Annotated in this window: 57 protein-coding genes, 2 tRNA genes and 1 pseudogene (2 of these 60 running past the window's edge); 41 read left to right on the top strand and 19 right to left on the bottom strand. The window is 68.5% G+C overall.

Annotated features, from left to right (window positions below; genetic code table 11):
- The 3 genes in view from ACFRAQ_RS33695 to hisH are tightly spaced (each overlapping or abutting the next) and all read left to right on the top strand, a layout consistent with a single transcriptional unit that may run on beyond the window.
- On the top strand, positions 1-616 hold the 3' portion of the coding sequence (locus tag ACFRAQ_RS33695; protein ID WP_379106946.1) for a histidinol-phosphate transaminase. It extends 539 nt beyond the left edge of the window; only the last 616 of its 1,155 coding nucleotides appear in the window; its start codon lies beyond the left edge, outside the window; its stop codon occupies positions 614-616.
- A complete protein-coding gene (gene hisB, locus ACFRAQ_RS33690) occupies positions 613-1,245 on the top strand; it encodes an imidazoleglycerol-phosphate dehydratase HisB (protein ID WP_379106944.1) in 633 nt (210 codons plus the stop codon). Before ACFRAQ_RS33695 ends, hisB begins: the two co-directional genes overlap by 4 nt.
- Complete coding sequence (gene hisH, locus ACFRAQ_RS33685; protein ID WP_379106942.1) at positions 1,242-1,880, top strand: imidazole glycerol phosphate synthase subunit HisH; 639 nt, start codon at positions 1,242-1,244, stop codon at positions 1,878-1,880. Before hisB ends, hisH begins: the two co-directional genes overlap by 4 nt.
- A 42-nt stretch (positions 1,881-1,922) precedes the next feature.
- Here the strand turns inward: hisH and ACFRAQ_RS33680 are convergent, their stop codons facing one another.
- Positions 1,923-3,689 carry a GNAT family N-acetyltransferase gene (locus ACFRAQ_RS33680; protein WP_379106940.1) on the bottom strand — a complete coding sequence of 589 codons (1,767 nt, stop codon included), beginning with the start codon at positions 3,687-3,689 and terminating at the stop codon, positions 1,923-1,925.
- A 59-nt stretch (positions 3,690-3,748) separates the two neighbouring features.
- Here ACFRAQ_RS33680 and ACFRAQ_RS33675 point away from each other — a divergent pair, with 59 nt between their 5' ends.
- Positions 3,749-4,528 (top strand): alpha/beta fold hydrolase, encoded by a 780-nt coding sequence (locus tag ACFRAQ_RS33675; RefSeq protein ID WP_379106938.1) that lies wholly within the window; start codon positions 3,749-3,751, stop codon positions 4,526-4,528.
- Between the two features lie 14 nt (positions 4,529-4,542).
- Here ACFRAQ_RS33675 and ACFRAQ_RS33670 read toward each other — a convergent pair whose 3' ends face one another.
- From ACFRAQ_RS33670 to ACFRAQ_RS33660, 3 genes are all read right to left on the bottom strand, one after another.
- Positions 4,543-5,496 (bottom strand): sigma-70 family RNA polymerase sigma factor, encoded by a 954-nt coding sequence (locus ACFRAQ_RS33670; RefSeq protein WP_379106936.1) that lies wholly within the window; start codon positions 5,494-5,496, stop codon positions 4,543-4,545.
- 10 nt (positions 5,497-5,506) lie between these two features.
- Entirely contained in the window at positions 5,507-6,697 is a 1,191-nt protein-coding gene (locus ACFRAQ_RS33665; RefSeq protein ID WP_379106934.1) for an NAD(P)/FAD-dependent oxidoreductase, read from the bottom strand.
- 79 nt (positions 6,698-6,776) lie between these two features.
- Positions 6,777-7,244: a nuclear transport factor 2 family protein gene (locus ACFRAQ_RS33660; protein WP_379106932.1), complete on the bottom strand. Its 468-nt coding sequence runs from the start codon at positions 7,242-7,244 to the stop codon at positions 6,777-6,779.
- Between the two features lie 100 nt (positions 7,245-7,344).
- Between ACFRAQ_RS33660 and ACFRAQ_RS33655 the strand changes: the two genes are divergently transcribed.
- The 6 genes from ACFRAQ_RS33655 (at position 7,345) to hisI (ending at position 11,414) form a co-directional block, all read left to right on the top strand.
- Complete coding sequence (locus tag ACFRAQ_RS33655; RefSeq protein ID WP_379106930.1) at positions 7,345-7,800, top strand: MarR family winged helix-turn-helix transcriptional regulator; 456 nt, start codon at positions 7,345-7,347, stop codon at positions 7,798-7,800.
- A 58-nt stretch (positions 7,801-7,858) separates the two neighbouring features.
- A complete protein-coding gene (locus tag ACFRAQ_RS33650; RefSeq protein ID WP_379106928.1) occupies positions 7,859-8,602 on the top strand; it encodes an SDR family oxidoreductase in 744 nt (247 codons plus the stop codon).
- Positions 8,603-8,699: 97 nt separating this feature from the next.
- Positions 8,700-9,431, top strand: a complete 732-nt coding sequence (gene priA, locus ACFRAQ_RS33645; protein ID WP_357097970.1) for a bifunctional 1-(5-phosphoribosyl)-5-((5-phosphoribosylamino)methylideneamino)imidazole-4-carboxamide isomerase/phosphoribosylanthranilate isomerase PriA — start codon at positions 8,700-8,702, stop codon at positions 9,429-9,431.
- 6 nt (positions 9,432-9,437) lie between these two features.
- Positions 9,438-10,256, top strand: a complete 819-nt coding sequence (locus ACFRAQ_RS33640) for an inositol monophosphatase family protein (protein WP_379106926.1) — start codon at positions 9,438-9,440, stop codon at positions 10,254-10,256.
- A 16-nt stretch (positions 10,257-10,272) separates the two neighbouring features.
- Complete coding sequence (hisF, locus tag ACFRAQ_RS33635) at positions 10,273-11,046, top strand: imidazole glycerol phosphate synthase subunit HisF (RefSeq protein WP_357097965.1); 774 nt, start codon at positions 10,273-10,275, stop codon at positions 11,044-11,046.
- Positions 11,043-11,414 (top strand): phosphoribosyl-AMP cyclohydrolase, encoded by a 372-nt coding sequence (gene hisI, locus ACFRAQ_RS33630; protein WP_357285815.1) that lies wholly within the window; start codon positions 11,043-11,045, stop codon positions 11,412-11,414. Before hisF ends, hisI begins: the two co-directional genes overlap by 4 nt.
- 3 nt (positions 11,415-11,417) lie before the next feature.
- On the opposite strand, the gene ACFRAQ_RS33625 is transcribed toward hisI, so the two are convergent.
- The 4 genes from ACFRAQ_RS33625 to ACFRAQ_RS33610 form a co-directional block, all read right to left on the bottom strand.
- A complete protein-coding gene (locus ACFRAQ_RS33625) occupies positions 11,418-11,924 on the bottom strand; it encodes a MarR family winged helix-turn-helix transcriptional regulator (protein ID WP_379106990.1) in 507 nt (168 codons plus the stop codon).
- Positions 11,925-12,105: 181 nt separating this feature from the next.
- A complete protein-coding gene (locus ACFRAQ_RS33620) occupies positions 12,106-12,699 on the bottom strand; it encodes a permease (protein ID WP_379106922.1) in 594 nt (197 codons plus the stop codon).
- Positions 12,700-12,782: 83 nt separating this feature from the next.
- Complete coding sequence (locus ACFRAQ_RS33615; RefSeq protein WP_379106920.1) at positions 12,783-13,238, bottom strand: peroxiredoxin; 456 nt, start codon at positions 13,236-13,238, stop codon at positions 12,783-12,785.
- 191 nt (positions 13,239-13,429) lie between these two features.
- Complete coding sequence (locus ACFRAQ_RS33610) at positions 13,430-13,642, bottom strand: hypothetical protein (protein WP_379106918.1); 213 nt, start codon at positions 13,640-13,642, stop codon at positions 13,430-13,432.
- Positions 13,643-13,885: 243 nt separating this feature from the next.
- Here ACFRAQ_RS33610 and ACFRAQ_RS33605 point away from each other — a divergent pair, with 243 nt between their 5' ends.
- The 12 genes from ACFRAQ_RS33605 to ACFRAQ_RS33550 all read left to right on the top strand — a co-directional run bounded on the left by ACFRAQ_RS33605 (position 13,886) and on the right by ACFRAQ_RS33550 (position 25,997).
- Entirely contained in the window at positions 13,886-15,439 is a 1,554-nt protein-coding gene (locus tag ACFRAQ_RS33605) for an anthranilate synthase component I (protein WP_379106916.1), read from the top strand.
- Complete coding sequence (locus ACFRAQ_RS33600; protein WP_379106914.1) at positions 15,436-16,383, top strand: TIGR02234 family membrane protein; 948 nt, start codon at positions 15,436-15,438, stop codon at positions 16,381-16,383. The genes ACFRAQ_RS33605 and ACFRAQ_RS33600 overlap by 4 nt, the downstream gene beginning before the upstream one ends.
- A gap of 149 nt (positions 16,384-16,532) precedes the next feature.
- Entirely contained in the window at positions 16,533-17,351 is an 819-nt protein-coding gene (gene trpC, locus ACFRAQ_RS33595) for an indole-3-glycerol phosphate synthase TrpC (RefSeq protein ID WP_213560553.1), read from the top strand.
- Between the two features lie 8 nt (positions 17,352-17,359).
- Complete coding sequence (trpB, locus tag ACFRAQ_RS33590) at positions 17,360-18,646, top strand: tryptophan synthase subunit beta (RefSeq protein ID WP_379106912.1); 1,287 nt, start codon at positions 17,360-17,362, stop codon at positions 18,644-18,646.
- The gene (trpA, locus tag ACFRAQ_RS33585; RefSeq protein WP_379106910.1) at positions 18,643-19,443 is read left to right on the top strand and encodes a tryptophan synthase subunit alpha; all 801 of its coding nucleotides are present in this window, start codon (positions 18,643-18,645) and stop codon (positions 19,441-19,443) included. Before trpB ends, trpA begins: the two co-directional genes overlap by 4 nt.
- A 116-nt stretch (positions 19,444-19,559) precedes the next feature.
- Positions 19,560-20,762 (top strand): prolipoprotein diacylglyceryl transferase, encoded by a 1,203-nt coding sequence (gene lgt / locus ACFRAQ_RS33580; RefSeq protein WP_379106908.1) that lies wholly within the window; start codon positions 19,560-19,562, stop codon positions 20,760-20,762.
- Between the two features lie 132 nt (positions 20,763-20,894).
- Entirely contained in the window at positions 20,895-21,365 is a 471-nt protein-coding gene (locus ACFRAQ_RS33575; RefSeq protein WP_379106906.1) for a hypothetical protein, read from the top strand.
- A gap of 55 nt (positions 21,366-21,420) precedes the next feature.
- Positions 21,421-21,921 (top strand): NINE protein, encoded by a 501-nt coding sequence (locus tag ACFRAQ_RS33570; protein ID WP_357285843.1) that lies wholly within the window; start codon positions 21,421-21,423, stop codon positions 21,919-21,921.
- A gap of 191 nt (positions 21,922-22,112) precedes the next feature.
- Positions 22,113-22,868 carry a transporter substrate-binding domain-containing protein gene (locus ACFRAQ_RS33565; protein WP_379106903.1) on the top strand — a complete coding sequence of 252 codons (756 nt, stop codon included), beginning with the start codon at positions 22,113-22,115 and terminating at the stop codon, positions 22,866-22,868.
- 20 nt (positions 22,869-22,888) lie between these two features.
- Entirely contained in the window at positions 22,889-23,557 is a 669-nt protein-coding gene (locus tag ACFRAQ_RS33560; protein WP_379106901.1) for an amino acid ABC transporter permease, read from the top strand.
- A 90-nt stretch (positions 23,558-23,647) separates the two neighbouring features.
- Entirely contained in the window at positions 23,648-25,072 is a 1,425-nt protein-coding gene (pyk, locus tag ACFRAQ_RS33555) for a pyruvate kinase (RefSeq protein WP_379106899.1), read from the top strand.
- Positions 25,073-25,112: 40 nt separating this feature from the next.
- The gene (locus ACFRAQ_RS33550) at positions 25,113-25,997 is read left to right on the top strand and encodes an acyl-CoA thioesterase (RefSeq protein ID WP_379106988.1); all 885 of its coding nucleotides are present in this window, start codon (positions 25,113-25,115) and stop codon (positions 25,995-25,997) included.
- A gap of 112 nt (positions 25,998-26,109) precedes the next feature.
- On the opposite strand, the gene ACFRAQ_RS33545 is transcribed toward ACFRAQ_RS33550, so the two are convergent.
- The 3 genes from ACFRAQ_RS33545 to ACFRAQ_RS33535 form a co-directional block, all read right to left on the bottom strand.
- Positions 26,110-26,472, bottom strand: coding sequence for a hypothetical protein (locus ACFRAQ_RS33545; RefSeq protein ID WP_379106897.1), 363 nt, complete (start codon positions 26,470-26,472; stop codon positions 26,110-26,112).
- 194 nt (positions 26,473-26,666) lie between these two features.
- Positions 26,667-27,362 carry a low molecular weight phosphatase family protein gene (locus tag ACFRAQ_RS33540; RefSeq protein ID WP_379106895.1) on the bottom strand — a complete coding sequence of 232 codons (696 nt, stop codon included), beginning with the start codon at positions 27,360-27,362 and terminating at the stop codon, positions 26,667-26,669.
- 195 nt (positions 27,363-27,557) lie between these two features.
- A complete protein-coding gene (locus ACFRAQ_RS33535) occupies positions 27,558-28,070 on the bottom strand; it encodes a monooxygenase family protein (protein WP_379106892.1) in 513 nt (170 codons plus the stop codon).
- 183 nt (positions 28,071-28,253) lie between these two features.
- On the opposite strand from ACFRAQ_RS33535, the gene ACFRAQ_RS33530 reads away from it, so the two are divergent.
- The gene (locus tag ACFRAQ_RS33530) at positions 28,254-29,738 is read left to right on the top strand and encodes an NAD-dependent epimerase/dehydratase family protein (protein ID WP_379106986.1); all 1,485 of its coding nucleotides are present in this window, start codon (positions 28,254-28,256) and stop codon (positions 29,736-29,738) included.
- Between the two features lie 44 nt (positions 29,739-29,782).
- Positions 29,783-30,541, top strand: a complete 759-nt coding sequence (locus tag ACFRAQ_RS33525; protein ID WP_379106890.1) for a ferritin-like domain-containing protein — start codon at positions 29,783-29,785, stop codon at positions 30,539-30,541.
- 107 nt (positions 30,542-30,648) lie between these two features.
- Here ACFRAQ_RS33525 and ACFRAQ_RS33520 read toward each other — a convergent pair.
- A tRNA-Leu gene (locus tag ACFRAQ_RS33520) sits at positions 30,649-30,735 on the bottom strand.
- 221 nt (positions 30,736-30,956) lie between these two features.
- On the opposite strand from ACFRAQ_RS33520, the gene ACFRAQ_RS33515 reads away from it, so the two are divergent.
- The 6 genes and pseudogenes from ACFRAQ_RS33515 to ACFRAQ_RS33490 all read left to right on the top strand — a co-directional run bounded on the left by ACFRAQ_RS33515 (position 30,957) and on the right by ACFRAQ_RS33490 (position 37,162).
- Complete coding sequence (locus ACFRAQ_RS33515; protein WP_357097904.1) at positions 30,957-31,580, top strand: ANTAR domain-containing response regulator; 624 nt, start codon at positions 30,957-30,959, stop codon at positions 31,578-31,580.
- A gap of 247 nt (positions 31,581-31,827) precedes the next feature.
- Entirely contained in the window at positions 31,828-33,042 is a 1,215-nt protein-coding gene (locus ACFRAQ_RS33510) for a branched-chain amino acid ABC transporter substrate-binding protein (protein ID WP_379106984.1), read from the top strand.
- A gap of 78 nt (positions 33,043-33,120) precedes the next feature.
- Positions 33,121-34,161, top strand: a complete 1,041-nt coding sequence (locus ACFRAQ_RS33505; RefSeq protein ID WP_357285862.1) for a branched-chain amino acid ABC transporter permease — start codon at positions 33,121-33,123, stop codon at positions 34,159-34,161.
- Positions 34,158-35,390, top strand: coding sequence for a branched-chain amino acid ABC transporter permease (locus ACFRAQ_RS33500; RefSeq protein WP_379106887.1), 1,233 nt, complete (start codon positions 34,158-34,160; stop codon positions 35,388-35,390). Before ACFRAQ_RS33505 ends, ACFRAQ_RS33500 begins: the two co-directional genes overlap by 4 nt.
- 35 nt (positions 35,391-35,425) lie before the next feature.
- Positions 35,426-36,313, top strand: a pseudogene (locus ACFRAQ_RS33495) (ABC transporter ATP-binding protein); the annotation flags it as partial.
- 153 nt (positions 36,314-36,466) lie between these two features.
- Complete coding sequence (locus ACFRAQ_RS33490; protein WP_379106981.1) at positions 36,467-37,162, top strand: ABC transporter ATP-binding protein; 696 nt, start codon at positions 36,467-36,469, stop codon at positions 37,160-37,162.
- 63 nt (positions 37,163-37,225) lie between these two features.
- Here ACFRAQ_RS33490 and ACFRAQ_RS33485 read toward each other — a convergent pair.
- A tRNA-Trp gene (locus tag ACFRAQ_RS33485) sits at positions 37,226-37,298 on the bottom strand.
- A 121-nt stretch (positions 37,299-37,419) separates the two neighbouring features.
- On the opposite strand from ACFRAQ_RS33485, the gene polA reads away from it, so the two are divergent.
- Both polA and ACFRAQ_RS33475 read left to right on the top strand, forming a co-directional pair.
- Positions 37,420-40,155, top strand: coding sequence for a DNA polymerase I (gene polA / locus ACFRAQ_RS33480; RefSeq protein WP_379106885.1), 2,736 nt, complete (start codon positions 37,420-37,422; stop codon positions 40,153-40,155).
- A gap of 539 nt (positions 40,156-40,694) precedes the next feature.
- Positions 40,695-41,126 carry a 2-keto-3-deoxygluconate kinase gene (locus ACFRAQ_RS33475; protein ID WP_379106883.1) on the top strand — a complete coding sequence of 144 codons (432 nt, stop codon included), beginning with the start codon at positions 40,695-40,697 and terminating at the stop codon, positions 41,124-41,126.
- Positions 41,127-41,196: 70 nt separating this feature from the next.
- On the opposite strand, the gene trxA is transcribed toward ACFRAQ_RS33475, so the two are convergent.
- Both trxA and ACFRAQ_RS33465 read right to left on the bottom strand, forming a co-directional pair.
- A complete protein-coding gene (trxA, locus tag ACFRAQ_RS33470; RefSeq protein ID WP_357097888.1) occupies positions 41,197-41,565 on the bottom strand; it encodes a thioredoxin in 369 nt (122 codons plus the stop codon).
- 61 nt (positions 41,566-41,626) lie between these two features.
- Complete coding sequence (locus tag ACFRAQ_RS33465) at positions 41,627-42,148, bottom strand: 2'-5' RNA ligase family protein (RefSeq protein ID WP_379106881.1); 522 nt, start codon at positions 42,146-42,148, stop codon at positions 41,627-41,629.
- A 102-nt stretch (positions 42,149-42,250) separates the two neighbouring features.
- Here ACFRAQ_RS33465 and ACFRAQ_RS33460 point away from each other — a divergent pair, with 102 nt between their 5' ends.
- The 4 genes from ACFRAQ_RS33460 (at position 42,251) to ACFRAQ_RS33445 (ending at position 46,175) form a co-directional block, all read left to right on the top strand.
- On the top strand, positions 42,251-43,336 hold the full coding sequence (locus ACFRAQ_RS33460) for an isocitrate/isopropylmalate dehydrogenase family protein (protein WP_379106879.1): 1,086 nt from the start codon (positions 42,251-42,253) through the stop codon (positions 43,334-43,336).
- A gap of 151 nt (positions 43,337-43,487) precedes the next feature.
- Entirely contained in the window at positions 43,488-44,393 is a 906-nt protein-coding gene (locus tag ACFRAQ_RS33455) for an ABC transporter substrate-binding protein (RefSeq protein WP_379106877.1), read from the top strand.
- Between the two features lie 6 nt (positions 44,394-44,399).
- Positions 44,400-45,338 (top strand): amino acid ABC transporter permease, encoded by a 939-nt coding sequence (locus tag ACFRAQ_RS33450; RefSeq protein WP_379106875.1) that lies wholly within the window; start codon positions 44,400-44,402, stop codon positions 45,336-45,338.
- Between the two features lie 84 nt (positions 45,339-45,422).
- Complete coding sequence (locus ACFRAQ_RS33445; protein WP_379106979.1) at positions 45,423-46,175, top strand: amino acid ABC transporter ATP-binding protein; 753 nt, start codon at positions 45,423-45,425, stop codon at positions 46,173-46,175.
- Positions 46,176-46,223: 48 nt separating this feature from the next.
- On the opposite strand, the gene ACFRAQ_RS33440 is transcribed toward ACFRAQ_RS33445, so the two are convergent.
- Positions 46,224-47,063, bottom strand: coding sequence for an alpha/beta fold hydrolase (locus tag ACFRAQ_RS33440; protein WP_379106873.1), 840 nt, complete (start codon positions 47,061-47,063; stop codon positions 46,224-46,226).
- Positions 47,060-47,485, bottom strand: a complete 426-nt coding sequence (locus tag ACFRAQ_RS33435; RefSeq protein WP_379106871.1) for a helix-turn-helix domain-containing protein — start codon at positions 47,483-47,485, stop codon at positions 47,060-47,062. The genes ACFRAQ_RS33440 and ACFRAQ_RS33435 overlap by 4 nt, the downstream gene beginning before the upstream one ends.
- A 136-nt stretch (positions 47,486-47,621) precedes the next feature.
- Here ACFRAQ_RS33435 and ACFRAQ_RS33430 point away from each other — a divergent pair, with 136 nt between their 5' ends.
- On the top strand, positions 47,622-48,077 hold the full coding sequence (locus ACFRAQ_RS33430; RefSeq protein WP_379106869.1) for a DUF4383 domain-containing protein: 456 nt from the start codon (positions 47,622-47,624) through the stop codon (positions 48,075-48,077).
- Here the strand turns inward: ACFRAQ_RS33430 and ACFRAQ_RS33425 are convergent.
- Complete coding sequence (locus ACFRAQ_RS33425) at positions 48,035-48,976, bottom strand: LysR family transcriptional regulator (RefSeq protein ID WP_379106867.1); 942 nt, start codon at positions 48,974-48,976, stop codon at positions 48,035-48,037. The two genes, ACFRAQ_RS33430 and ACFRAQ_RS33425, sit on opposite strands and share 43 nt — an antisense overlap.
- A gap of 71 nt (positions 48,977-49,047) precedes the next feature.
- On the opposite strand from ACFRAQ_RS33425, the gene ACFRAQ_RS33420 reads away from it, so the two are divergent.
- From ACFRAQ_RS33420 to ACFRAQ_RS33410, 3 genes are all read left to right on the top strand, one after another.
- A complete protein-coding gene (locus ACFRAQ_RS33420; protein ID WP_379106865.1) occupies positions 49,048-50,412 on the top strand; it encodes an FAD-binding oxidoreductase in 1,365 nt (454 codons plus the stop codon).
- A 127-nt stretch (positions 50,413-50,539) separates the two neighbouring features.
- On the top strand, positions 50,540-51,418 hold the full coding sequence (locus ACFRAQ_RS33415; protein WP_379106863.1) for an SPFH domain-containing protein: 879 nt from the start codon (positions 50,540-50,542) through the stop codon (positions 51,416-51,418).
- Positions 51,418-51,582, top strand: coding sequence for a hypothetical protein (locus tag ACFRAQ_RS33410; RefSeq protein WP_357097856.1), 165 nt, complete (start codon positions 51,418-51,420; stop codon positions 51,580-51,582). The genes ACFRAQ_RS33415 and ACFRAQ_RS33410 overlap by 1 nt, the downstream gene beginning before the upstream one ends.
- A 101-nt stretch (positions 51,583-51,683) precedes the next feature.
- Here the strand turns inward: ACFRAQ_RS33410 and ACFRAQ_RS33405 are convergent, their stop codons facing one another.
- Positions 51,684-52,556, bottom strand: coding sequence for a class I SAM-dependent methyltransferase (locus tag ACFRAQ_RS33405; protein ID WP_379106861.1), 873 nt, complete (start codon positions 52,554-52,556; stop codon positions 51,684-51,686).
- A 267-nt stretch (positions 52,557-52,823) separates the two neighbouring features.
- On the opposite strand from ACFRAQ_RS33405, the gene rpsA reads away from it, so the two are divergent.
- Positions 52,824-54,228, top strand: partial view of a 30S ribosomal protein S1 gene (rpsA, locus tag ACFRAQ_RS33400; RefSeq protein ID WP_357285909.1) — the 5' portion only. The gene runs 62 nt beyond the window's last position; the window shows 1,405 of its 1,467 coding nt (coding positions 1-1,405); the start codon lies at positions 52,824-52,826; its stop codon lies beyond the right edge, outside the window.

Raw genomic sequence — 54,228 nt, 5'->3', positions numbered from 1 at the left:
CTTCGTGACCAGCCCCAACAATCCGACCGGGCACAGCATCCCGATCCCGGACCTGGAGCGCATCCTCGACGCCGCCCCCGGCATCGTGGTGGTCGACGAGGCGTACGGCGAGTTCTCCTCCGCGCCCAGCGCCATCAGCCTGATCGACAAGTACCCGACCAAGCTGGTGGTCAGCCGCACCATGTCCAAGGCGTTCGCCTTCGCGGGCGGGCGGCTGGGCTACCTGGTGGCCGCGCCCGCGGTCATCGACGCCATGCTGCTGGTGCGCCTGCCCTACCACCTGTCCGTGGTCACCCAGGCCGCGGCGCGGGCGGCGCTGCGGCACGCCGACGAAACCCTCGGCAGCGTCCACGAATTGGCCGCGCAGCGCGACCGCGTGATGGCGGCGCTGACCGAACTGGGCTACGACGTGATCCCGTCCGACGCCAACTTCGTGCTGTTCGGCCGCTTCGCCGACGCGGCGCGCGCCTGGCAGCACTACCTCGACGAGGGCGTGCTCATCCGCGATGTCGGCATCCCCGGCTACCTGCGCACCACCATCGGCCTGGCCGCCGAGAACGACGAATTCCTGCGCGTCAGCGCGAAACTGGCGTCCGAGGAGCTGATCGCCCGATGACCACCGAACGTCCCGCCGACCGCATCGCCCGGGTCGAGCGCATCACCCGCGAGTCCAGCATCGTGGTGGAGCTCAACCTGGACGGCTCCGGCAAGACCGACATCTCCACCGGCGTTCCGTTCTACGACCACATGCTGACCGCCTTCGGTCAGCACGGCAGCTTCGACCTCACCGTCCAGGCCAAGGGCGACATCGAGATCGAGGCCCACCACACCGTCGAGGACACCGCCATCGTCATCGGCCAGGCCCTGGGCCAGGCGCTCGGCGACAAGAAGGGCATCCGCCGCTTCGGCGACTGCTTCATCCCGATGGACGAGACCCTCGCCCACGCTGTCGTCGACGTGTCCGGCCGGCCGTACTGCGTGCACACCGGCGAGCCGGATCACATGCTGCACACCATCATTCCGAGCGTCGCCCCGACCGCGTCCTATTCGACGGTGATCAACCGCCACGTGTTCGAGTCGATCGCGCTCAACGCGCGCATCGCCCTGCACGTGCGGGTGCTCTACGGCCGCGACCAGCACCACATCACCGAGGCCGAATACAAGGCCGTGGCGCGAGCACTGCGCGCGGCGGTCGAATACGACCCGCGCGTGTCCGGGGTCCCGTCCACCAAGGGTTCGCTGTGACCAAGAAGATCGCCCTGCTCGACTACGGCTCCGGCAACCTGCACTCCGCCGGCCGCGCCCTCGCCCGCACCGGCGCCGAGGTCATCATCACCGCCGACCCCGAAACCGCCTTGAACGCAGACGGTCTCGTGGTCCCCGGCGTCGGCGCCTACGCCGCCTGCATGTCCGGCCTGCTCGCCGTCCGCGGCGACCGCATCATCGGCAAACGCCTCTCCGGCGGCCGTCCCGTCCTGGGCATCTGCGTCGGCATGCAGATCCTGTTCGAGCGCGGTGTCGAGTTCGGCGTCGAGACCGACGGCTGCGCCGAATGGCCCGGAACTGTCGAGCGTTTGAACGCGCCGATCCTGCCGCACATGGGCTGGAACACGGTCAAGGCTCCCGCGGACAGCGTCCTGTTCGCGGGCATGGACGCCGACACCCGCTTCTACTTCGTCCACTCCTACGCGGCTCAACACTGGGGCTGGACCGACGACGGCGGCGGCCAGATCGCCCCGGCCAAACTCACCTGGGCCGAACACGGCGTCCCCTTCCTCGCCGCCGTCGAGAACGGCCCCCTCGCCGCGACGCAGTTCCACCCCGAGAAGTCCGGCGACGCCGGAGCCCACCTCCTCCGCAACTGGGTCGACTCGATCTGATCGACCGCGCTCGCCCAACCTCCGGGTTCCGCGGCGAATCGGTCAGAGCGCCCGCTTCAGCCCGACGTGACTGTTGTCGTACCCGAGCCGCGCGTAAAAGGCGTGAGCCCGCATGCGGACCCGGTCCGTGGTGACCTGCGCGAGTGTCGCACCTCGGTGCCTGCCGTGGTCGTGCGCCCACTCGAGCATCGCGGTCCCGATGCCGCGAGAGCGTTCCGCGGCGGCGACCCGAACTCCCTCGATCTGGAGGCGGGTGGCGCCGCCGCGGGACAGGCCCGGAATGATGGTGAGCTGCATGGTGCCGACGATCCTGTCGCCCTCGTCCCGGACCACGGCCAGATAGTGCGAGGAATCGCTGGTGATGGCGTCGTACGCCTCCTCGTAGCGGGCAATGTCGGAACCTTCGCGGGCACGGCCGATCTCGTCATCGGAGAGCAGCGCGACCAGTGCCGGAACGTCGGCGCGCGCCGCCCGCTGCACACGGTAGATCCGGTCGCCGAGTCGGAGCCGGCCACCGACCGAAGCCCGTGCCCGTGCCTGCAGCCGGGCGATCAGCGTGTCCAGCCAGGCGCCGACGTGCCGCCGGGCCTCGGGAGTGTCCGGGTACCGGCAGCGCAGGTGCAGCCCGGTCTCGTCGAGCACGAACCAGAGCATCACGCCGTCGGTCCGAATCGTCGCGCCGACGTATTGCGCCTCCAATCCGGTCGCGTCGACTCGCACCGGCAGTCGGCGCAGGTCCAGCCACGAAATCGCGAACATCCCCGGCGCCTCGGGCATCCCGCCCCACGGACGCAGGATGTCCTCCAGTGGCCAGGACCCCATCCGGACGGCCTCCTTCACCGCCTCGGCACTGGCACGGGGATCGGAGTCGGCCGACTCGAGCACCGAGTTGGTGATGAACCACCCCACCGAGTCGTGCCAGGTGGTGTCATACCGACTGTGCACCGGAAACACCGCCCGCAGTGCGGTGCCGGCCAGCTCGCGAGTCACCTCGGTCATCGCCCCCACCACCAGCGCCAAGGTCGAGACGCCGTCGTCGCGGGCCTGCGCCGAGAAGGCGGCGCTGTCGTCGACGTCGAGCACATCGCGCACCTCCACGCGCTCCTGCTGCAACGCCGCCTCACCCAGCGACAGCGGGAATCGTGGCATCACATCGCCGCTGCCCGCCAGCACCTCTGCCCAGCGGCGGTGCACCTCGGCGGGCGCCGGCGGGCGGTCCCGCAGCGCGCGGGTGTGCTCCGCGAAGGCGGGTACGGGCGGCAACGACGGTGAACGACCCTGCTGCACCGCGGCCAGCGCGGCGAGCAGGTCACGCGCGATCACCAGCATCGACCACATGTCGACGTGCGAGTGGTCGGCGGCGACCACCACGGTCGGCCCGACCGCGGTCTCGAGCACACACAGCCGATGCGACGGACGACCGTACGGTGAACAAGCACGGTCGAGCACGGCGCGGAGCGCATCGTTGACCGCCTGCCCCGGAGCGATCACATGCTCGACCCAGCCGCCGGGGAGGATATCGACCTCGTACAGCTGAGGCTCGCCGTCCGCGCCCGGCACGAAGACCGACCGCAGCGTGCCGTGCCGCTCGATCACCGCCAGCCACGCGGCCGCGAGGTCGTCGGGCGGTACCGGCCCGGAGAGCTTGAAGGACAACGCCATCCAGGATCCCGCTCGGTCGCCGGCGCCGACATGGCGTCGCTGGTCGAAGGACACGGGAAGAGACCGGCCCACCCGCGCCACGGTGACGTCGAAGCCCAGTAGGCGGCCGAACGGCAGGCGCAGGTGCGCGACGTTGGTCAGCCGCATGACGGTATCCTAGGCTCCTTCTCGAGCGATCGCCGTCTCACCAGCACCCTGGAGCCACCGTGCCGACCTTCCGCGTTTCCGGCGCCGACATCGACATGGAATTGAGCGACGAGGGTGGCCACCCGGTCGTCCAACTCCACGGCCTCACCTCCAGCCGTCATCGCGACCGTCTGATGGACCTCGATCTCGGCCGCGGACTCAGCGGAACCCGATTGCTGCGGTACGACGCGCGCGGCCACGGCCACTCGACGGGTCGTGCCGTCCCCGAGGACTATCGGTGGCCGGTTCTGGCCGATGACCTGCTGAACCTGCTCGACCACTGGTTCCCCGGTGAACAGGTGCACGGTGTCGGTCCGTCGATGGGTACCGGGACACTGCTGCATGCCGCTGTCCGCGATCCCGGCCGATTCGCCGGCCTCACCCTGCTCGTGCCCGCGACCGCGTGGCGCACCCGAGCCGCGAAGGCCGACATCTACCGCAAGAACGCTCGCTTGATCGAAGAGCAGGGACTCGCCGCCTTCCTCGGCGCCGATCTCACCGCGCCTCGCCCGCCGGCCACCGTCGGAACGCCCGAAACCGTGCCGGATGTCGCCGAGCACCTACTGCCCGCACTGTTCCGCGGGGCAGCGATGAGCGACCTGCCCGCCCCCGAGGCGATCGCCGCGATCGACGTGCCGACCACGGTGCTGGCCTGGATAGACGACCCCGCCCATCCGGTGTCGACCGCCGAGGCGCTGGTGGATCTGCTGCCGAAGGCCACCCTGGAGGTGGCGCACACACCGGCCGATCTCGCTCGCTGGCCGAGCGTCCTGTGCGAGGACGTGGCACGACACGGGTAGGCACGACGGCCGCGCTACTCGGGAGTCCGGCCCCACAGCTCGACGAGTGGTGCGTCGTGGTCGCGGCGTCGCCAGTGCTCGGTGAGGCGGTGGAGGCGGGCGGGGGCGCCGATGCCGTGCAGGGCGGCGATCTTGTCGTCGCGCAGTTCCAGGATCGTGACGCTGAGGATTCGGTCGGCGAGGGTGATGAGCATGGCGGGGCAGCCGTTGAGGACGGCGGCGTGGATGGTGGGGGCGCCATTGAACTGGCGGAGTTTGGCGGATGTGGGGGTGAATCCGGCTCGGACAGCGATGGCTACGCGTTCGGGGGTGAGGAAGTGGATCAGCTTCGGCGCCGAGCCGCCCGCGCCGTCGGAAGTGGCGGTCGCGTCAGCGGTGAGCAGGGATACGAGGTGGTCGGTGCGGCCCGAGGTGGCGGCGTCGACGAAAGCCTGGACGATGCCGCGGGCGGCGGCGGGGTCGCCGCCGGTGTTGTTGGCGGAGACGGTGATTCGGCGGCGGGCTCGGTGGGCGTGCTGCTGACTGGCGGATTCGGTGATGGCGAGGATGTCGGCGATTTCGGCGTGGGTGTAGGAAAAGGCCTCGCGCAGAACGTAAACGGCTCGTTCGAGCGGCGTCAGGCGCTCCATCAGCAGCAGGACCGCCACGGTCACCGATTCGCGTTGTTCGGCGGTTTCGGCGGGGCCCAGCATCGGGTCGCCGTCGAGCAAGGGTTCGGGCATCCAGGCGCCGACCGCGCGTTCGCGGCGGACCCGCGCCGAGCGGAGACGGTCGAGCGCCAGGTTGGTGACGATTGTCGTCAGCCACGCCTCGGGGACCTCGATGTAGTCCCGGTCGGCCGCCTGCCACCGCAGGAACGCGTCCTGCACCGTGTCCTCGGCGTCGGCGGCCGAGCCGAGCAGACGGTAGGCGAGGGAGGCCAGCCGGTTGCGACTGGCCTCGAAACACGCCACGGTGGCGGCATCCATGAGCTTCACCCTAGGTGGCGACCACATCGACGGGGTGCGGGCGGGGCGGCGCCAAGCGGCGTGTGCGGCTTGGCATTCCGAAGGTCGGGTGGCTGATGCTCCAGCCGCTGCCCGCCACGATCGCCGCCTTGACCAGCGCCGCCGGTCGGCCGCACAGGGCCCCGGGCTTGGCCTGCCCGGCACCGTCGACCAGCTGGAAGATCGCGTCCTCGCGGCCGAGACTGATGTGGTTGCCGACGTAACTCAGGGTGGTCGCCTTGACGGTGCGCCCGGTCCGGTCGCCGAGGATCGCGGCCGCCGCCTGCATGCCGGTGAATCCCGCCGACGCGCACGACATCGGCAGCGGACGACCGTTCTCGCCGATGACGAAGGCGCTGTCACCCGCGACGTACACCTCCGGGTGCGAGACCGACCGCATCTGCCGGTCGACCGTGATCTGCCCGTTGGCTTCCACCGCCAGGCCACTGTCGGCGGGGATCGGATGGACGGCGAAGCCCGCGGTCCACACGATCGCATCCGAGGCGAAGACGGTCCCGTCGTCGGCGACGGCCCGCCGCGCCTCGACCCGCGCGATGGCGGTGTGCTCGTGGATCCTGATACCGAATCGATCGAACGCGCGCAGCAGATGACGGCGGGCCTTCGGACCCAGCCAGCCGCCCAGTTCACCGCTGGTGGCCAGCTGGACCCGCACTCCTGGACGGGCTTCGGCGATCTCGGTGGCGGTCTCGATCGCGGTCAGATTGCCACCGACCACGAGCACCGTGCCGTGCTCGCCGAGCTCGTCCAGACGGGCGCGCAGAGCCAGCGCGGACGGCCGTCCGGCGACGTCGAACGCGTGCTCCGCGGCACCCGGAACGTCGTGCACGGCGGCGGTACTGCCGAGCGCGTAGAGCAGAGTGTCGTATTCGAGGCGGTGTGTGCCTTCGGCGTCGGCGATGGTGACGCTGCGGTGGTCGGCGTCGACACCGATCACCCGCGCCACCCGCAGCCGGATCCCGGTGCCCGCGAACACCTCCGCCAGCGGCCGGTGCGGCAGCGCATGCCCGGCCGCGAGCTGATGCAGCCGCAGGCGTTCGACGAAATCGGGTTCGGCGTTGACCACGGTGATCTCGAAGTCGCGGGAATGGAGGGTGCGGGCCAGGTATCCGGCGGTGAAGGCGCCGGCGTAGCCGGCCCCCAGGACCACGATGCGGTGCTGCATGATTTCGCTCCTGTCTGGTTCGCGTGCCCTCTGAACGAGACAGCGCGCGGATTCCTGACAGCACCGCCGGTGAGGTGGGTCACTCCCGCGTCGGGCGGGCGCCGACGGACCAGACGGGGGAGGAGGCGACGCCGGCGAACTGCCAGCCGTCGGGGGTGCGGACGGCCTGGAAGCGGTAGACCTCGCCGAGGGTGAGGCGGGGTTGGGAGCCGAGGGTGGGGTCTTGGGCGGGGCCCCAGGCGAAGACGGCGAGGAGGTTGGCGCGTACGCGGGCGGTGTCACCGTCCAGGTCGACGATGATTCCGGTGATGATGTGCTGAATGTGCTTGTCGGGGGAGTGGTTTCGGCTGGCCTGGGTGACCAGGGCGGTGCGGCCGACAGCCAGGCCGCCCGGGGTCTGGGCGGTGGCGTCGGGGGTGTAGAGCGTGGCGAGTTCGGCCCAGTCGCCCTCGTCGAGGGCGCGGCCGAGGCGGTGGACCAGCTCGGTGACCTCGAATTTGTCTGCCAGGTCCTGGATTCGGCTGGTGCTGATGTCGATCGCGTTCATGGTGAGAGTCTTTCGACAAGATTGTTGGTCTATCCAACGTTGGTGGAACCAATGTAACTGATCGTGGGTGCTCCCAACAAGTGTTGGTAGATTCGCTGTCATGGACACCGCGCCCGAAGGAGCCTCCGGCCGGTTGCGCGCCCTGCCCACCCGCCTCCTGGGTCAGGCCGCGATCATCGCCAACCGCTGCACCGAGAAGGCCCTGGAACCCACCGGTTCCCGCCGCTACCACTACGCCCTGCTCGCCACCCTCGACGAGCACGGCCCGCTCAGTCAGGCCGACGCCGGACGCCGTACCGGCATCGACCGCAGTGACGTCGTCTCCGCGGTCAACGACCTCGCCGACCGCGGGCTGGTCACCCGCACCCCCGACCCCGCCGATCGCCGCCGCAACACCCTCACTCTCACCCGTGCCGGCCGAGCCCACCTCACCGAGCTCGACGAACGTTTGGAAGCGGCGCAGCGGGAACTCCTGCCCGGGTTCACCGCCGCCGAACGCGCGAACTTCGTCCTGACCCTCAATCGCATCCTCGAATCGCACGCCGGAGGCAGCTGAACAACCGCTCGGTGGGATGGTGGAGGCCGAGGCAAACGCGACAACGGAAGGAACGGACATGAAGATTGTCGTCATCGGCGGCACCGGCCTGATCGGGTCGAATGTCGTCAACCGTTTGGGCGAGAGCGGCCACCAGGCAGTTCCGGCCTCACCGAGCAAGGGCGTCGACACGGTGACCGGTGTCGGCGTGAAAGAGGCGCTGCAGGGCGCGGACGTCGTCGTCGACGTCTCCAATTCGCCGTCGTTCGCCGACGACGACGTCATGGCGTTCTTCCGCATCTCGACCGCCAACCTGCTCGACGCCGCGCAGAGCGCGGGCGTCGGCCACTACGTCGCGTTGTCGGTGGTCGGCTCGGGCGACCTGCCGGAGTCCGGGTACCTGAAAGCGAAGGCGGCGCAGGAGGAACTGATCCGGAGTTCCGGCCTCCCGTACACGATCGTGCGCGCCACGCAATTCTTCGAATTCGCCGGTGGCATAGCCGATTCCGCCACCGTCGACGGCGTGGTGCGGCTGTCCGACGGCGGCGTCCAGCCGATGGCCGCCGACGATGTCGCCGCCGCGATCGCGCGGGCCGCGCTGGACTCGCCTCGCCATGGCGCGCTCGAGGTCGGCGGACCCGAGAAATTCGGCCTCGACCAGTGGATTCGCACCGTGCTGACCGCCCGATCCGACCCCCGCGAGGTGGTCACCGACCCGCAGGCCCGATACTTCGGTACCCTCCTGGGTCCCGACAGCCTGGTGCCGGGACCCGGCGCGGAACTCGCCCCGACCCGGCTCGCGGACTGGCTCGCCCGGCGGTGAAATCGCGACGGAGGGCGGCCGAGCGTGGTGGCCGCCCCGCCGCGACTCGGTTCACCCTGCGAACGGTGTGACACCGGGCAACCACTAGGCTTACCCCGTGAGTCTTGTGCTGCTACCTGCCGTCGATGTCGCCAATGGTGAAGCTGTGCGCCTGGTTCAAGGGGAGGCGGGCAGCGAAACCAGTTATGGTTCGCCGCGCGACGCCGCCCTGGCCTGGCAGCAGGCGGGGGCGGAGTGGGTGCATCTGGTCGACCTCGACGCCGCGTTCGGCAAGGGGTCCAATCGCGACATCATCGCCGGGGTCATCGGCGAACTCGACGTGAAGGTCGAGCTGTCCGGCGGCATCCGTGACGACGAGTCGCTGAAGGCGGCGCTGGCCACCGGCTGCGCGCGCGTCAATATCGGCACCGCGGCCATCGAGAACCCGGAGTGGTGCGCCCGCGCCATCGGCGAGTACGGTGACAAGGTCGCCGTCGGCCTGGACGTGAAGCTCATCGACGGCGAGTGGCGGCTGCGCGGCCGCGGCTGGGTCACCGACGGCGGCGACCTGTGGGAGGTGCTCGAGCGGCTCGAACGCGACGGCTGCTCGCGCTACGTGGTCACCGACGTGTCCAAGGACGGCACCCTGACCGGGCCGAACCTGGATCTGCTCAGCCAGGTCGCGAACGCGGCCGAGGCGCCGGTCATCGCGTCGGGCGGCATCTCGGTGCTCGAGGACCTGACCGCCATCGCCACCCTGGTGGACGAGGGCGTCGAGGGCGCGATCATCGGTAAGGCCCTGTACGCGGGCCGGTTCACCTTGCCCGAAGCCCTGGCCGCGGTTCGATAACCGCCGATGGCCGCCGAACTCGCCGAACTGCTCGGCATCGCCTGCGCGGTGCTCGACTCCGCCGCACCGCGTTTCGTCGAGGGCATCGGGGCGCCGAGCGCGGTCGAGAAGGGGCGCAACGACTTCGCCACCGAACTCGACCTGGAACTCGAGCGCACCATCTCGCAGCGACTGGCCGAACGCACCGGAATCCCGGTGCACGGCGAGGAATTCGGCGGCCCGCAGCTGACCTCCGGCACCGCGTGGGTGCTCGACCCGATCGACGGCACCTTCAACTACTCGGCGGGCAGCCCGATGTGCGGGATGCTGCTGTCGCTGGTGCGTGACGGCGTCCCCGTCATCGGCCTGACCTGGCTGCCGATCCTGGGCCAGCGCTACGCGGCCGTCGACGGCGGGCCGCTGCTGCTCAACGGCACCCCGCTGCCGCGGCTGGCCCCGGCCAAACTGGCCACCGCCATGATCGGGTTCGGCAGCTTCAATATCGATGGGGCGGGCCGGATTCCGGGCATCTTCCGCTTCAACCTGCTGGGCGCGCTGTCGCGACTGTCGGGCCGGCAGCGCATGTACGGCTCCACCGGCATCGACCTGGCCTACACCGCGTCCGGAATTCTGGGCGGGGCCGTGGTGTTCGGACATCACCCGTGGGACAACGCCGCGGGCGTGGTGCTGGTCCGGGCCGCGGGCGGGGTCGTCACCGATCTGCTGGGCGCGGACTGGACCATCGAATCCGGTTCGGTGCTGGCCGCCGCGCCCGGCGTGCACGAGGAACTACTGGAACTGATCGCCGACACCGCCGATCGGGTCCGAGGAGAGGCAGAACAATGACATTCGAGGCAGAGAAATGACCCTCGCGGTACGCGTGATCCCGTGCCTGGACGTCGACGCCGGGCGCGTGGTCAAGGGCGTCAACTTCGAGAACCTCAGGGACGCGGGCGATCCCGTGGAACTCGCCGCCACCTACGACGCCCAGGGCGCGGACGAGCTGACCTTCCTCGACGTCACCGCCTCCACCGGCGACCGCGGCACCATGATCGACGTGGTCACCCGCACCGCCGAGCAGATCTTCATCCCGCTCACCGTCGGCGGCGGCGTGCGCACCGTCGAGGACGTGGACCGGCTGCTGCGCGCGGGCGCGGACAAGGTGTCGGTGAACACCGCCGCCATCGCCCGCCCCGAGGTGCTGCGCGAGATGTCGGAGCGGTTCGGCTCGCAGTGCATCGTGCTGTCGGTCGACGCCCGCACCGTGCCCGCGGGCCAGGACCCCACCCCGTCCGGCTGGGAGGTCACCACCCACGGCGGCAAGCGCGGCACCGGCATCGACGCCGTGGAATGGGCCGTGCGCGGCGCCGAACTGGGCGTCGGGGAGATCCTGCTGAACTCGATGGACGCCGACGGCACCAAGGCCGGTTTCGACCTGACCATGATCCGCGCGGTGCGCGCCGCGGTGTCGGTGCCGGTCATCGCCTCCGGCGGTGCGGGCAAGGTCGCCGACTTCGCCCCGGCCGTGCAGGCGGGTGCGGACGCGGTGCTGGCCGCCAGCGTCTTCCACTTCGGCGATCTCACCATCGGCGAGGTCAAGGACGCCATGCGCACGGAAGGAATCACGGTTCGATGAGCGGCCTGGATCCCGCGATCGCCGCGCGCCTCAAGCGCAATGCCGACGGCCTGTTCGCCGCCATCGCCCAGGAGAAGAGCACGGGCGACGTGCTCATGATGGCGTGGATGGACGACGAGGCGCTGGCCCGCACTCTCGACACCCGCAAGGGCACCTACTACTCGCGCTCGCGGCAGCAGTACTGGGTCAAGGGCGAGACCTCCGGCCACACCCAGTACGTGCACGAGGTGCGGCTGGACTGCGACGGCGACACCGTGCTGCTCATCGTCGACCAGGAGGGCGCGGCCTGCCACACGGGCACCCACACCTGCTTCGACACCGACGTACTGCTGTCGCAGGGCGATCGGCTGCTGTCCGACGAGGGCTGAGCCTCAGTCGGATTCGGCGGGATCCAGAGCCAGATACGAGCTGGGCCGCCCCGAGCGGCCGAGCCCGCGGGTCATGCCCTTGTCGAGCTGCGCCACCAGGGTTTCCCCGAGTGTCAGCAGCTGTTCGGTCTGATCGGCGTCGAGGCCGTCGAACACCAGGCCGCGCACGCACTCCAGATAGCCGGGTCCGGCGTCGCTGACCTTGCGATATCCCGCGTCGGTGAGCACGGCCTGGGCCCCGCGACGGCCGGTCAGCGCCACGCGTTGCGCCCAGCCGAGCCGCTCGAGTTTGGACACCACGTGCGAGAGCCGTGATAGCGATGCGTTTGCCTTTTGCGCGAGGTCGCTGAGTTGCAAGCGGTGATCGGGTTCTTCGGAGAGCAAGGCCATCACGAAGTATTCGAAATGGGTAATCCCGGACTCGCGTTGCAGCTGGGTATCCAAGGCGGCGGGCAGTCGGGTGGTGAGCGCGATCAAGGTTCGCCAAGCTCGCAGTTCTTGGGGATTCATCGACTTGGTCACCGTGCGCGCCCTCTCGTACCAGCCGAGTGACGGTTGGTCCCCGACCGTTCGAGAGCCCGTGTCGCGGCATCGAACAAGTCACTCGCACGTCAAAGTTTGCCACGACTTCGCTCGTCAGTCACGATGTTGCTGAATGACGTGACATCGATCACGCGTGTTGCGCGCGGAATTAGTTCGTGCCGACTTCGGGAGGATTTGCCGGAGTTTCCGGCGACACGCTCGGCTTTTCCGGTTCGTTTCGCTGCTTGTCGGCGCGGTGGCGGCGGAATCGCCTGCGCAGCAAGAGAAATGCGACCAGCAGGAACAGCACGGCGGCGATGATCGCGCCCGCCAAACAGGCGCCGCGGAATCCCGGGGCGTCGACGTCGAGAATGCGTTCCCCGGCGTGCGCGGCATTGGAGTTTCCCCACACGATGGTCAGCGTCATCAAATTCGGGACGGCGAGGACCAGCGCCAGCACGGCGGCCCCGCCCGCGACGAACTTTCCGGCCCGTTTACGCCAGGACAGGCCCGCCGCCAGGAACAGGAAAAGTGGCACCGCCGTGCATATCAGGCCCATCAACAGGCCGTACCAGATGCCCTTGGCGAAACTCGAACCGACCATTTCCCCCAGGCGCTGCGCCCACCACCGCGGAATGAACGCGGCCAGGATCAGATAGGACAACCACAACACCGCCAGGGTCACGACCGCGGCAATGATGCGATTGCGCCACGTGACGAAGGTTGAAGACTTTCGCTCCTGCTCGGTGCCGGCCGTAGTCATGCGCTCAGCGTATGTCCGAATTGTCGGCGGGCGAAGCACCGACGCGACGGGGCGCGCGGCCGACGCCGAGCGGGAGCCGTTCCTCAGCGTTCGCGCAGGAACTTCAGGGCCTCGTCGGCGTGCACGTTGGCGCGCATCTCGCTGTTGATCACCTTGGCCACGGTCCGATCCGGGTCGATCACGAAGGTGGTCCGCTTGACCGGCACGATCGCGCCGAGCAGGCCGCGCTTCACGCCGAACTCCGCGGCGACCTTCGCGCCCGGGTCCGAGAGCACCGGATATCCCAGTCCCTGCTTCTCGGCGAATCCCGACTGCACCTCGACCGAATCCGCGCTGATGCCCACGCAGCTCGCCCCGGCGGCCTTGAATTCCGTTGCCAGATCCCGGAAGTGGCACGCCTCGGCGGTGCACACCGGCGTGTTCGCCGCGGGATAGAAGAACAGCACCACCGGGCCGTCCGCGAGGAGCGCCTCGAGCGAACGCGGGGTGCCGGACTGATCCGATAGTTCGAAATTGGGTGCGAGCTGACCGACCTTCATGCTCGTACCCTACCCCCAATTCATCGTGCACGAGCTATCCGGGGACGCGGTCACCGTCCGGCTGGAATCCCTTGCCGGGCACGGGGCTTGGCGGGTGCTCACCGCCGGCCTGTCGGCAACGTCCCTGCCTGGGGGTCCGGGGTCGGCCCCCGGAGCCCCAACCACCCCCGACACGCGGTGTCGGTGCGGCGTCACGCCCCGATCAGGGCGGCGACCTCCGGGTTCTTGATGTTCATCACGTCGAGGATGCCGTGGGCGCGCAGGAACGGCTTCAGTTCCTTGATGCGGTCGGTGTGCTCGGCGTACTCATCGGGGAAGTTGCCCGGATCCAGCGACTCCAGCGCCTTCACGTACGTGACGAACGAGGAGATGGCGGAGTACTTACCGCCGGGGTTCATATGCATCATCCGAGGCGGCTGGCCGGGCATCACGCCCGGGGCCATCTGCGGAGCTGCGTGCCGTGGACCCTCCGGAGCCACCGGTTGCGAGGGGTACATCTGTGTTGATCTCCTCTCGAAAATGGGGGATACCGCGTGCTACCGCCGCGAGCGTAGTGAGACCGCTTCAGGTATTCGCCGCAGCGGCCCGGTCGGCTGGGCGGGGAGAGCGATTTAGATCCCGCCCGGTGGGCCTGGAATGATGGGGCAATGCACGGCGCCCATGGTTTGCCAATCGACACCACCACCTCCCGGGAGCAGTTCCGGTCGCTCGCGGCCGATCACCGCGTGGTCCCGGTGATCCGAAAGGTGCTGGCGGACTCCGAGACTCCGCTGTCCGCCTACCGCAAACTGGCCGCTGACCGGCCCGGCACCTTCCTGCTGGAGTCGGCGGAGAACGGCCGCTCGTGGTCGCGATGGTCGTTCATCGGCGCGGGCAGTCCCAGTGCGCTCACCGTGGTCGACGACCAGGCCGCCTGGCTCGGGCAGACCCCGGCCGACGCGCCGGTCGGCGGCGACCCGCTGGAAGCGCTGCGCGAGTCGCTGCGGGTGTTGCGCACCGAGCGCCTGCCCGGCCTGCCGCCGCTGACCGGCGGCCTGGTCGGCTACCTCGGCTACGACACCGTGCGCCGGCTCGAGCGGCTGCCCAGCCTGGCCACCGACGACCTCCAGGTCCCCGAGATGGTCCTGATGCTGGCCACCGACCTGGCCGCCTTCGATCACCACGAGGGCGCGATCACCCTGATCGCCAACGCGGTGAACTGGAACGGCACCGATGAGCGCGTCGACGAGGCCTACGACGACGCGGTCGCCCGCCTGGACCGCATGACCGAGGCCCTGGCCGTGCCCGCCGAGTCGACGGTCTCGGTCTTCGACCGGCCCGAGCCCGACTACCGCCGCCAGCGCACCTCCGAGGAGTTCGGCGCGGGCGTGCGCCGCCTGGTCAAGGAGATCGAGGCGGGCGAGGCGTTCCAGGTGGTCCTCTCGCAGCGCTTCGAGATGGACTACCACGGCACCCCGCTGGACCTCTACCGCATGCTGCGCGCCTCCAACCCGAGCCCGTACATGTACCTCATGCACATCCCGGACGGCTCCGGCGGCACCGCGTTCTCCATCGTCGGCTCCAGCCCCGAATCGCTGGTCACGGTGAAGGACGGCGTCGCCACGACGCACCCGATCGCGGGCACCCGCTGGCGCGGGGCCACCGAGGAGGACGATCTCCTGCTGGAGAAGGGCCTGCTCGAGGACGCGAAGGAGAACGCCGAGCACCTCATGCTCGTCGACCTGGGCCGCAACGATCTGGGCCGGGTCTGCGAGCCGGGCACCGTGCGGGTCACCGAGTACCGGCACGTCGAGCGGTACTCGCACGTCATGCACCTGGTGTCCACGGTGTCGGGCCGGTTGCGGGCGGGCAAGGTCGCGCTCGACGCGGTCCAGGCCTGCTTCCCGGCCGGAACGCTCTCCGGCGCGCCCAAGGTCCGGGCCATGGAGTTGATCGAGGAGCTCGAGCCCACCCGCCGCGGCGTGTACGCGGGCGTGGTCGGCTACCTCGACTTCGCCGGTGACGCCGACACCGCGATCGCCATCCGCACCGCACTGCTCAAGGGCGGCACCGCCTACGTGCAGGCCGGCGCGGGCATCGTCGCCGATTCCGACGCCGAGTACGAGGACGTCGAATCGCGCAACAAGGCCATGGCGGTGCTCAAGGCCGTCGCCGCCGCGGAGACGGTCCGCGCCTACCGGCCGAACGGCGCCGGGCAATGACCGAGCCCGACCCCGATCGGCCGTCGAAAACCCCTGCCGTGCCATCGGGAGACGACGCGGTCGCCGGGAAACCGGTTGCGCCACAAGCTGATCAACGGTCCGCCGGAGCGGGTGCGGCAGACCGGGCGGAGGTCGCCGCGGATGCCGCGCGGGCGGTGGCCGATGCGCGAGCGGCCGAAGCGGACGCGCGGGAAGCCGAGGCCGATGCCCACGCCGCGGTCGCCGAGGGCGCGCGTCAGCGGCCCCGGCCGTTCGCGGCCGTCGCCCTGCTGGCGGTAGCCGCCGCCCTGCTGTGGGCGGCTTCGCGGATGACGTGGGTGACCCTCGAGGTGACCAGCGAGCTCGGCCCGCCGCGCACCGCCCACCTCAATGGCAGCACCTGGTTCGGCGCGCTGACCCCGCTGGCCCTGGTCCTGCTGGCCACCATCGCGGCCGTGTTCGCCACCCACGGCTGGTGGCGGCGCGGCGTGGGTGTGGTGGTGGCGGTGCTCGCCGCGGTGGCCGCGGTGCCCGCCTACGCCCTGCTGATGCATCAGGGCAGGACCGGTGACCGGGCCGCCCGGCTGGCCGAGCTGCGGGGCTGGGAGCACCCCGGAACCGTCACCACCGCGTCGCTGCCCGCCGTGCTGACGCTGGTCGGGGCGGTGGCCGCGTTCGTGGCCGGGCTGCTGCTGGTGCGCATGCCCCGCGAGACGGCCCGCATGTCGGGCAAGTACGACAGCCCGGCCGTGCGGAAGTCCGCGGCGGCCGAACAGGTTGCCCAGCGTCACGCCGACCGGGGACCCGCGGAATCCGGGTCACAGCCGCCGCCCACGGAGCAATTGTCGGGCCGCGTGCTGTGGGACGCGCTCGACGAGGGCCTGGATCCGACCGCCGACGACGCCGATCACTCTGCCGCGCAGGATGATCCGGGTTCCGGGGGTACGCGCGGGGAACGCCACTGAGCTGGGCCGGACAGCGGCAGCGTCGCCGCTTCCAGCCCCGCCGTCAAGACCGGGAACATAGCCATTTACTCTTTATCAGCAGCGGTGAGACAGCGCCTGGGGGGATTCTCAGGCAGCAAGTCCGTCTCCCCAGAAAGGATTCGAGCCAGATGACGGTACTCGACTCGATTCTCGACGGGGTCCGTGCGGACGTGGCCGCGCGGGAAGCCCTTCTGGATTTCCAGGCCGTGAAAGCGGCCGCCGCGGCGGCGCGGTCCCCGCGTGACGCCAAGGCCGCCCTGCACGCCGAGGGCATCGGCGTCATCGCCGAGGTGAAGCGGGCCAGCCCCTCCAAGGGCGCGCTCGCCGACATCCCCAACCCCGCCGACCTGGCCCGCGCCTACGAGGACGGCGGCGCCCGCATCATCAGCGTGCTCACCGAGCAGCGCCGCTTCGGCGGTTCGCTGGCCGACCTGGACGCGGTCCGCGCCGCGGTCGACATCCCGGTCCTGCGCAAGGACTTCATCGTCGGCCCGTACCAGATCCACGAGGCCCGCGCGCACGGCGCGGACGTGATCCTGCTGATCGTGGCCGCGCTGGAGCAGGACGTGCTGTCCGCGCTCATCGACCGCACCGAATCGCTGGGCATGACCGCGCTGGTCGAGGTGCACACCGAGGAAGAGGCCGACCGGGCGCTCGAGGCCGGGGCCAGCGTGATCGGCGTGAACGCCCGCAATCTGAAGACCCTCGAGGTGGACCGGGATGTGTTCGCGCGCATCGCGCCCGGTCTGCCCAGCGAAGTGATCCGCGTGGCCGAGTCCGGCATTCGCGGCACCGCCGACCTGCTGGCCTACGCCGGGGCGGGCGCGGACGCCGTGCTCGTCGGCGAGGGCCTGGTGACCAGCGGCGACCCGCGCGCCGCGGTGGCCGAGCTGGTGACCGCCGGAACCCACCCGTCCTGCCCGAAACCGGTTCGCCGGGGACGGTGAAAGAAGCGATGACTCAGACCGAAAAGCTGTCCGGCAAGAACACTCTCGGCCTGCCCCAGGCCAGCGACGGTGTCGCGCACAAGAGTCACGAACCCGACGTGGGCGGCCACTTCGGCGTGTACGGCGGCCGCCACGTGCCCGAGGCGCTGATGGCCGTGATCGAAGAGGTCACCGCCGAATACGACAAGTGCCGGGTGGACCCGAACTTCCTCGACGAGCTGGACCGGCTGCAGCGCGACTACACCGGGCGGCCCTCGCCGGTGTTCGAGTGCAAGAACCTGGCCCAGCACGCGGGCGGCGCGCGCATCTTCCTGAAGCGGGAAGACCTGAACCACACCGGTTCTCACAAAATCAACAATGTGCTCGGTCAGGTGCTGCTGGCCAAGCGCATGAACAAGACCCGCGTCATCGCCGAGACCGGCGCGGGCCAGCACGGCGTCGCCACCGCCACGGCGTGCGCGCTGCTGGGCATCGAGTGCGTCATCTACATGGGCGCGGTCGACACCGTGCGCCAGCAGCTGAACGTGGCCCGCATGCGCCTGCTCGGCGCCGAAGTCATCAGTGTGACAACGGGTTCGCAGACGCTGAAGGACGCCATCAACGAGGCGTTGCGCGACTGGGTCACCAATGCCGAGCAGACCTACTACTGCTTCGGCACCGCCGCGGGCCCGCACCCGTTCCCGCTCATGGTGCGCGACTTCCAGCGCATCATCGGCATCGAGACGCGCCAGCAGATCCAGGCCCACACCGGCCGGCTGCCCGACGCGGTAACCGCCTGTGTCGGTGGCGGTTCCAACGCGATCGGCATCTTCCACGCCTTCATCGACGATCCGGGCGTGCGCCTGATCGGCTACGAGGCCGCCGGCGACGGTGTCGAAACCGGCCGCCACGCCGCCACTTTCACCGGTGGCACCCCCGGCGCGTTCCAGGGCGCGTACTCCTACCTGCTCCAGGACGAGGACGGGCAGACCATCGACTCGCACTCCATCTCCGCGGGTCTGGACTACCCGGGCGTCGGCCCCGAGCACGCCTACCTCAAGGACACCGGGCGCGCCGAGTACTACCCGATCACCGATACCGAGGCCATGGACGCGCTCATGCTGCTGTCCCGCGCCGAGGGCATCATCCCGGCCATCGAGTCCGCGCACGCGGTCGCGGGTGCGATCAAGCTGGGGCAGGAGCTGGGCCCGGAGAAGGTCATCGTCGTGAACCTGTCCGGCCGCGGCGACAAGGACATGGACACCGCCGCCCAGTGGTTCGGGCTGTTCGACAAGCCCGAGGGGGACGACAAGTGAGCCAGCAGTCCCGTCTCGCCAACACCTTCGCGGCCTGCCGCGAGGAGAACCGCGCCGCGCTCATCGGCTACCTGCCCGCGGGCTACCCCGATGTGCAGGGCTCGATCGACGCGTGCAAGGCGATGGTCGAATCCGGTTGCGACATCATCGAAGTCGGCGTGGCCTACTCCGATCCGGTGATGGACGGCCCCACCATCCAGCGCGCCGCCGAGCAGGCCCTGGCCGGTGGCGTGCGGGTGCGCGACGTGTTCAAGGTCGTGGAGGCCATCTCCCAGGCGGGCGGCAAGGCCGTCGTCATGACCTACTGGAATCCGGTGCTGAAGTACGGCGTGGACAGCTTCTCCCGCGATCTCGCGGCGGCGGGCGGTCTGGGCCTGATCACCCCCAACCTGATTCCGGAGGAGGCCGACGACTGGTTCGTGGCGTCCTCCACCCACAACCTGGACCGCATCTTCCTGGTCGCGCCGTCCTCCACCGAGGAGCGGCTCGTCAAGACCCTCGAGGCCTCGAAGGGCTTCGTGTACGCGGCCTCCACCATGGGCGTCACCGGCGCGCGTGACGCGGTGTCGTCCATGGCTCCGGCGCTGTGCGCCCGCATCCGCGCCCACTCCGACATCCCGATCGGCGTCGGCCTGGGTGTGCGCAGCGGCGCGCAGGCCGCCGAGATCGCCTCCTACGCCGATGGCGTCATCGTGGGCTCGGCCCTGGTGTCGGCGGCGGCGCAGGGCCTGGACGCGATCCGGGCGCTGACCGAGGAGCTGGCGCAGGGCGTCCGCTCGGCGGCGGTCGCTTCCTAGCCGAAGGACCTTTTCGAGAGGTGTGTACCGAATTCGGTATACACCTTTCTTTTTGGCCGCGAACCCGCCCGTAGCGAAGCGGAAGGCCGGATCGAACACTGCTACGGTGGGGACTCGTGACCATACGAGCCCTTGCCGAGAGCACCGGCGCCGATGTCCTGGCCTACATTCCCAGCCCGCCTCGCGGCGTGTGGTACCTCGGGCCGTTCCCGCTGCGCGCCTACGCGATCTGCATCATCATCGGCATCGTCGCGGCCATCTGGCTGGGGGAGAAGCGGTGGGTGGCCCGCGGCGGCGAGTCCGGCGCGGTGCTCGACATCGCCATGTTCGCGGTGCCGCTGGGCCTGATCGGCGGTCGGCTCTACCACGTGGCCACCGACTGGGAGAAGTACTTCGGCCCGCATCGCAAGGCCGATGCCCACTGGTGGGCGATCTGGCAGGGCGGGCTCGGCATCTGGGGCGCGGTGCTGCTGGGCGCGTTCGGCGCCTGGATCGGCTGCCGCCACTATCGAATCCCCTTGCCCGCCTTCGGTGACGCCATCGCGCCGGGCGTGCTGCTGGCGCAGGCCATCGGACGCCTGGGCAACTATTTCAACCAGGAGCTCTTCGGCCGCGAGACCACCCTCCCGTGGGGCCTGGAGATCTTCGACCGCTTCGACGCCAACGGCGGCTCCGACCCGATGAACGGCGTCTCCAACGGCGTGGTGGTGCACGTCGTGCAGCCGACCTTCCTCTACGAGCTGCTGTGGAACCTGCTCGGCGTCGCGATCCTGCTGTACGTGGACCGCAGGTTCCGCATCGGCCACGGCCGGCTGTTCGCCCTGTACGTGGCCATCTACTGCTTCGGCCGGTTCTTCGTGGAACTGCTGCGCGACGACGAGGCCACCCACATCGCGGGCCTGCGCGTGAACACCTTCACCTCGGCGATCGTCTTCGTCTGCGCCGTGGCCTATTTCCTGCTCGCCACCAAGGGCCGGGAGACTCCCGCGCAGGTGCGGGCGGGCGCGGAACGCCCCTGGCCGTGGCAGTTCGGTGCCCTGCGCGCCTATGGAGCGGCCCGGGCCGCCGCGACCGAACCCGCGATTCCGGGCACGGATGCCGCGGCGAAGGAGCCCGCTGACGAGAAGTCCGGCGCCGACAACTTCACCGACAAGACCGAATCCGCCGACCAGGCCGAATCCGAATCCGCCGGCAAGGCAGAGCCCGCCGGCGAAGCGGAGCCCGCCGGCAAGGCGGAGGCCGCCGAGGAGCCGGAGAAGGTCGAGGTCGCCAAGAAGTCCGACACCGCGGACAAGGCGGACAGCAAGAGCGATTCCTGATCATGGAATCGCGCGAATCCCCTAGCGCGGCGCGGTGATTCGGGAGACAATCGGGCATCATCGACGGCCGCCGGTGCGGCCGTAGGGGGAACGGGTCGGCGGGAGGACCCGTACGCATGCCAGGAGGGGCGAGTGACCGGTCCGTATCAGCAGCAACCCGTTCCCGGTGGGCCACAGTACGGTCCACCGGGAACGGGACCGTCCGGGCAGCAGTACGGCCTCCCGGCTCCGATGCCCGCGACGGTGCCGCGGCAACCCGGGTTCCTGATCGCGATCGGCGATATCGCGGTCTCGGAGGGCCTGATCACCACCCCGTCCGGCAGTTTCCCGCTGCGCGGGGCGATCTGGACCGCGACCGATATGTCGCAATCCTCGGAGCGGACCCCGCCGTACGCCATCGTGCTGGCGATCCTGTTCCTGCCCTTCTGTTTCCTCGGGTTGCTGTTCCTGCTCATCAAGCAGAAGGTGGTCGCCGGATACGTGCAGGTCACCGTGAACAGCGCGGGCCGGTTCCACTCGGCGATGATCGCGGTGCGGAACGAATCCACCTTCCCGATGGTCATGCACCAGGTGAATTACGCGCGCACACTCAGCGCCATGTAGCGGTCGATTCGCTTCGCCCGGCAACGAATCCGCGACGACACGCGATAATTCCTGCGTGACCGACCCCTTCCAGAAACAGCCGCCGCAGGACGGCCCGCAGTACGGCGCGCCCGGCACGGGCCCGCAGTACGGACAGCCCTACGGCCAGCAGCCCTATCCCGATCCCCAGCAGTTCGCCGCGCCCGGCCAGCAATTCGGCCAGCCGGGTGACCAGTTCGGCCAGCCCCAGCAGTTCGCGCAGCCGGGTCAGCCCTACGGCCAGCCCCAGCAGTTCGCCGCGCCCGGCCCGTACGGTCCCTACGGCGGGGACCCGGAGGCCCCGTTCGGCCGGGATCCGTTCGGAGTTCCGTTGTCGGACAAAAGCAAGCTGACCGCGGGCCTGCTGCAGCTGCTCGCCGGCGGTTTCGGGATCGGCCGTTTCTACCTGGGCTACACCACGATCGGCGTGCTGCAGCTGGTCACCTGTGGCGGTTGCGGTATCTGGGCGCTGATCGACGGCATCCTGATCCTCACCGGCAAGGTGCCCGATCTCCAGGGGCGTCCCCTGCGCGACTGAGCGCGACACTCCGCCTAGCGACGGCCGTCACTCGACAGGGTGGCGGCCGGTCGCACATATCATCGCGCCGGAGCCGGATCCAGGTTTTCGCGCATCGTGATGGTTGCCGTGCCGCCCGGTCGGTCCGCGGCGTACCCTTTGTCGGTTATTTGTCGCGTGTTCACCCACACGCCCGAGGAGAGGTCCACGTCGTGCGCCACAAGCTAGCCGCCGTCCTGCTCGCCGTCGTCGCCGCAGCCGGGCTCGTCGCCTGCAGCTCGAGCAAGGACGACGCGAACACCCTGAAGGTGGGCACCGAGGGCAATTACTCTCCCTTCACGTACCAGGACAACGGCAGCCTCACCGGCTACGACGTCGACGTGATCAAGGCCGTCGGCGACAAGCTCGGCAAGAAGGTCGAGTTCACCACCGCGCCCTGGGACTCGCTGTTCGCGGCCCTGGAATCCAAGCGCGTGGACCTCATCGCCAACCAGGTGACCGTCAAACCCGAACGCGAGCAGAAGTATTCGCTCTCGCAGCCCTACACGGTCTCCGAGGGCGTCATCGTCACCAAGACCGGCAATGGTGGCGTCCACGCCCTCACCGACCTGTCCGGCAAGACCTGCGCCCAGTCCGAGACCAGCAACTGGGCCGAGGTCGCGCGCGGCGCGGGGTGCAAGGTCGAGGCCATCCCCGGCTTCGTCGAGGCCGTGCAGCTGCTCAAGACCGGCCGCGCCGACGCCACCGTCAACGACACCCTCGCGGTGAACGCCTACGCCAAGCAGCAGGGCGCGGGCATCGTGCAGGTCGCCGGGAAGACCGGTGAGACCTCCAAGCAGGCCTTCGCCGCCCGCAAGGACTCCCAGGCCCTCACCGATCAGGTGAACAAGGCCCTCGACGAGCTGCGGGCCGACGGCACCCTGGCCAAGATCTCCGAGAAGTACTTCGGCACCGACGTCAGCAAGTAAGCGGCGCGGGGCATTTCGACATGGACGACGCCACCTGGGCGCTGATCCGGCACAACCTGTGGCCCATGCTCGAGGCCATGGTGAGCAAGACGCTGCCGCTGACCGCGATCAGTTTCGCGATCGGGCTGGTGATCGCGCTGTTCGTGGCGCTGGCGCGGATGTCGAGCGTGTGGCCGCTGTCGGCGGCCGCACGCGTGTACATCTCGATCATTCGCGGCACGCCGCTGCTGGTGCAGCTGTTCATCGTCTTCTTCGGCCTGCCCGCGTTCGATATCGTGCTCGAGCCGTTCCCGGCGGCGATCATCGCGTTCAGCCTCAATGTGGGCGGGTACGCGGCGGAGATCATTCGGGCCGCGATCCTTTCGGTCGCCCACGGACAGTGGGAGGCGTCGTACTCGGTCGGCATGAGCTATGCCCAGGCGCTGCGGCTGGTGATCCTGCCCCAGGCCTCCCGCATCGCGGTGCCCCCGCTGTCCAACACCTTGATCTCACTGGTGAAGGACACCTCGCTGGCGTCGACCATCCTGGTCACCGAATTGCTGCGCACCGCCCAGATGGCCGCCGCGCCCACCTTCGATTTTTTCGCCCTCTACGGCGTGGCCGCCATCTATTACTGGGTTGTCTGCCTCATCCTGGGATTCTTCCAAACCCACTTGGAGACCCGTTTGGCCAGGCACGTCGCACGGTGACCAGGCAGTAGCTGAACGGGTGCTTACGAGAACCGTATATGTGTGTGCCGGGGTCGGCATGAGCCTTACCACAGGTCTAGGGTTGAACGCGTGATGCGACGAACGAAGATTGTGTGCACCCTCGGACCCGCAGTGTCATCCGAGGACCGGATTCGTGAGCTCGTCGAAAGTGGCATGGACGTTGCGCGCCTGAACTTCAGCCACGGCGAGCACTCCGATCATGCCGAGAACTACAAGAAGGTGCGTGCGGCCAGCGATACCGCCGGTCGCGCGGTCGGCATCCTCGCCGACCTGCAGGGCCCCAAGATCCGGCTGGGCCGGTTCGAGGGCGACGGCAAAACGGTGTGGAACACCGGCGAGGAAGTCCGGATCACCGTCGACGACATGATCGGCAACCACGACCGGGTCTCCACCACCTACAAGCACCTGGCCAAGGACGCCAAGCCCGGCGACCGACTGCTCGTGGACGACGGCAAGGTCGGGCTGACCGTGCTGCGCGTCGAGGACAACGACGTGGTCTGCAAGGTCACCGAGGGCGGCCCCGTCTCCAACAACAAGGGCGTCTCGCTGCCCGGCATGGACGTGTCCGTGCCCGCGCTGTCCGAAAAGGACATCGACGACCTGGAATTCGCCCTGAAGCTGGGCGTGGACTTCATCGCGCTGTCCTTCGTGCGCTCGCCCTCCGATGTGGAGCTGGTGCACGACATCATGGACCGCGTGGGCCGCCGCGTGCCGGTCATCGGCAAGCTCGAAAAGCCCGAGGCCATCGACAATCTGGAGGCCATCGTGCTGGCCTTCGACGCCATCATGGTCGCCCGCGGCGATCTCGGCGTCGAGCTGCCGCTCGAGCAGGTGCCGCTGGTGCAGAAGCGTGCCGTGCAGATGGCGCGTGAGAACGCCAAGCCGGTCATCGTGGCCACCCAGATGCTGGAATCCATGATCACCAACTCGCGCCCGACCCGCGCCGAGGCCTCCGACGTGGCCAACGCGGTGCTCGACGGCGCGGACGCGGTCATGCTCTCGGGCGAGACCTCGGTCGGTGACTACCCGATCGAGGCCGTGCGCACCATGGCCCGCATCGTGCACGCGGTGGAGTCCGAGTCCTCGACCCGGGTTCCGCCGCTGACCCACGTGCCGCGGACCAAGCGCGGTGTCATCTCCTACGCCGCCCGCGACATCGGCGAGCGCCTCAATGCCAAAGCGCTGGTGGCGTTCACGCAGTCCGGTGACACGGTGCGCCGTCTGGCTCGCCTGCACACCCCGCTGCCGCTACTGGCCTTCACCCCGCAGTCCGCGATTCGCAGTCAGCTGGCCTTGACGTGGGGCGTGGAAACGTTCATCGTTCCTCCGGTGGGCACGACCGACGAGATGATCCACCAGGTCGACAACGCGCTGTTGTCGATCGGGCGGTACAGCAAGGGTGATCTCGTGGTCATCGTGGCCGGCTCCCCGCCGGGTACTGTCGGGTCCACCAACCTGATCCACGTGCATCGCATCGGCGAGGAGGACCACTAATTTGAGTGCGTCGCTGGACGAGACGTCCGCGGACGTCGTCGTGGACCCCGAGGGGGCCGGGCTGTCGGATGATCTGCGGGTGCTGCTGCGTCTGCTCGATCTCGAGGAGAACGGCCCCGACATCTTCCTCGGACATCACCCCGAGAAGGTGTGGAGCCGCACGTTCGGCGGCCAGCTGGTCGCCCAGGCGATCATCGCCGCGGGCCGGACCGTGGGACCGGAACGGCCGATCCACGCGGTGAACGCGCACTTCGTTCGTGGCGGCGACCCGAAGCAGCCGATCGAGTACCACGTCGATCGGCATCGCGACGGCCGCTCCATCGCCAACCGCACGGTGACCGCGTACCAGGACGGGCAGGAGCTGTTCGTCATGCTCGCGGCCTTCCAGGACTGGGGCAAGGGGCTCGAGCACGGCACGCCCCTGCCCGAGGTGCCGGGGCCGGAAGGCCTTCCGCGCGTGGAGGAGTCGTTCGCGGGCATGGAGGACAAGCTCCAGATGTTCGTGGACGCACCGCATCCCATCGAGATGCGCTACACCAACGATCCGGCGTGGGTCCTCAAGGGCAAGGGCGAGAGCCTCGGCCACAACCGGGTCTGGATGCGCACCGACGGCGCGCTGCCCGACGATCCGCTGATTCACGTTGCGGCGCTGGCGTATTCGTCCGACACCACGGTGCTGGACTCGATCATCACCACGCACGGCCTGTCGTGGGGCTGGGACCGCATCATCGCGGCGACGGTGAACCACTCCATCTGGTTCCACCGGCCCTTCCGCTTCGACGACTGGTCGCTCTACGCGACCGAGTCGCCGGTGGCGGCGGGCTCGCGCGGCCTGGCCCGCGGGCACTTCTACGCCCGCAACGGCGACCTGCTGGCGACGACCGTCCAGGAAGGCGTGATCCGCCACTTCCCGGCACGTCGCTGAGATACGGACACCGGACATCGGGCCGTGCCCTTCGGGGTGCGGCCCGATGTGCGTCCCGAGGTCCGAGTCCCGAAATCCCCGGGGGATTCAGGGCCCCTGAGAGCCCTGCGAGTCAGATCAACTCGCGGTTCTCTTCGAGGTCGAAGTTCTCGCGCTGCAGGGCGTGCACGATGTAGGGGATCGGCTCGCCCGCGGAGAGCTCCAGCAGCAGCCGCTGCTCCAGTTTGGCGATGCCCGCCTTGGTGAGCTGGCGGGCTTCCCCGACGAGGCTGAGCGCGATCTCGTAGGTGCGGCGCTCGCCCGGCTGGGCGGCGGGATGATCCAGCCGCCACTGGGTTTCGAGCACCGTGTGGGCGGGATCGTCGCACTCCACCGGGAGGGTGAAGCGCCACGCGAAGATATCTCGATCGGCGACGTATTCGTCGACCACCCGGCACACGGTCTCGGTGACGCGGCGCAGGGTGTGAGGTGTCACGTAAACATGGAGCGAAACATCCGAAATGCGCTTCGGCATGTCCTTGGTCCTGTTCTTGTGTCGAACCACCGGCAGTGGCGTTCGGCGGAACGGATAAGTGTTCCGCGCGAGAGTGTAATCCCTTACCGGACCATCGCGGCAGCAAGGTGTATTGACACGCAGACTCCGACCGGCCGGTTTGCCGGGATCGCCTGCTATCCGGCGGATTCCGCCGCGCGGCGGGCCGGGCGCGGTGCCGGATGGGGCGACTGCGCGGCCGGTCGCGGTGACGGCGCTGCCGTGCGGGGAGATTCGCCGCGTCCGCCGTCTATCACCAGCAGCGCCGGCTGTCCGTCGGCGGCGCTGCGCGGACGCAGCGTGGCCTGCGGATGCTGATGCGCGTGCATCGCCAGCAGTAGCGGCACCAGCGCCTCGGCGATCTTGTCGCCGACATCGCAATACTGTTGCGGGGACAGCCCGACCGGGTCGGAGATGTTCTCGCGGCCGACATAGGCCAGGTCGTCGCGCGCGGCGTGCAGGCCGACCACGGTGCGCGCACCACTGACCTTCGCGATCCGGTACGCCTCGAGCAGCGTGAAGGTGCGGGGGAGCGCGGCGGGCACGAGTTCGCGGACCTGGTCGCGGATCTTCTCGGTCATGGTGAGCACCAGGTCGGCGCGGTGCACCATCTCGGCCTTGAGCCGCCGGGCCTTGAAGTTCGAGGCGTCACCGCCGAGGCCGGTAATCGTCTGTGCGGCCAGGGGTTCCACGGGGAAGCCCACCAGGGCGCGCACGCCGGCGCTCTCGGCGGTCAGCTCTCGTAGTCCGTGGTCGGCGGCCACCGCCAGGGTGAGGCGTTCGGCGATGACGGATCGGCAAACATTTCCGCTGCAGACGAACAGGACGTGCATGCGGACAACCTATGCCCGCCGTTGTCGATTCGAAACAGTTCCGTGACCGAATCACACGTTTCAACCGCATTGTTCACGCGGTGGCCGGATGTCGCTCACTCGCTGTCGACTCTCGTTTACCGGAGCGTCCGGTGGGCGACTCGGCGTGGAAGATCAGCATGCCTTTTCACGCACGCCGAATCAATACCGGGACCGCTATTTGTCTGTCGTTCCATAAAGCGCGGATTCCGTTACCGCGGGCGCGATTTCGGATGCGGTGCCCCGGGTGCGGCCACGGGTGGAGAACAGCCGTCCGCGGGCGGGAACGGTGGGCGCGAATCGGCCCAGCCCGGTGGCTGCGGCCATATCGTCGTAGACGGAATCGATTCCGCCCCTGGCGAAATAGGCCTCGTGCCAGAATCCGGTGCCGCCGGAATCACGCAGGAACCGCTGCCACCATTCGCGATGCGGTTCGGAGCGGGTCCAGCGTTCCAGGCTGTCGAGATCGCGCCAATACTGCCTGGCGCCCCAATGCGGCGGCCACATCGACCACACCACGTCCTCGTGCGACAACAGCCCGTCGGGCCGATCGTGATGGGATTTGTACAGCCTGGGTCCGATTCCCAGCAATCGCAGCATTCCCCGCGGCTTGTGCACGCGCATACCGAGCAAGATCACGACCAGGTCCGGATAGTCGGACAGGTCCGCGGTCATCCTCTTCACCGGCATTCGTGGCCTCCGCACTTCTCGGTGATCTGTGCGGGTCTACGTCACTCCCGTGCTCGCGGTTCGAAACGCGGCCCATTACTTCCCGAGTCTACGACCCGGGTCGCCGACTAGGACGTACTCAGCCGCAGCACCGCCGAGCTGCCCTGGACGGCAACTATCTTCACGGTCAGGCCATTGAGGAAAATGGTGCCGCCGACGCCGGTTGATCCCGATACCGGCAACCCGAATACGGTCGTGGACGCCGTGGTCGACAACGCGCTGATCTCCCCGATCCGCACGCTGCCCCCGATCCGTGAGAACCCCGGGACCGGAATCGTGGTCGGCCCGTCCACCCGGATTTCGCAGTTGCCCTTCGCGCACGCCCCGAGATCGGTCCCGTTCGCCGCTGCGGGCAGTCCGTCGGCCGCCTTCGCTGTCGTCTTCGCCGAATTCGTCGTGCTCGATGTATCCCGCATCGTCGTGGTCACCACTGTCGGTGTCGTCTCCGGCACCGCGTGCCCATCGGTCTGCGCCCCGCATCCCCCCACCAGCGCGGCCATCACCACCCCCGCGCCGATCCTGGCCCATCCGGCTCTCGCCATCGAGGTCATCGGGATTCGCATGCGCCCTCCATACTGCTGTGTCGACTACGGCTCACCGATCATGCGCGACACACCACCCCCGCGACACCGCTTCCCCGAGATCAGTCCCGACCGGTCTCCCTTGCCCTGTCAGAATGACCCGGTGCGCGTACTCGTCACCGGAGCCGCCGGCTACCTCGGCCGCGCCGTCGTGGCGGCCCTGCAGGCCGCCGGCCACGAACCCATCGCCATGGCGCGCACCCCCGGGACCGTCATCCCGGGCGCGGCCGAGGTCCGTCCGGCCGACCTGCTCGACCCCGCCGCCCTCGCGCGAGCCGTCGACTCGGTGGACGCGGTCTGCCACCTGGCCGGGCTGGCCCGCGCCCGCGAATCGATCGCCGACCCCCTGCGCTATTTCCGCGCCAACACCACCGCGACCCTCGCCCTGCTCGAAGCCATGTCCGCCGCCGCCGTCGGCACCATCGTCTTCGCCTCGACCGCCGCGATCTACGGGGCCCCGGACCGCGAGCCCATGACCGAAGACCTCCCCGACGCCGCGCCTCACCCCTACGCCCAGAGCAAACTGGCGGCCGAGCTGGCGATCCAGGCCGCGGCCCGGACCGGCGAATTGTCGGCCGTGATTCTGCGCCTGTCGAACATCGCGGGCGGATCCGACCGCGACCTCTCCCGCCTGATCCCGCGCGCAGTGGCTGCGGCGGTAGCCGATTCGCCGTTGCCCGTGAACGGCGACGGCACCGCCACCCGCGACTACCTCCATGTCGAGGACGCGGCCCGCGCGTTCATCGCGTGCCTGCACACCCCGCCGCATCCCGGTACGGCCACCCGCTACACCGTCGGCAGCGGCCGCGGCACGACAATCCTCGAGGTGGCCGCGGCCGTCCGGCGGGTGACCGGCGTGTCCCTCGCCCTCGATCACCGCCCTCCGGCCCCGGAACCGCCCACCCTGATCGTCGACCCGTCCACGATCACCGCCGAAACCGGGTGGAAGCCAATCCATTCGACGATCGATGAGATCGTCGGCGACACCTGGCGCGCCATCACAGAATCTCCACTCGGTGTCCGCCCGGTCCGCACATCCGGTTTCTAGAGTCGGTTCGGGAACGGCCCAGTAGTCGAGATCGGAAGGCTCGTATGCGTGACTCGGATGAATTCACCCGGTGGAAAACGGAATTCGAGGCCAAGGCGCGCGCCCGGGCCCGTGCGGGCGATCCCGACAGCGCCGGTGGGATGACTCTGCATCCCGACCTCGTGCGCAGCATTCGACGCTTTCAGGTGGGGGAGTCGGGCGATGGGGCGCATCTCATCGCCAAGGCCGACGGGGCGGGTGATCCGGTGTACGCGGCGGCGGTCCGGCTGTTCGTCGCCGAGGAACGCAACCACGCGCGCCTGCTGCTGAACCTCCTGCGGGCGGCGGGGAAGAAGCCGATATCCGGTCATTGGACCGACGCGATCTTCGTCCGGCTGCGCCGGGGACTGGGCCTGCGCCTGGAACTCATGGTGCTGTCGGTTGCCGAGGTCATCGCCGTCCCCTATTACCGGACCCTGCGCGACGGCGCCCGCGACCCGCTCACCACCCGCACGGCCGCCCTCATCCTGGCCGACGAGCAACGCCACATCCCCTTCCACACCCACCGCCTACGCCTGGGCTTCGCCTCGACCCCGCCGGCGTTCCGCCCCGTCATCCGCGCAGCCTGGTGGACCATTCTGCACGCCGCCATCCTGGTCGTCCTGCTCGACCACGGCCCCGCCCTGCGCCACTTGGGCAGCACCCGAACCGAATTCGCCCGCGCCGCCCGCGCCCTCTTCGCCCCGATCTGCGCCGCCGCCCTCCCGCCGCTCCGCGCCGACCCGAGCGTCCCGGTTCCGGGAGCGAGACCATCGGGCCGATGAGCAAGCGGGAACTTCTTGGCTCGGAGAGTGATTCGGGCTGCCGCGGACCGCATGGAAAAGCAGAGAAAAAGGGCCGTTCCGATGATCATCGGAACGGCCCTCGACCTTGGTGCCGAGTGTGGGAATCGAACCCACACGCCCTTCCGGGCAACGGTTTTTGAGACCGTCGCGTCTGCCAATTCCGCCAACTCGGCGCACCGGAGGGAAATGATAGCGGGTAGTGGTGCAAACCAACTAATCGAGGGGGTCGGGGGACTACAAGGTTGTGATACTGGTCGGTTTGCGCTGGGTACGTGGGTTGTAGGGCCGGGTGAACGGTACTCTTTGGGAGACTCGGGTGCGTGCTGGTCCTGTGTGGGTGGCGCAAGACGAGGTGCATCGGGTATCGGATTTCGGAAGCGACAGGGGTTCATCTATGGGAACGACAGCAGGGGGCGGTTCGAAGAAGGACGCTGCGGCGTCCGCCCCCAAGCGGGTGGTGGTTGCCGAGGACGAGGCGCTCATCCGGATGGACCTGGTGGAGATGCTCTCCGAGGAGGGCTATCACGTGGTGGGTGAGGCGGGTGACGGTCAGCAGGCCGTGGACCTCGCTGTGGAGCTGCGTCCGGATCTGGTGATCATGGATGTGAAGATGCCGCGCCGGGACGGCATCGACGCGGCGGCCGAGATCGCGTCGAAACGCGTTGCGCCGGTGGTCATCCTGACCGCCTTCAGCCAGCGTGACCTGGTCGAACGGGCACGCGACGCGGGGGCGATGGCGTACCTGGTGAAGCCGTTCACCAAGTCGGATCTGGTGCCGGCCATCGAGTTGGCCGCATCGCGATTCCATGAGATCGCCGCGCTCGAGAGCGAGGTCGCGAACCTCACCGACCGGCTCGAGACGCGCAAGCTGGTAGAGCGTGCCAAGGGTGTGCTCATGCAGACCCAGGGGCTATCCGAGCCGCAGGCGTTCAAGTGGATTCAGCGCACCGCCATGGATCGACGCACCACTATGAAGGCGGTCGCGGAAGTGGTGCTGGAGAACCTCGCGCCGAAGTAAGTCGCATTTGCCGGGTCGTCGCCCTGTTGTTGCCACTAATGCACTGAGGAAATTTACAGTGCGGTAACAACAGGGCGTTCCACTTTAGTTGCGATGTCACATGGATGATTCGAATGTGATGCGGACCTAACGTGGCCCGACTATGTTTCTGTGCGGGCCGATCGATGGGGCGGCCCTCCTCGGTCACCCCGGGGGCGCACAGAACATGAGGTGAATCGTGCTTGGTTCAATGACGCGCACGTCGACCATGCGGCACAGTCGCACGGTCAGGATGCTTGTCGTCGGGGCCGCGGCCGTACTCGCATTGGGCAGTGCCGGCTGCAGTAGCAAATCGACGGACAATTCGGGCGGAGGCGGGTCGAATCTGACCATTTCGCCCCTGGTGCAGGTGGACTCGCAGGGCAAGGAGGTCCCGGTCACGGACTCCAGCGCGGCCGCCGACCCCGCCGGTGACGGCAAGGGCAAGTGCGCCCCCCAGACCATCGCGATGGCTGGCCCGCTGACCGGCGACAACGCCAACCTCGGCCTCAACATCATCCGCGGTGTGAAGCTGGCGCTGGACCAGCACAACAAGGCCAACCCCGGCTGCCAGGTCTCGGTCAAGGAATTCGACACCGAGGGTGACCCGCAGAAGGCCACCCAGGTCATTCCGACCATCGTCAGCGACCCGTCGATCGTGGCGCTGATCGGCCCCACCTTCTCCGGTGAGACCAAGGCGACGGGCGCGATCCTCAACCAGGCCAACCTGCTGTCGCTGACGCCGTCGGCCACCAACGTCAGCCTCACCACCAACGGCTGGACCAACTTCTTCCGCGGTCTGGGCAATGACGGCATCCAGGGCCCGGCCGTGGCCGGATACCTGAAGGGCACCGGCAAGTTCAAGAAGATCTGCGTCATCGCCGACGACTCCGACTACGGCACCGGCCTGGCCAAGACGGTCACCGAGGGCCTGGGACCGATCGCCGACCCGAGCTGCGCGGCCAATGTGAAGGCCAAGCAGAAGGACTTCTCCGCGACCGTGTCGAAGATGGCCTCCGCCAAGCCGGACGGCATCTTCTACTCCGGCTACTACGCCGAAGCGGCGCCGCTGGTCAGCCAGCTGCGCGACGGTGGCGTGACCGCGACCTTCATCTCCGACGACGGCACCAAGGACGTCGAGTTCACCAAGCAGGCCGGCAGCAAGTCCAAGGACGCGCTGCTCTCCTGCCCGTGTGGTCCGGCCGGTGACAAGTTCGCCTCCGCGTACAAGGCGTTCAACAACTACGAGCCCGGCACCTACTCGACCGAGGGCTACGACCTGACCACGATCGTGCTCAAGGGCATCGAGGCCGGTAAGGTCACCCGCCCCGACCTGGTCGAATACGTGCGCGGCTACGACGGCCAGGGTCTGGCCCGTCAGTACAAGTGGGGTCCCACCGGTGAATTGGCCAACGCGTTGATCTGGATGTATCAGGTCAAGTAGCGATCACCGTTAATCGGAACAGCGTGTGCCGAATTCGTTTCGGCACACGCTGTTTTCCACGACAGCGGAAAGTAACGAATGTCTGCACCCGCTTTGGCCGATGTGACCCTCCTCGCGAGCGGATCCATCAAGTTCGATCTGTCCGGCGTCGCCGATCAATTCTGGCGGCTCACCGTCGAAGGACTGACCTACGGCTCGATCTATGCCCTGGTCGCGGTCGGCTACACACTCGTCTACGGTGTGTTGCGCCTGATCAATTTCGCCCATTCAGAAGTATTCATGCTCGGCACCTTCGGCCAGTTGGTCGGATTGATGGTGTTCGGATTCGCGGCGAGCGGTGATACGTACTCCCAGGGTGTCGGACTGACCGTGGTCTACCTCGCAGCGGCCATGGTCTTCGGCATGCTGGTCTCCGGCGCGGCCGCGGTGGCGCTGGAGCGGGTCGCGTACCGGCCACTGCGCAAACGCGGCGCGAAACCGCTGATCTTCCTGATCACCGCGATCGGAATGTCGTTCGTCCTGCAGGAATTCGTGCACTACATCCTGCCCAAGCTCACCGGCAACAAGCTCGGCGGCACCAACGCGCAGCAGCCGATCCAACTGGTGACGCCCACCGAGCAGTTCAAGTTCTTCGGCGCGTCGGTCACCAATGTCGCGCTGGTGATCGTGCTGGCCGCGGTGGCGCTGGCGCTCACCACCGAATTGCTGATCAACCGCACCAAATTCGGGCGCAGCATTCGCGCGGTGGCCCAGGACCCCGACACGGCGACGCTGATGGGCGTCTCCCGGGAGCGGGTCATCATGCTGACCTTCCTCATCGGCGGTGTGCTGGCGGGCGCCGCCGCGCTGCTGTACACGCTCAAGATCCCCAACGGCATCATCTACAACGGCGGATTCATCCTGGGCATCAAGGCTTTCAGCGCCGCGGTGCTGGGCGGTATCGGCAACCTGCGCGGCGCGCTGCTGGGCGGGTTGCTGCTCGGCCTGGCCGAGGACTACGGCCAGGTGCTCTTCGGCGATCAGTGGCGTGACGTGGTCGCGTTCGTGGTGCTGGTCGCGGTGCTCATGGTCCGGCCCACCGGCATTCTCGGGGAGAGCCTGGGGAGGGCGCGCGCATGACCGACACGAAAACGGCTCCCGCACCGCAGGGCTCGCCCGCGGGACGCGGCGTCGGCGACGCCATCCGCACCTGGTGGGCCGGGCTCTCGCGACCGGCGCAGTGGGCGTTCGGCATTCCGGCGGTCATCGTGCTGGCCGCGCTGCCGCTGTTCAAGCTGCCACTGCTGGACACGCCCGGCACCAGTTTCGGCGGGGTGATGGCGCAGTTCGCCATGTACGCGCTGATCGCCATCGGCCTGAATGTGGTTGTCGGACAGGCGGGTCTGCTCGACCTGGGCTATGTCGGCTTCTACGCGGTCGGGGCGTACTCGGTCGGCCTGCTGACCAGTCCGAACAGTCCGTGGAATCAAACCAATGGCGGCTGGCTCGATCCGCAGTGGGCGTGGCTGGCGTGCGTGCCGATCGCGATCCTGGCGACCGCGATCTCGGGTCTCATCCTGGGCACGCCGACGCTGCGTCTGCGCGGCGACTACCTGGCCATCGTGACCCTCGGCTTCGGTGAGATCGTCCGGCTGCTGGCCGACAATCTGCCCGAGATCACCAATGGCAGCCTCGGCCTGTCCCGCATCCAGTACCCGCATGTCGGCGAGTCCGACACCCATCCGGGCGGCTACTTCTCCTCCGGCAATCTCGGTGACGTGCACACCTGGAATGTGCTGGACCGGGCCAACTCCGGCACCTGGTGGTACTGGCTGGGCATCGTCCTGGTGGTCGCCGTGCTCATGCTGGTCGGCAATCTCGAGCGCAGCCGGGTGGGCCGCGCGTGGGTCGCCATCCGGGAGGACGAGGACGCGGCCGAGATCATGGGCGTGCCCACCTTCAAGTTCAAGCTGTGGGCGTTCATGATCGGCGCGGCCATCGGCGGCCTGTCGGGCGCGCTGTACGCGGGTCAGGTGCAGTACGTGAATCCGCAGGGGTTCAACGTCATCAACTCGATGCTGTTCCTGTGCGCGGTGGTGCTGGGCGGGCAGGGCAACAAGCTCGGCGTGATCGTCGGCGCGTTCCTGATCGTGTACCTGCCCAACCGGTTCATGGGCGTGAACGTGGGCGGGCAGTCCCTCGGCGACTACAAGTATCTGTTCTTCGGTCTCACGCTGGTGGTCGTGATGATCTTCCGGCCGCAGGGGCTGTTCCCGGCGCGGCAGAAACTGCTGACCTACGGGCGGCAGGTGTATCGGGCGGTGCGACGGCCCGCGGTGGCCGCGCAGACGACGGGAGCTGGACAGTGACGGGGCCGGGCGACGCGCTGTTCGACAACGAGGACATGGCGGCCGGGTACGCGCGGCCTGAGGTCGAGCCCAGCGCGGGCATGCTCGACGTCACCGAGGTGCTGCCCGTCTACAAGGACCCCGAGGTGGTCGCGGAAGTCGTTGCGCCGCATCGTGACATCGAGACCGAGGTCGGCGCGCCGCTCTTGCGCACCGACGGGCTCACCATGCGGTTCGGCGGCCTCACCGCGCTCGACAATGTGAGCTTCGAGATCCGCCGCGGCGAGATCCTCGGACTCATCGGGCCCAATGGGGCGGGCAAGACGACCTGCTTCAACGCCATCTCCGGGGTGTACCGCCCGTCGGACGGCACGGTCTACTTCGACGGCAAGCCGCTGACCAAGACCAAGCGCAACGAGATCACCCGGCTGGGCATCGCGCGCACCTTCCAGAACATCCGGCTCTTCGGGGAGATGACCGCGCTGGAGAACGTGGTCGTCGGCGCGGACGCCCGGCACAAGACCTCGGTCCCGGGCGCGCTCTTCCGCACCCCGCGGCACCGCGAGGAGGAGAGGGACGCGCTCGAGCGGGGCATGGCGCTGCTGGAGTACGTCGGCATCGCGGCGCACGCGGTCGAGAAGGCGCGCAACCTCTCCTACGGCGATCAGCGCCGCCTGGAGATCGCCCGCGCGCTGGCGACCGAGCCGAAACTGCTGTGCCTGGACGAGCCCGCCGCCGGGTTCAATCCGAGCGAGAAGTCGGCGCTCATGGATCTGATCCGCAAGATCCGCGACGACGGCTACACGGTGCTGCTCATCGAGCACGACATGCGACTGGTCATGGGCGTGACCGACCGCATCGTGGTGCTGGAATTCGGCCGCAAGATCGCCGACGGGTTGCCGGAGCAGATCCGCCAGGATCCCGCGGTGATCAACGCCTACCTGGGCGTGCCCGACGAGGCCGACGCCGAGTCGGCCGAGGACGCCGCCGAGGCGCGAAGCATTGCCGCCGAACCGGTTCCGGACCTCATCAAGCAGGCGCCCGGTTCCGCAGCACCCGCCACCTCGACCGGCGAGCCGCTGCTGACCGTCGAGGACATGGTCGTGAACTACGGCAGAATCCAAGCGCTGCACGGCATCTCGCTCGAAGTCGGTCAGGGTGAGCTGGTCACCCTGTTGGGCGCGAACGGCGCGGGCAAGACCACCACCATGCGCGCCCTGTCGGGCCTGCTGCCGCTGACCCGCGGCCGCATCATGTTCCAGGGCCGCGACATCACCCGCATGAAGGCCCACGAACGTGTGGTGGCGGGGCTGATCCAGGCTCCCGAGGGCCGCGGCGTCTTCCCGGGCATGACGGTCCAGGAGAACCTCGACATGGGGTGCCACGCACGGCCGTTCGCGTCCAAGGCGGACTACGCGACAACCTTGGACTGGGTCTTCGAGCTGTTCCCGCGCCTGCTGGAGCGCCGCCGCCAGGTGGGCGGCACCCTCTCCGGCGGCGAGCAGCAGATGCTGGCCATCGGCCGCGCCCTCATGGCCCGCCCGCAGCTGTTGCTGCTCGACGAGCCGTCGATGGGCTTGGCCCCCATGGTGATCCAGCAGATCTTCCGGATCATCGCCGACATCAACGCCCAGGGCACCACGGTCCTGCTGGTCGAACAGAACGCCCAGCAGGCCCTGACCCGCAGCGACCGCGCCTACATCCTGGAAACCGGCGAGGTGACCAAGACCGGCGACGGCCGAGCCCTGCTCACCGACCCCGCCGTCAAGTCCGCCTACCTCGGCGTCGGCTGACCCCACCCACCCCGAAAAGCATTCGGGCCGGTCACCTTCCGGTGACCGGCCCGAACCTTCAAGCAGGGGCGACAGGAATCGAACCTGCAACCTGCCGCTTTGGAGACGGCTGCTCTGCCAATTGAGCTACACCCCTTGGCGGGGGCAACGCTACCAGGTAGCGGGTCCTGGGTGAAATCGGTTTCGCTGACCTGGGGCGACGGGCCGAGTATGCCCGCTGCCCACGGATGTCGGGGGCGGTACCTAGACTCTTGCGGGTGACCCCTGCCTCTACTGATCAGCGCCCTGTTGCCGCGTCCGTGTCGCCGTCCGGGGAGCAGCCGACCCTGTTGCTGCTGGATGGGCATTCGCTGGCCTATCGGGCGTTCTACGCACTGCCGGCGGAGAACTTCAAGACGCAGAGTGGGCAGACCACGAACGCGGTGTACGGGTTCACGGCGATGTTGATCAATCTGCTGCGGGACGAGAAGCCCACGCATGTGGCGGCGGCGTTCGACGTGAGCCGCAAGACGTTCCGGACCGAGGCGTACCCCGAGTACAAGGCCAATCGGGCCACGACGCCGGACGAGTTCAAGGGGCAGGTGGAGACCACCCAGGAAGTGCTGGGTGCGCTGGGGATTCCGGTGATGGCCATCGAGGGGTACGAGGCGGACGACGTCATCGCCACCCTCGTCACGCAGGCCGTGCCGGAGGGGTTCAAGGTGCTCATCGTGACCGGCGACCGGGATTCGCTGCAGCTGGTCAACGACGACGTCACCGTGCTCTACCCGAAGAAGGGCGTCTCCGAGCTGACCCGGTTCACCCCGACCGCGGTGGAGGAGAAGTACGGGCTCACCCCGGCGCAGTACCCGGACTTCGCGGCGCTGCGCGGCGACCCGAGTGACAATCTGCCGGGTATTCCGGGCGTGGGGGAGAAGACCGCGACCAAGTGGATCCGCGAATACGGGGATCTGGCCACGCTGGTCGACCAGGTGGACAAGGTGAAGGGCAAGGTCGGAGACGCGTTGCGCGCCAACCTGTCCAGCGTCGTGCTGAACCGGCAGCTCACCGAGATGGTGAAGACCGTGCCGCTGCCGTACACCCCCGAGCAGCTGGCCATGCAGCCGTGGGATCGGGACAAGATCCACCGCCTGTTCGACGAGCTCGAGTTCCGCGTCCTGCGCGACCGCCTGTTCGACACCCTGGCCCCGGTGGAGCCCGAGGCCGAGTCCGGGTTCGAGATCAGCGGCAGCGCGCTGGCGGCGGGCACCGTCGCCGCCTGGCTGGCCGAGCACGCCGGACCCGGTGCGCGGCACGGGGTTTCCGTGGTCGGCAACGGCTCACCGGTCACCGGTGACGCCCAGGCCGTCGCGCTGGCCGCCGCCGACGGCGAGGGCGCCTACATCGATGTCCACACGCTGACTCCCGAGGACGAGAAGGCGCTCGGCGCATGGCTCGCCGACCCGGAGATCCCGAAGGCGCTGCACGAGGCCAAGAACGCCATGCACGCCCTGCGCGGTCGCGGCTGGCGGCTGGCCGGGCTCACCAGCGACACCGCGCTGGCCGCCTACCTGATCCTGCCGGGCCAGCGCACCTTCAATCTGGAGGACCTGTCCCTGCGCTATCTGAGCCGGGAACTGCGCGTCGACAATGCCGGGGAGACCCAGCTGTCGCTGCTCGACGACGAGGACGAGGTCGACGCCGAGGTCGCCAACGCCCAGATGCTGCGCGCCCGAGCGGTTTACGACCTCGCCGACGCCTTCGACACCGAACTCGAGCGCATCGAATCCACCGCGCTGCTGCGCGATATGGAACTGCCGCTGCTGAGCGTGCTGGCCGACCTGGAGGCCGCGGGCGTCGCGGTCGACTCCGCTCAGCTCGAGCAGCTGCAGCGCGAGTTCGCCGACCGCGTCGCCGAGGCCGCCGAGGCGGCCTACGGCGTCATCGGCAAGCAGATCAACCTGGGCTCGCCCAAGCAGCTGCAGGTGGTCCTGTTCGACGAGCTCGACATGCCGAAGACCAAGCGCACCAAGACCGGCTACACCACCGACGCGGACGCGCTCGAGGGCCTCTACGAGAAGACCCAGCACCCGTTCCTGCAGCACCTGCTCGAGCACCGCGACGCCACCCGCCTCAAGGTGACCGTCGACGGCCTGCTCAAGTCGGTCGCCGACGACGGCCGCATCCACACCACCTTCAACCAGACGGTCGCCGCCACCGGCCGCCTGTCCTCGACCGAGCCGAACCTGCAGAACATCCCGATCCGCACCGACATGGGCCGCCGCATCCGCGACACCTTCGTCGTCGGCCCCGGCTACGAGTCGCTGATGACCGCGGACTACAGCCAGATCGAGATGCGGATCATGGCCCACCTGTCCAAGGACGAGGGCCTCATCGAGGCCTTCAACTCGGGTGAGGACCTGCACAACTTCGTCGCCTCCAAGGCCTTCGACATCCCGATCGCCGAGGTGGAGCCGGAGCTGCGCCGCCGCATCAAGGCCATGTCCTACGGCCTGGCCTACGGTCTGTCCGCGTACGGCCTGTCCCAGCAGTTGAAGATCAGCGCCGACGAGGCGAAGGTCCAGATGGACATCTACTTCAACCGTTTCGGCGCCATCCGCGACTACCTGCACGACGCCGTCGATCAGGCCCGCAAGGTCGGCTACACCGAGACCCTGTTCGGCCGCCGCCGCTACCTGCCGGACCTGGATTCCAGCAACCGGCAGCGCCGCGAGGCCGCCGAGCGCATGGCCCTCAACGCCCCCATCCAGGGCACCGCGGCCGACATCATCAAGGTCGCCATGATCGACACCCAGCAGGCGATCCGGGCGGCGGGCCTGAAATCGCGCATGCTGCTCCAGATCCACGACGAACTCGTCTTCGAGGTCGCCGCGGGGGAGCGGGAGCAACTGGAATCGCTTGCGCGCGAGCACATGTCCAATGCCATCGAACTGTCGGTGCCGCTGGAGGTGTCGGTGGGCGTGGGTCGCAGCTGGGATTCGGCCGCGCACTAGGGAACTCGACACGCACTCGCGAGTCGCGCGACACGCGGACGGCCCGCACCGGGTTTCGGTGCGGGCCGTCCGCGTCTCGGACGCCGTCCGCGCGCGCTTGGGCACCCGCTCGCCACCCGCTGTACGGGTTGCCGGAATTGCGTCGACCTGGGGATGTTCACGAATCGGATGTTTGCCGGGCCCACAGTGTTTGCTCGCGGCCGCGCCGGAGGCCGTGTGGCGCCCGTCGCATTGGCGGTGACCTGCGACGAAGTTACTCGTGGGTCCCTCACGAATGTGGTTGCCATTGCGTGAGCGTCCCCCTATGCTCGACCCCGTGCCGAATCCCGCCAACAGCCGCAGCGCAGCGCTCGATGTCGCAGACCGCGACCGCGCAGCGCTTATTTCGCTTACCGCGAATGTGGCCGGCGATCGGGTACTCGTAGTTCTCCGCCGTAGCGGGGTCTGATTCGGACCGGCCCCTCGCTGCGGCCGATGAAACTTTCTTTTGCTGGTCCCCTCTGTCAATTCTTCGGAAGAAGTCGGGAAGACCTAGTTCAATGACCATCACCCTGGATACCGCCATGTTCATCGCCGCCGCCCCCGCGAGCCTGCGGGCCGAATGCGCCGGACTGACCCCCGCCGAGTTCCATGACCGCTACTGCGACCCGATGGGCCCGGTCAAGCTCAGCGACTGGACGCCGATCGGCGACCGCGCCGGTACGGCCACCCTCGAAATCGCCTCCCACCTGCGCACCGTCGTGGCGACCGGCAGCCCGGTGGCCGCGCTCACCTCGGCGCTCTACGACGAGGGCTACCCGGTGGAGATCCTCGCCTTCCACCAGCGCCGCACTCAGGACGGCACCGCCACCTTCGTGCAGTGCGAGTTCAACGGCCGCCGTGGCTGGGGCGCCGCCCTCGCCGACGACGCCGCCGAGTCGACCATCCGCGCCATGATCGCGGGCATCAACCACCTCGGCTCGCACTTCTGATCCCTCCGTGAAAAGCGAAGCGCCGCAACTCCTTCGGGAGTCGCGGCGCTGACGCTGCGGCGGGAGGCGGCTACTTGGCGGATTCCTGCTCGGCGAGCTGCTTGCGCACCTCGTCCATGTCGAGGGCCTTCACCTGGGTGACCAGATCCTCGAGCGCGGCCGGGGGCAGCGCGCCGGGCTGCGCGAAGACCAGCACGCCCTCGCGGAACGCCATGATGGTCGGGATGGAGCGGATGTTGGCCGCGGCGGCCAGTCCCTGCTGATCCTCGGTGTCGACCTTGCCGTGCACCACGTCGGGGTGGGTTTCGGACGACTTCTCGAAGGTGGGGGCGAAGCTGCGGCACGGACCGCACCACGAGGCCCAGAAGTCGACGAGAACCACGTCGTTACCGGTGACTACCTCGTCGAAGTTCTGTTCGGTCAGGGTCTGGGTGGCCATGGCTTCCTCTCGTATCGATGTCCCCGGTCCAACACCGGGCCCTGCGGTTATCTTCCCCGCGTCACCGGGCGGGCCGGTCACCGGCGGTCACCGACCATTCGGCGCGCCGGTCACCGTCCCACCGGCGGATACCCTCCACGGTAGCCCGCACGTCCTTGTCCCAGCCCACCGCGCCCAGCGCGGCGTCGAATTGGCCCGGTTTCAGCCGGCGGGCGAGGGTGACATGCGGGGTCCAGCTGTCGGGCCGGACATTGCCGGGGATGCCGGGGCAGTCGGCGATGACCCGGAACAGCCTGTGCTGCAAGGAGATCAGCGGTTCGGATGGCACCACCGCCCGAACCAGCACGGCGGCACGGGATCCGAAGACCAGCAGTCCGCCCAGGCGCACCGGGAACGGCCGGAAGTCCTGCTGCGCCAAGACCTTGTCCAGCCGGGGCCAGATCTCGGAGGCCACCGCGATGGTGATGTGCGGCCGGTACCAGGGCCCGGGGGTGTGCAGGCCGAGTTCGCTCAGCGCCGCCCACTGCCGCCGCACCGCGGCCTCGGACGCCTCGTCGAGCACCAGTTCCACCGATTGCACCATGGTGTCCTGAACTTACGCGCGATCCCCGTCCAGGTCTCGAAACAGGCGTGGCAGCGTGTGCCGGAGCACGACGGCGGCGGGGCTTGCGCGAGGATGACTGCCATGAGCGACAGCGACACTCGAATCCGGCTCGGCGTGCTGGAGGGTGACGGCATCGGCCCCGAAATCGTCCGCGCCACCCGGCATGTGGTCGACGACGCCTTCGAGACCACCGGCCTGCCGCCGGTGGAGTGGGTCCCGCTGCCGCTGGGGCACGAGGCGATCGAACAGTACGGCGACCCGGTGCCCGAACAGACGCTCGCCGCGCTGGCCGAACTCGACGCCTGGATCATGGGCCCGCACGACAGCGCCTCCTACGCGCCCGAACACCGCACCGGCCTGCCGCCCGCGGGCGCGGTCCGCAAGCGCTTCGGTCTCTACGCGAACATCCGCCCGGCCCGCAGCCTCGAAGGCGTGCGCGCACTGGCCCAGGACATGGATCTGCTGATCCTGCGGGAGAACACCGAGGGCCTCTACGCCGACCGCAATATGGCCGCCGGTTCCGGCGAGTTCCAGCCGTCGCGGGATGTCGCGCTGTCGGTCGGCGTGTTCACCCGGGCCGCGATCGAACGCATCGCGCGACTGGGGTTCGAGATCGCGTCGGAGCGTTCGAAGAAGCTGACCGTGGTGCACAAGGCCAATGTGTTGCCCATGACCATGGGCATGTTCCGCGACATCTGTTATGAGGTGGCCGCGGACTACCCGGACGTGGAGATCGACGACGAGCACGTGGACGCGGCGGCCGCGCATCTGGTCCGCGCGGCCCGCGACTACGACGTGATCGTCACCGAGAATCTGTTCGGCGACATCCTGTCCGATCTGGCGGGCGAATTGAGCGGTTCGCTCGGTATGGCCGCCTCGGTGAACTGCTCCGATACCCAGATCATGGCGCAGGCGGTACACGGCGCGGCCCCGACCCTGGCGGGGCGTAATCGCGCGAATCCGGTGGCGCTGTTCGGCTCCGCGGCGGCGATGCTGCACTGGATGGGTCGCACCCAGCGCTACAGCGCGTTGCGCCGGGTCGGCGACCGCATCGAACGCTCGGTTGCTGATACGTTGCGGGCTGGTGTTGCAACGTCCGATTTGGGTGGGCTAGCCTCTACCTCCGAATTCACCGAGCAGGTGCGCGCACGGCTGCACCGCTGGTGAGCGCGCATTCCGGGCCGGGCGTGTTCGGCCCCGCTCTGGCGTGTCGCCGATTAATCTTCGGTTACCGGCCGACGCGGACGGTGTCACTCGCTTACATTTCAAACGGCGGGCGACCCACGGATGTCGCGCACCCGAACTGTGGAGGACTGCTGTGTCTGTTCGTAACTCTTTTCGCGGGCGTGCCCTGCGAGCCGCTGTCGTCGTCGCCGGTGGCGCTCTCGCACTGACCGCGTGTACCAGTAATTCGGAGTCCAGCGGTCCCGAGGTGGCCAAGGTCGACGTGGCCAAGGTCGACACCATCGCGGCCAAGGTGCCCTCCGACATCAAGTCCTCCGGCAAGCTGACCGTCGGCGTCAACGTTCCGTATCAGCCCAACGAGTACCGGGATCCGTCCAGCGGCAAGATCGTCGGCTTCGACGTCGACCTGATGGACGCGGTCGCCAAGGTGCTGGGCCTGAACGCGGACTACAAGGAAGCCGACTTCGAGAAGATCATCCCCTCCATCGAGGCCGGCACCTACAACCTCGGCATGTCCTCCTTCACCGACAACAAGGAGCGCGAGGCCACCGCCGACTTCGTCACCTACTTCTCCGCGGGCAGCCAGTGGGCCCAGCAGAAGGGCAAGACCGTCGACCCGGACAATGCCTGCGGCAAGCGAGTCGCGGTGCAGCGCACCACCGTTCAGGACACCGATGAGATCCCGGCCAAGTCCAAGGCGTGCGTCGCCGCGGGCAAGCCGGAGATCCAGAAGGTCGCCTACGACGAGCAGTCCGCCGCCGCCAACGCGCTGGTCCAGGGCCAGGTCGACGCCATGTCCGCCGACTCCCCGGTGACCGCGTACGCGATCAAGCAGGCGGGCGACAAGATCGAGCCCGCGGGCAAGATCTTCGATTCCGCGCCGTACGGCTGGCCGGTCAAGAAGGGCTCCACGCTGGCGCCGGTGCTGCAGGAAGCCGTGCAGTACCTGATGGACAACGGCCAGTACAAGAAGATCGCCGACAACTGGGGTGTCCAGGAGGGCGCGATCACCAAGTCCGTCATCAACGGAGCCAGCTGACCTCCTATGTCGCAGGACACGAACCACCTCTCGATGCCGGTCGAGAGCTCCGAGCCCGAGCCGATCAAGGCGATTCCGCTGCGACGGCCGGGCCGGTGGATCGCCGCCGCGATCATCCTGATCGCCCTGGCCCTGTTCCTCTGGGGCGCCAAGACCAACGAGGCCTACCACTGGAACACCTACTTCAAGTACCTGGGTGACAAGCGAATCGCCCAGGGCGCGTTGGTGACTCTGGAACTGACCGTGCTGGCCATGCTGATCGGCGTGGTGCTCGGCGTGCTGCTGGCGGTCATGCGCCTGTCGCCGAACCCGGTGCTGCGCTCGGTGGCGTGGGCGTATCTGTGGATCTTCCGCGGGACGCCGGTCTATGTGCAGCTGGTGTTCTGGGGCCTGTTCCCGTCGCTGTACAAGACCGTCACCGTGGGTGTGCCGTTCGGGCCGTCGCTGGCGCACTTCGATGTGCAGCACTGGTCGGCGCCGTTCTTCTTCGCCATGATCGGCCTGGGGCTCAACGAGGCCGCCTACATGGCCGAAATCGTGCGCGCCGGAATCAATTCGGTGGGCGAGGGGCAGCGCGAGGCGTCGGTGGCGCTGGGCATGTCGTGGTCGCAGACCATGACCCGTACGGTGCTGCCGCAGGCCATGCGGGTGATCATCCCGCCGACCGGCAACGAGCTCATCTCCATGCTGAAGACCACCTCGCTGGTGACGGCCATTCCGCTCACCACCGACCTCTACGGCCGGGCCCGCGACATCTACAGCGTGAACTTCCAGCCGATCCCGCTGCTGCTGGTCGCCGCCACCTGGTATCTGGCCGTCACCAGCGTGCTCATGATCGGCCAGTACTACCTGGAGCGGTACTACTCGCGCGGTTCCTCCCGGCAGCTGACCGCGAAACAGTTGCGCGCCTTGGCCCAGGCGCAGGTCGCCGGCGGAACGGGATAGGTGAACATGTCCGAGGATTCGATGTCGTTCTCCAAGGAATCCACGCCGCTGATCGACGGCTCGCTGCCGCCCTCGGCGGTGCCGATGGTGCGCGCCGACCGGGTGTGCAAGAGCTTCGGCGCGCTGAACGTGCTCAAGGGCATCACCCTCGAGGTGAAGCGCGGCGAGGTGCTGTGCCTGATCGGCCCGTCCGGTTCCGGCAAGTCCACCTTCCTGCGCTGCATCAACCATCTCGAGCGGGTCAATGCCGGACGCCTGTACGTGGACGGCGATCTGGTCGGGTACCGCGAGAAGAACGGCAAGCTCTACGAGCTGCACCCGCGCGACGCCGCCAAGCAGCGCCGCGATATCGGCATGGTGTTCCAGCACTTCAACCTGTTCCCGCACCGCACAGCGCTGGAGAACATCATCGAGGCGCCGACCCAGGTCAAGAAGCTCAAGCGGGCCGACGCGGTGGCCCGCGCCCGCGACCTGCTGGCCCGAGTCGGCCTGGCGGACAAGGCCGACGCCTACCCCGCCCAGTTGTCGGGCGGTCAGCAGCAGCGTGTCGCCATCGCCCGCGCCCTGGCCATGGACCCCAAGCTGATGCTCTTCGACGAGCCCACCTCGGCGCTGGACCCGGAGCTGGTGGGTGAGGTGCTCGGTGTCATGCGGGAACTCGCGGCCTCGGGCATGACCATGGTGGTCGTCACCCACGAGATGGGTTTCGCCCGCGAGGTCGCCGACCAGCTGGCCTTCATGGACGGCGGAGTGGTCGTGGAGGCGGGCGATCCGCGCGAGCTGCTCGCCAACCCCCAGCAGGACCGGACCAAGGCGTTCCTCTCACGAATCCTCTAGGTCCGCAACGAGATCAGGGAGCCCTCGGTACGGGGGCTCCCTGATCCGCTATGTGCGGAGGAACTCCAGTACGGGCGCGGTCTGACCGAGGATGGCGTGGCCGACGCCCGGGAGCACCCGGGTGGTCGCGTTCGGGATGGATTGCTGCGCGCGGCGGGCGGTGTCGGCGGACTTGAACATGACGTCGTCCGCGCCCACGATCACCAGGACCGGCATCGGGAGGGCGCTCAGCTGCGCGTCGGTGAAGATGGGCAGTTTGCCGGTGCGCGGGTTGAAGTGGGTGAAGGTCAGCGTCACGTCGTCGAGGATCTCGGCGTGGTCGGTGAGGTTCAGGCCGGTGACGATGGCGGCCGAGCGGCGCAGGTCGTGGTTGCTGAACAGGTGATCGAGCAGGTTCTTGAAGATCCAGCCGTAGCGCTGCTTGCCGATCCCGCCGGGGCACAGCAGCGCCAGCTTGGTGACGGCGTCGGGCCGGCGGACTGCGTAGTCCAGGGCGGTCCAGCCGCCCAGTGACATGCCGACGAAGGCCGCCGCGGAAACGCTCAGTCCGGCAAGGACATCGTCGAGCCACGACGCGACCGCGTCCGAGCCGAGCACCGGGCGGGACTCGGCGCTGCCGCCGGGCTCGCCCACCATGTCGACGGCGTAGACGCGGAAATCGGTTGCCCAGGAGGCGATGTCGCCGAGCCAGGTGGCGGAGTTGGCCCCGGACCCGTGCAGCAGGATCACCGGTGGCGCGTCCTTCGGGCCGGAGGCCAGCACGAAGGTGTCGCCCTCCCGGGTCGGAATGTGCAACTGCTCCACCGCGACCGGCCAGCGGCGCACCAGTTCCTGATAGCGGGCCTGGATGGCGGCCCGTCCGGCCTCGGACTTGTAGATCGCGTTCACGACGCGAGAACTCCTTCCATGTATTCGAGCAGCCGGGCGGTATCGCCCAGGCCGCCGACGAGAATGACCTTCAGCCGGGCGCGTTCGCGGTCGTAGAAGGTCTGCACCCGCAGCGGTTGCCCGTCTCCGGTGTGGGTGCCCGCCGCCGCGGTCAGCAGCGTGCTCACCCGGTCGGCGATCGAGGGATCCGCGGCGTCGACCTCGACGATGCTGGACACCTCCGAATACCGTTGCGGGGCAGTCGATCCGGCCTCGGGTGCGGGCAGGCCGGTGAAGGCTTCCAGATCGGCCCGGGTGATGCGGTACTGCTTGCCGATGCGGGTGGCGGGCAGCTTTCCTTCGCGCACGTACCCGCGGACAGTGCGCACGTGCAGGCCTAGGCGTTCGGCGACTTCCTCGACGGAGTAGAGACGATCGGTCATGAAAACTACCCTAACGTTCCCTGTGTGGAGTAGCAATAGGGAAGTTTGGGTAATTATGTGATGGCACTTACGTGGAGCCGTCAAGTCAACTACAGTTTGTAGTAGATATTCGGTCGCACCGTTGGGAGGCGGCGACATGGCGATGACGGCGACAGGGGAGCGTCCGGTGGCGCGGGCGCGAGGAAGCTTTCTGCAAGGGGCGGTATTCGTGGTCGGAGTCGTCCATATCGTGTGGGCGATCGTGGGCTGGATCGCCGAACCCAGCTTCGCGATGGGCGAACACGCCCCGGCCACACCGGTTCTCGGCATGGACTACAACGGCTGGCACGGGCTCGCGGGCCTGCTGCTGTTCACCCCCGCGCTGCTCGCCGCCCTGCGCAGGCGCTGGGCCGCCTGGTACTGCGTGATCGCCGCTGTCGGAGGCGGATTCGTGGTCGGGATCTGGGCGCTGTTCGCGCACAGCGTCGTGATGTTCAGCTTCCCGAATCACCGGAGCGACGCCATCGAGCACATCGTGACCGGTGTCGTACTGCTGGCTCTGGTCGGGATTCAGGCCGTGCGGGACCGCGGTCTGCGAGCCGTATTCGCCTGACCCGGCGACTTCCAGCTCGCGAGCGCGATACGGAGTTGGCCGAGCAGGACTTTCGTGGCCGGGCTCAGGGGCCGCTCGGTGCTCCACGCCAGCACCAGGCGGCCGCACATCGCCGGATCGATCTCCAGGGTGCGGATACCGAGGCGAGCGGCCTCCTCCGCCGGAATTCTCGGAATGACGGCGATGCCGAGGTCGTGGGCGGCCAGCCGGATGAGCAGCGGGGGTGCGGCGGCCTCGAACGCCACATCGGGTACCAGAGAGGCCGCGGCGCAGGCGTTTTCGAGTAGTGCGCGCAACCCGGTTCCGGTGGGCAGGCAGATGAGCGGGTGCTGGCACAGTTCGGCCAGGGTGATCCGGGCGCCGAAGCCCTCGGCCGCCGCGGGCACGGCCGCCACGATGGTGCTCTCGTAGATGAGCTCGGTGCCGATGCTCGGGTCCAGATCCTCCGAGATGGAGAGCAGGCCGATGTCCAGCTCGCCGCGGCGCAGAGCGCCGTACATGGCGTCGGAAGTGTCCTCGGTGAGGGAGATGCCGATCTGCGGGTGATCGCGGTGGAAGTCGGACAACACCTGCGCGATGTCGATCTCCTCGCCCGCCGCGCCGGAGATCAAGCCGACCCGCACATGCCCGCGCAGCAGGCCGGTGAACTCGTCCACGGCGTGGGTGATGCGCTCGACATGTTCGAGGGCCGCGCGGGCGATCGGCAGCACCGCCTCGCCGACCGGGGTGAGCGTGACCGAGCGGCTGGTCCGATCCAGCAAGGGTTGTCCCAGTTCGCGTTCCAGCCGGCGGATCTGCGCGCTGAGGCCGGGCTGGGCCAGGTGCAGGCGGGCCGCCGCGCGGGTGAAGTTCGCTTCCTCGGCGACCGTGACGAAGTAGCGCAGCTGACGCAGTTCCATAACTGATGATTCTAGCTTCGAGAAGAACTATCTGTTGGAGTTATTGTTCCGAGGCGAGCAGGGTGGGAGGCATGACGAAGACAGCGATCACCGAACTGCCCGCCACCACCGGACCCGTCTTCCAACCCGGCGACACCGGCTATGACGCCGAGATCGCCGGGTTCCAAACCGCTTACACCCACCGGCCCGCCGTCGTGGTGGCCGCGGCTCACGCCGAGGACGTCCGCGCCGCGGTGGAATACGCGGCGCGGCACGGACTTCCGGTCGCCGTGCAGGCCACCGGGCACGGCCTGTCGGTCGCCACCGACGGCGGCGTGCTCATCACCACCCGCCGCCTCGCCGACATCCGCGTCGACGCGGACGCGCGCACCGCCCGCATCGGGGCGGGCGTGCGGGCCGGAGCCCTGATCGAGGCGGCCGCCGCGCACGGACTGGCGCCGCTGAACGGCTCCTCGCTCTCGGTCGGTGTGGTCGGTTACGTCCTCGGCGGCGGCATCGGCATTCTGGCTCGCGAATACGGTTACGCCGCAGAGCATGTGCGGGCCGTCGAGATCGTCACCGCCGACGGTCGCCTGCGCCGACTGACGCCCGGGGACGAGCTGTTCGGCGCGGTGCTGGGCACCGGCGGCAACTTCGGCGTGGTCACCGCGCTGGAACTGGACCTGCTGCCCGTCACCCGGGTCTACGGCGGCCAGTTGCAGTTCGACACCGCGCTGGTCGCCCCGGCGCTGCAGGCCTGGCGCCGGTGGACCCGGCAGGCGCCCGAGACCGTCACCTCGGCCATCACCATGCTGACCTTCCCCGACCTCCCGCAGGTGCCCCCGCACCTGCGCGGGCGGTACGTGGCGACCATCAATATCGCCTTCACCGGCACCGAGGCCGAGGGCGAGCGCCTCGTCGCGCCGCTGCGCGCGGTCGGGGAGCGCGTGACCGACGACCTGCGGATGATGCCCTACACGGAAAGCCATGCCATCTACCGGGATCCCGATCACCCGCACGCCTACACCGCCACCAACGCGCTGCTCTCGGATCTGCCCGCCGATGCCGCCGACGCTTTCCTGGCGGCGACCGGACCCGAGGCCGCGCCGCCCACGGTGGCCGGATTCCGGCACCTCGGCGGGGCGCTGAGCCGCCCGGGCCCGCACGGAATCTCGATGGACCACCGCGACGCGCGGTACATCGCGCGGGTGCTGGCCATGCCGCGGCCGGACAACGCCGATGCGGTGCGCGATCAGCTGGCGCTGGCGCGAAAGACGGTGCGGCCGTGGACCGTCGGTCACAACCTCAACTTCCTCTACGGCAGTGGTGACCAGGCCGACGAGGCGCAGACCCGCGCCGGGTACAGCCCCGCCACCTACGACCGGCTGGCCGCGCTCAAGACGAAGTACGACCCCGCCAACCTGTTCCGCAACAACCGCAATATCCGCCCGAATTGATCGGCCGGCACCCGAAACCATGTGCCCCGCCGCACCTTTGCGCGGCGGGGCACGCTGCTTTTCACGCTTGCCGCGCCGGCGCGGCCGCGCTATCGTCGTGATATCACTTCGATACTAGGAGAGTGTCATGGAGATGCGTCGGGCCTTCCGGTTGAACGGGTTCCTCCTGCTGGGGGTCTTCATCCTGCTGGTGGTCGGAATCGTGCTGGAGTCGCACGCGCTGAGCAGCGGCGGCGCCACCGGAGGTGCGCGGACCGTCATCGGCGTCGCGCTGGCGGTCACCATCCTGGCCGCGGTGCTCGCCGCCAGCGGCTTCATCACGGTGAATCCCAACCAGGCCAAGGTGATCCAGTTCTTCGGCCGCTACATCGGCTCGGTCGACGAGTCCGGCTTCCACTGGGTGACCCCGCTGTCCAGCCGCCGCGGCATCTCGCTGCGCATCCGCAACTTCGAGACCCAGAAGCTGAAGGTCAACGACCTGGACGGCAACCCGGTCGAGATCGCCGCGGTCGTCGTCTACCAGGTGGTGGACAGCTACAAGGCCGCCTTCGCCGTCGACGACTACGAGGACTTCGTGCGCACCCAGTCCGAGACCGCTGTCCGGCACCTGGCCACCACCCACCCGTACCAGACCGACGACGCGAGCACCTCGAGCCTGCGCGACGGCGCGGAGGTCGCGGGTGAACTGACCGCGGAGCTGCGCGCCCGCACCGAACTGGCCGGCATCGAGATCATCGAGGCCCGCATCACCCACCTCGCCTACGCGCCGGAGATCGCCCAGGCCATGCTGGTCCGCCAGCAGGCCGCTCAGGTGGTCGCCGCTCGCAGCCGCATCGTCGAAGGCGCGGTCGGTATGGTCGGCATGGCGCTGGACCGGCTCGCGGAACAGGGCGTGGTCGACCTGGATGAGGAGCGCAAGGCGGCGATGGTGTCCAATCTGCTGGTCGTGCTGTGCGGGGACCGCTCCGCCGCACCCGTGGTCAACGCCGGCACCCTCTACGCCTGATGTCCGCCGCCAAACGCGAGCCGAAACGCGTGCTGCTGCGCCTGGACCCGGCCGTCCACGACGCCATCGCCAAATGGGCGGCCGATGACCTGCGCAGCATCAACGCCCAGATCGAGTACGCGCTCCGGATGGCTCTCAGACAAGCGGGCCGCGAACCCAAATAGTCACGACACCGGTTCGGCACTGTCGATCCGGTAGCCCCCCGGACGGGACCAGCCGCGCACGCCGCGGCTCGGTCCCGTTCCGGCTGTCGGGTCCGTCGGTCTCAGTTCGCTTTTTCGGTGACGAAAATAGCTGTGCCGGGGAAGATCTCGCCCCGGAGGGGGCTCCACTGGCCCCATTCGCGGTCGAGCCATTCGGGCCAGTCGGGTTCGATGATGTCCTTCACGATCAGCCCCGCGGCGACGATCTCGCGGACGCGGTCGCCGATGGTGCGGTGGTGCTCGACGTAGGTGGGCTCGCCGTCGGGGCCGACCTCCACATAAGGGGTGCGGTCGAAATAGGGGATGGTGGCGCGCAGGCCGCCGGGGCCCGGATCGTCGGGGAAGATCCAGCGCATGGGGTGATTGACGGAGAAGACCCAGCGGCCGCCGGGACGCAGGACGCGGTGGACTTCACGCATCACCCGGGCCGAGTCGGCGACGAAGGGAACCGCGCCGAAGGCCGAGCAGGCCAGGTCGAACGATTCGTCGGCGAACGGCAAATCCTCGGCTCCCGCCTGGATCAAAGGGACGCGGGGTCCGCCCGCCGCCATCGCGGCCAGACCGCGGTCGAGCATGGAACGGGAGATATCGAGGCCGACCGGGTGCGCGCCGTGCGAGGCGAGCCAGCGCGAGCAGGGTGCCGAGCCGCAGCCGATCTCCAGGATCCGCTTGTCCTCTATATCACCGAGCAGATGCCAGTCACCCTCGTGCAACCCCTCCGGGCACCACACGAACTCGCCGGCGGGGGAGTCCACGCCGAGGAAGTCGGCGTGCGTCTCGTGATAGGCCGCCGCGTCGGCGTCCCACCACTTGCGGCTGGCGCGCTGACTCGACTCCGAATCGACCTTGGCGCGGGTCACTCCCACCGTGCCGAGCAGGGTATTGGCCTGGGCGTGCCGGACGTCGTCGGGGGTGGCAGAGTGATCTTCGGACATGGGCACACCCTAGCGAGGCTTGCGATGAGACCCATGTTTGCTTGGTACAACACCCGTCGCGTACGCTGTTTTCCGCGAGTGTCTTCTGTACCCGGTTTCTCGAGACCGCGTAGAGCAGATAATCGTGCTGTGAGTCCGCAAGCTGTCTTTGGAAGTTACAGCCACGGCAGCGTTGTGCAACGTTAGATCCATTGCCCGCTGTTCGCAGCAAAACCGAAAGTCCACATGTCCACTACCGACCACAATCCGTCCGGAGCCTCCCAACACATGCCCACCACTGTCACCTCGCCGCAGGTTGCCGTCAACGACATCGGCACTGCCGAGGACTTCCTCGCCGCCATCGACAAGACCATCAAGTACTTCAACGACGGCGATATCGTCGAAGGCACGATCGTCAAGGTCGATCGCGATGAGGTCCTTCTCGACATCGGTTACAAGACCGAAGGCGTGATCCCGTCTCGCGAACTGTCCATCAAGCACGATGTCGACCCCAATGAGGTCGTTTCCGTGGGCGATGAGGTCGAGGCCCTCGTTCTCACCAAGGAGGACAAGGAAGGCCGCCTGATCCTGTCGAAGAAGCGCGCTCAGTACGAGCGGGCTTGGGGCACGATCGAGGAGCTCAAGGAGAAGGACGAGGCCGTCAAGGGCACCGTCATCGAGGTCGTCAAGGGCGGCCTGATCCTGGACATCGGTCTGCGCGGCTTCCTCCCGGCGTCGCTGGTCGAGATGCGCCGTGTCCGCGACCTCCAGCCGTACGTCGGCAAGGAGATCGAGGCCAAGATCATCGAGCTCGACAAGAACCGCAACAACGTGGTCCTGTCGCGTCGCGCCTGGCTCGAGCAGACCCAGTCCGAGGTCCGCAGCGAGTTCCTGCACCAGCTGCAGAAGGGCCAGGTCCGCAAGGGTGTGGTCTCCTCCATCGTCAACTTCGGTGCCTTCGTGGACCTGGGTGGCGTGGACGGTCTGGTGCACGTCTCCGAGCTGTCCTGGAAGCACATCGACCACCCGTCCGAGGTTGTCGAGGTCGGCAACGAGGTCACCGTCGAGGTTCTCGACGTCGACCTGGACCGCGAGCGTGTCTCCCTGTCGCTCAAGGCGACCCAGGAAGACCCGTGGCGTCAGTTCGCCCGCACCCACGCGATCGGTCAGATCGTGCCGGGCAAGGTCACCAAGCTGGTTCCGTTCGGTGCGTTCGTGCGCGTCGAAGAGGGCATCGAGGGCCTGGTGCACATCTCCGAGCTGGCCGAGCGCCACGTCGAGGTCCCGGACCAGGTTGTCGCCGTCGGCGACGACGCCATGGTCAAGGTCATCGACATCGACCTCGAGCGTCGCCGGATCTCGCTGTCGCTGAAGCAGGCCAACGAGGACTACACCGCCGAGTTCGACCCGTCGAAGTACGGCATGGCCGACAGCTACGACGACCAGGGCAACTACATCTTCCCCGAGGGCTTCGACTCCGAGACCAACGAATGGCTCGAGGGCTTCGAGAAGCAGCGTGAGGAGTGGGAGACCCGGTACGCCGAGGCCGAGCGTCGCCACAAGATGCACACCGCTCAGATGGAGAAGATGGCCGCCGACGCCGCCGCCGAGGCTGCCAACGGTGGACCGCAGAACTACTCCTCGGAGTCCGGTTCGCAGGCTGCCGCTTCGTCCTCGGACGCGCCGGCCGGTG

The sequence above is a fragment of the Nocardia sp. NPDC056611 genome (assembly GCF_042792755.1).
GTDB lineage: Bacteria > Actinomycetota > Actinomycetes > Mycobacteriales > Mycobacteriaceae > Nocardia.
Note: the sequence above shows the minus strand (reverse complement) of the source record. Positions and strands in the feature narration are given on the sequence as shown.

What these genes read in the sequence shown, in the direction of transcription:
- hisB (WP_379106944.1), top strand. Translation starts at nt 613, where the DNA reads ATGACCACCGAACGTCCCGCCGACCGCATCGCCCGGGTCGAGCGCATC.
- ACFRAQ_RS33680 (WP_379106940.1), bottom strand. Translation starts at nt 3,689, where the DNA reads ATGCGGCTGACCAACGTCGCGCACCTGCGCCTGCCGTTCGGCCGCCTA.
- ACFRAQ_RS33670 (WP_379106936.1), bottom strand. Translation starts at nt 5,496, where the DNA reads ATGGATGCCGCCACCGTGGCGTGTTTCGAGGCCAGTCGCAACCGGCTG.
- ACFRAQ_RS33665 (WP_379106934.1), bottom strand. Translation starts at nt 6,697, where the DNA reads ATGCAGCACCGCATCGTGGTCCTGGGGGCCGGCTACGCCGGCGCCTTC.
- ACFRAQ_RS33660 (WP_379106932.1), bottom strand. Translation starts at nt 7,244, where the DNA reads ATGAACGCGATCGACATCAGCACCAGCCGAATCCAGGACCTGGCAGAC.
- ACFRAQ_RS33655 (WP_379106930.1), top strand. Translation starts at nt 7,345, where the DNA reads ATGGACACCGCGCCCGAAGGAGCCTCCGGCCGGTTGCGCGCCCTGCCC.
- ACFRAQ_RS33650 (WP_379106928.1), top strand. Translation starts at nt 7,859, where the DNA reads ATGAAGATTGTCGTCATCGGCGGCACCGGCCTGATCGGGTCGAATGTC.
- ACFRAQ_RS33640 (WP_379106926.1), top strand. Translation starts at nt 9,438, where the DNA reads ATGGCCGCCGAACTCGCCGAACTGCTCGGCATCGCCTGCGCGGTGCTC.
- hisF (WP_357097965.1), top strand. Translation starts at nt 10,273, where the DNA reads ATGACCCTCGCGGTACGCGTGATCCCGTGCCTGGACGTCGACGCCGGG.
- hisI (WP_357285815.1), top strand. Translation starts at nt 11,043, where the DNA reads ATGAGCGGCCTGGATCCCGCGATCGCCGCGCGCCTCAAGCGCAATGCC.
- ACFRAQ_RS33625 (WP_379106990.1), bottom strand. Translation starts at nt 11,924, where the DNA reads ATGAATCCCCAAGAACTGCGAGCTTGGCGAACCTTGATCGCGCTCACC.
- ACFRAQ_RS33620 (WP_379106922.1), bottom strand. Translation starts at nt 12,699, where the DNA reads ATGACTACGGCCGGCACCGAGCAGGAGCGAAAGTCTTCAACCTTCGTC.
- ACFRAQ_RS33615 (WP_379106920.1), bottom strand. Translation starts at nt 13,238, where the DNA reads ATGAAGGTCGGTCAGCTCGCACCCAATTTCGAACTATCGGATCAGTCC.
- ACFRAQ_RS33610 (WP_379106918.1), bottom strand. Translation starts at nt 13,642, where the DNA reads ATGCATATGAACCCCGGCGGTAAGTACTCCGCCATCTCCTCGTTCGTC.
- ACFRAQ_RS33605 (WP_379106916.1), top strand. Translation starts at nt 13,886, where the DNA reads ATGCACGGCGCCCATGGTTTGCCAATCGACACCACCACCTCCCGGGAG.
- ACFRAQ_RS33600 (WP_379106914.1), top strand. Translation starts at nt 15,436, where the DNA reads ATGACCGAGCCCGACCCCGATCGGCCGTCGAAAACCCCTGCCGTGCCA.
- trpC (WP_213560553.1), top strand. Translation starts at nt 16,533, where the DNA reads ATGACGGTACTCGACTCGATTCTCGACGGGGTCCGTGCGGACGTGGCC.
- trpB (WP_379106912.1), top strand. Translation starts at nt 17,360, where the DNA reads ATGACTCAGACCGAAAAGCTGTCCGGCAAGAACACTCTCGGCCTGCCC.
- ACFRAQ_RS33560 (WP_379106901.1), top strand. Translation starts at nt 22,889, where the DNA reads ATGGACGACGCCACCTGGGCGCTGATCCGGCACAACCTGTGGCCCATG.
- ACFRAQ_RS33540 (WP_379106895.1), bottom strand. Translation starts at nt 27,362, where the DNA reads ATGCACGTCCTGTTCGTCTGCAGCGGAAATGTTTGCCGATCCGTCATC.
- ACFRAQ_RS33535 (WP_379106892.1), bottom strand. Translation starts at nt 28,070, where the DNA reads ATGCCGGTGAAGAGGATGACCGCGGACCTGTCCGACTATCCGGACCTG.
- ACFRAQ_RS33530 (WP_379106986.1), top strand. Translation starts at nt 28,254, where the DNA reads ATGGTGCCGCCGACGCCGGTTGATCCCGATACCGGCAACCCGAATACG.
- ACFRAQ_RS33525 (WP_379106890.1), top strand. Translation starts at nt 29,783, where the DNA reads ATGCGTGACTCGGATGAATTCACCCGGTGGAAAACGGAATTCGAGGCC.
- ACFRAQ_RS33515 (WP_357097904.1), top strand. Translation starts at nt 30,957, where the DNA reads ATGGGAACGACAGCAGGGGGCGGTTCGAAGAAGGACGCTGCGGCGTCC.
- ACFRAQ_RS33510 (WP_379106984.1), top strand. Translation starts at nt 31,828, where the DNA reads ATGCGGCACAGTCGCACGGTCAGGATGCTTGTCGTCGGGGCCGCGGCC.
- ACFRAQ_RS33505 (WP_357285862.1), top strand. Translation starts at nt 33,121, where the DNA reads ATGTCTGCACCCGCTTTGGCCGATGTGACCCTCCTCGCGAGCGGATCC.
- ACFRAQ_RS33500 (WP_379106887.1), top strand. Translation starts at nt 34,158, where the DNA reads ATGACCGACACGAAAACGGCTCCCGCACCGCAGGGCTCGCCCGCGGGA.
- ACFRAQ_RS33490 (WP_379106981.1), top strand. Translation starts at nt 36,467, where the DNA reads ATGGTCGTGAACTACGGCAGAATCCAAGCGCTGCACGGCATCTCGCTC.
- ACFRAQ_RS33475 (WP_379106883.1), top strand. Translation starts at nt 40,695, where the DNA reads ATGACCATCACCCTGGATACCGCCATGTTCATCGCCGCCGCCCCCGCG.
- trxA (WP_357097888.1), bottom strand. Translation starts at nt 41,565, where the DNA reads ATGGCCACCCAGACCCTGACCGAACAGAACTTCGACGAGGTAGTCACC.
- ACFRAQ_RS33465 (WP_379106881.1), bottom strand. Translation starts at nt 42,148, where the DNA reads ATGGTGCAATCGGTGGAACTGGTGCTCGACGAGGCGTCCGAGGCCGCG.
- ACFRAQ_RS33460 (WP_379106879.1), top strand. Translation starts at nt 42,251, where the DNA reads ATGAGCGACAGCGACACTCGAATCCGGCTCGGCGTGCTGGAGGGTGAC.
- ACFRAQ_RS33450 (WP_379106875.1), top strand. Translation starts at nt 44,400, where the DNA reads ATGTCGCAGGACACGAACCACCTCTCGATGCCGGTCGAGAGCTCCGAG.
- ACFRAQ_RS33445 (WP_379106979.1), top strand. Translation starts at nt 45,423, where the DNA reads ATGGTGCGCGCCGACCGGGTGTGCAAGAGCTTCGGCGCGCTGAACGTG.
- ACFRAQ_RS33435 (WP_379106871.1), bottom strand. Translation starts at nt 47,485, where the DNA reads ATGACCGATCGTCTCTACTCCGTCGAGGAAGTCGCCGAACGCCTAGGC.
- ACFRAQ_RS33430 (WP_379106869.1), top strand. Translation starts at nt 47,622, where the DNA reads ATGGCGATGACGGCGACAGGGGAGCGTCCGGTGGCGCGGGCGCGAGGA.
- ACFRAQ_RS33425 (WP_379106867.1), bottom strand. Translation starts at nt 48,976, where the DNA reads ATGGAACTGCGTCAGCTGCGCTACTTCGTCACGGTCGCCGAGGAAGCG.
- ACFRAQ_RS33420 (WP_379106865.1), top strand. Translation starts at nt 49,048, where the DNA reads ATGACGAAGACAGCGATCACCGAACTGCCCGCCACCACCGGACCCGTC.
- ACFRAQ_RS33415 (WP_379106863.1), top strand. Translation starts at nt 50,540, where the DNA reads ATGGAGATGCGTCGGGCCTTCCGGTTGAACGGGTTCCTCCTGCTGGGG.
- ACFRAQ_RS33410 (WP_357097856.1), top strand. Translation starts at nt 51,418, where the DNA reads ATGTCCGCCGCCAAACGCGAGCCGAAACGCGTGCTGCTGCGCCTGGAC.
- ACFRAQ_RS33405 (WP_379106861.1), bottom strand. Translation starts at nt 52,556, where the DNA reads ATGTCCGAAGATCACTCTGCCACCCCCGACGACGTCCGGCACGCCCAG.